The 55,904-nt window shown below is 60.0% G+C and carries 58 protein-coding genes (1 of these 58 running past the window's edge); 28 read left to right on the top strand and 30 right to left on the bottom strand.

The window, feature by feature from the left end:
- Positions 1-470: ABC transporter ATP-binding protein (locus tag BG57_RS23375; protein ID WP_035968610.1), on the top strand; the 470-nt coding region annotated here is incomplete at its 5' end.
- Between the two features lie 18 nt (positions 471-488).
- Entirely contained in the window at positions 489-1,193 is a 705-nt protein-coding gene (locus BG57_RS23380) for an ABC transporter ATP-binding protein (RefSeq protein WP_152562675.1), read from the top strand.
- A 201-nt stretch (positions 1,194-1,394) separates the two neighbouring features.
- Here BG57_RS23380 and BG57_RS23385 read toward each other — a convergent pair whose 3' ends face one another.
- From BG57_RS23385 to BG57_RS23395, 3 genes are all read right to left on the bottom strand, one after another.
- Positions 1,395-1,643, bottom strand: a complete 249-nt coding sequence (locus BG57_RS23385; RefSeq protein ID WP_035968612.1) for a hypothetical protein — start codon at positions 1,641-1,643, stop codon at positions 1,395-1,397.
- Positions 1,644-4,763 (bottom strand): SNF2-related protein, encoded by a 3,120-nt coding sequence (locus BG57_RS23390; RefSeq protein ID WP_035968613.1) that lies wholly within the window; start codon positions 4,761-4,763, stop codon positions 1,644-1,646. It lies immediately after the preceding gene.
- A gap of 63 nt (positions 4,764-4,826) precedes the next feature.
- Positions 4,827-5,621 (bottom strand): hypothetical protein, encoded by a 795-nt coding sequence (locus tag BG57_RS23395; RefSeq protein ID WP_035968695.1) that lies wholly within the window; start codon positions 5,619-5,621, stop codon positions 4,827-4,829.
- Positions 5,622-6,048: 427 nt separating this feature from the next.
- Between BG57_RS23395 and BG57_RS23400 the strand changes: the two genes are divergently transcribed.
- From BG57_RS23400 to BG57_RS23420, 6 genes are read left to right on the top strand one after another with little or no spacing between them, the layout of a single operon-like run.
- Positions 6,049-6,495 carry a hypothetical protein gene (locus BG57_RS23400; protein WP_035968615.1) on the top strand — a complete coding sequence of 149 codons (447 nt, stop codon included), beginning with the start codon at positions 6,049-6,051 and terminating at the stop codon, positions 6,493-6,495.
- Positions 6,496-6,530: 35 nt separating this feature from the next.
- Positions 6,531-6,860 carry a hypothetical protein gene (locus BG57_RS23405; RefSeq protein WP_035968616.1) on the top strand — a complete coding sequence of 110 codons (330 nt, stop codon included), beginning with the start codon at positions 6,531-6,533 and terminating at the stop codon, positions 6,858-6,860.
- A complete protein-coding gene (locus tag BG57_RS34250) occupies positions 6,850-7,323 on the top strand; it encodes a DUF1173 family protein (RefSeq protein ID WP_338151983.1) in 474 nt (157 codons plus the stop codon). The genes BG57_RS23405 and BG57_RS34250 overlap by 11 nt, the downstream gene beginning before the upstream one ends.
- 59 nt (positions 7,324-7,382) lie before the next feature.
- Positions 7,383-7,892, top strand: a complete 510-nt coding sequence (locus BG57_RS31265; RefSeq protein ID WP_229754099.1) for a hypothetical protein — start codon at positions 7,383-7,385, stop codon at positions 7,890-7,892.
- Between the two features lie 8 nt (positions 7,893-7,900).
- Positions 7,901-8,218, top strand: a complete 318-nt coding sequence (locus BG57_RS23415; protein ID WP_035968617.1) for a hypothetical protein — start codon at positions 7,901-7,903, stop codon at positions 8,216-8,218.
- 52 nt (positions 8,219-8,270) lie between these two features.
- On the top strand, positions 8,271-8,666 hold the full coding sequence (locus BG57_RS23420; RefSeq protein WP_035968620.1) for a DUF7682 family zinc-binding protein: 396 nt from the start codon (positions 8,271-8,273) through the stop codon (positions 8,664-8,666).
- Between the two features lie 101 nt (positions 8,667-8,767).
- Here BG57_RS23420 and BG57_RS23425 read toward each other — a convergent pair whose 3' ends face one another.
- Positions 8,768-9,541 (bottom strand): SDR family NAD(P)-dependent oxidoreductase, encoded by a 774-nt coding sequence (locus BG57_RS23425; RefSeq protein ID WP_035968622.1) that lies wholly within the window; start codon positions 9,539-9,541, stop codon positions 8,768-8,770.
- A gap of 263 nt (positions 9,542-9,804) precedes the next feature.
- Between BG57_RS23425 and BG57_RS34335 the strand changes: the two genes are divergently transcribed.
- Positions 9,805-10,098, top strand: a complete 294-nt coding sequence (locus BG57_RS34335) for a DUF4148 domain-containing protein (protein ID WP_160174743.1) — start codon at positions 9,805-9,807, stop codon at positions 10,096-10,098.
- 14 nt (positions 10,099-10,112) lie between these two features.
- On the opposite strand, the gene BG57_RS23430 is transcribed toward BG57_RS34335, so the two are convergent.
- Complete coding sequence (locus BG57_RS23430; RefSeq protein ID WP_035968624.1) at positions 10,113-10,577, bottom strand: DUF2269 family protein; 465 nt, start codon at positions 10,575-10,577, stop codon at positions 10,113-10,115.
- Positions 10,574-11,869, bottom strand: a complete 1,296-nt coding sequence (locus tag BG57_RS23435; protein WP_035968625.1) for an SDR family oxidoreductase — start codon at positions 11,867-11,869, stop codon at positions 10,574-10,576. Before BG57_RS23435 ends, BG57_RS23430 begins: the two co-directional genes overlap by 4 nt.
- Here BG57_RS23435 and BG57_RS23440 point away from each other — a divergent pair.
- The 3 genes from BG57_RS23440 (at position 11,862) to BG57_RS33100 (ending at position 13,556) form a co-directional block, all read left to right on the top strand.
- Positions 11,862-12,356, top strand: coding sequence for a hypothetical protein (locus BG57_RS23440; protein WP_229754098.1), 495 nt, complete (start codon positions 11,862-11,864; stop codon positions 12,354-12,356). The two genes, BG57_RS23435 and BG57_RS23440, sit on opposite strands and share 8 nt — an antisense overlap.
- A 324-nt stretch (positions 12,357-12,680) precedes the next feature.
- Complete coding sequence (locus tag BG57_RS23445) at positions 12,681-13,346, top strand: Lar family restriction alleviation protein (RefSeq protein WP_035968627.1); 666 nt, start codon at positions 12,681-12,683, stop codon at positions 13,344-13,346.
- A 69-nt stretch (positions 13,347-13,415) separates the two neighbouring features.
- Positions 13,416-13,556 (top strand): hypothetical protein, encoded by a 141-nt coding sequence (locus BG57_RS33100; RefSeq protein WP_156903314.1) that lies wholly within the window; start codon positions 13,416-13,418, stop codon positions 13,554-13,556.
- Positions 13,557-13,672: 116 nt separating this feature from the next.
- Here BG57_RS33100 and BG57_RS23455 read toward each other — a convergent pair whose 3' ends face one another.
- Complete coding sequence (locus BG57_RS23455; RefSeq protein WP_035968632.1) at positions 13,673-14,818, bottom strand: integrase domain-containing protein; 1,146 nt, start codon at positions 14,816-14,818, stop codon at positions 13,673-13,675.
- A 1,770-nt stretch (positions 14,819-16,588) separates the two neighbouring features.
- Here BG57_RS23455 and BG57_RS23465 point away from each other — a divergent pair.
- The 3 genes from BG57_RS23465 to BG57_RS33105 all read left to right on the top strand — a co-directional run bounded on the left by BG57_RS23465 (position 16,589) and on the right by BG57_RS33105 (position 18,340).
- The gene (locus tag BG57_RS23465; RefSeq protein ID WP_035968634.1) at positions 16,589-17,605 is read left to right on the top strand and encodes a PRTRC system protein D; all 1,017 of its coding nucleotides are present in this window, start codon (positions 16,589-16,591) and stop codon (positions 17,603-17,605) included.
- Entirely contained in the window at positions 17,602-17,970 is a 369-nt protein-coding gene (locus BG57_RS23470; RefSeq protein WP_035968635.1) for a hypothetical protein, read from the top strand. The genes BG57_RS23465 and BG57_RS23470 overlap by 4 nt, the downstream gene beginning before the upstream one ends.
- A 217-nt stretch (positions 17,971-18,187) precedes the next feature.
- Positions 18,188-18,340, top strand: a complete 153-nt coding sequence (locus BG57_RS33105; RefSeq protein WP_160174744.1) for a hypothetical protein — start codon at positions 18,188-18,190, stop codon at positions 18,338-18,340.
- Positions 18,341-18,632: 292 nt separating this feature from the next.
- Here the strand turns inward: BG57_RS33105 and BG57_RS23480 are convergent, their stop codons facing one another.
- The 6 genes from BG57_RS23480 to BG57_RS23505 all read right to left on the bottom strand — a co-directional run bounded on the left by BG57_RS23480 (position 18,633) and on the right by BG57_RS23505 (position 22,523).
- The gene (locus BG57_RS23480) at positions 18,633-18,857 is read right to left on the bottom strand and encodes a hypothetical protein (RefSeq protein WP_035968637.1); all 225 of its coding nucleotides are present in this window, start codon (positions 18,855-18,857) and stop codon (positions 18,633-18,635) included.
- A 102-nt stretch (positions 18,858-18,959) separates the two neighbouring features.
- Positions 18,960-20,042 (bottom strand): primase-helicase zinc-binding domain-containing protein, encoded by a 1,083-nt coding sequence (locus BG57_RS23485; RefSeq protein WP_035968638.1) that lies wholly within the window; start codon positions 20,040-20,042, stop codon positions 18,960-18,962.
- A 326-nt stretch (positions 20,043-20,368) separates the two neighbouring features.
- Positions 20,369-20,875, bottom strand: a complete 507-nt coding sequence (locus BG57_RS23490; protein WP_035968639.1) for a single-stranded DNA-binding protein — start codon at positions 20,873-20,875, stop codon at positions 20,369-20,371.
- Positions 20,876-20,886: 11 nt separating this feature from the next.
- Positions 20,887-21,669, bottom strand: coding sequence for a hypothetical protein (locus BG57_RS23495; protein ID WP_052005959.1), 783 nt, complete (start codon positions 21,667-21,669; stop codon positions 20,887-20,889).
- A gap of 10 nt (positions 21,670-21,679) precedes the next feature.
- Entirely contained in the window at positions 21,680-22,114 is a 435-nt protein-coding gene (locus tag BG57_RS23500) for a hypothetical protein (RefSeq protein WP_035968643.1), read from the bottom strand.
- A 109-nt stretch (positions 22,115-22,223) separates the two neighbouring features.
- A complete protein-coding gene (locus BG57_RS23505) occupies positions 22,224-22,523 on the bottom strand; it encodes a hypothetical protein (protein WP_035968644.1) in 300 nt (99 codons plus the stop codon).
- A gap of 384 nt (positions 22,524-22,907) precedes the next feature.
- On the opposite strand from BG57_RS23505, the gene BG57_RS23510 reads away from it, so the two are divergent.
- From BG57_RS23510 to BG57_RS23530, 6 genes are all read left to right on the top strand, one after another.
- Positions 22,908-23,591 (top strand): nuclease-related domain-containing protein, encoded by a 684-nt coding sequence (locus BG57_RS23510; RefSeq protein WP_035968646.1) that lies wholly within the window; start codon positions 22,908-22,910, stop codon positions 23,589-23,591.
- A gap of 281 nt (positions 23,592-23,872) precedes the next feature.
- Positions 23,873-25,111 (top strand): coiled-coil domain-containing protein, encoded by a 1,239-nt coding sequence (locus tag BG57_RS23515; RefSeq protein WP_035968647.1) that lies wholly within the window; start codon positions 23,873-23,875, stop codon positions 25,109-25,111.
- 67 nt (positions 25,112-25,178) lie between these two features.
- Positions 25,179-26,369, top strand: a complete 1,191-nt coding sequence (locus BG57_RS23520) for a FlhC family transcriptional regulator (RefSeq protein WP_035968648.1) — start codon at positions 25,179-25,181, stop codon at positions 26,367-26,369.
- A 21-nt stretch (positions 26,370-26,390) separates the two neighbouring features.
- Complete coding sequence (locus BG57_RS33400) at positions 26,391-26,561, top strand: hypothetical protein (RefSeq protein WP_167351030.1); 171 nt, start codon at positions 26,391-26,393, stop codon at positions 26,559-26,561.
- Between the two features lie 3 nt (positions 26,562-26,564).
- On the top strand, positions 26,565-26,936 hold the full coding sequence (locus BG57_RS23525; RefSeq protein ID WP_035968650.1) for a hypothetical protein: 372 nt from the start codon (positions 26,565-26,567) through the stop codon (positions 26,934-26,936).
- 211 nt (positions 26,937-27,147) lie between these two features.
- Positions 27,148-28,149, top strand: a complete 1,002-nt coding sequence (locus tag BG57_RS23530) for a CAP domain-containing protein (RefSeq protein ID WP_035968651.1) — start codon at positions 27,148-27,150, stop codon at positions 28,147-28,149.
- Between the two features lie 780 nt (positions 28,150-28,929).
- Here the strand turns inward: BG57_RS23530 and BG57_RS31270 are convergent.
- Genes BG57_RS31270 through BG57_RS23600 form a run of 14 tightly spaced genes read right to left on the bottom strand, consistent with a single transcriptional unit; the run spans position 28,930 to position 43,974 of the window.
- Positions 28,930-30,231, bottom strand: coding sequence for a hypothetical protein (locus tag BG57_RS31270; protein ID WP_052005960.1), 1,302 nt, complete (start codon positions 30,229-30,231; stop codon positions 28,930-28,932).
- 15 nt (positions 30,232-30,246) lie between these two features.
- Positions 30,247-30,876: a hypothetical protein gene (locus tag BG57_RS23540; RefSeq protein ID WP_052005961.1), complete on the bottom strand. Its 630-nt coding sequence runs from the start codon at positions 30,874-30,876 to the stop codon at positions 30,247-30,249.
- Between the two features lie 12 nt (positions 30,877-30,888).
- Entirely contained in the window at positions 30,889-32,007 is a 1,119-nt protein-coding gene (locus BG57_RS23545) for a type II secretion system F family protein (RefSeq protein ID WP_035968654.1), read from the bottom strand.
- Between the two features lie 12 nt (positions 32,008-32,019).
- Positions 32,020-34,461 carry a GspE/PulE family protein gene (locus BG57_RS23550; protein ID WP_371875879.1) on the bottom strand — a complete coding sequence of 814 codons (2,442 nt, stop codon included), beginning with the start codon at positions 34,459-34,461 and terminating at the stop codon, positions 32,020-32,022.
- A 3-nt stretch (positions 34,462-34,464) separates the two neighbouring features.
- A complete protein-coding gene (locus BG57_RS23555; RefSeq protein ID WP_075583193.1) occupies positions 34,465-35,085 on the bottom strand; it encodes a hypothetical protein in 621 nt (206 codons plus the stop codon).
- On the bottom strand, positions 35,072-36,352 hold the full coding sequence (locus BG57_RS23560; RefSeq protein WP_035968656.1) for a hypothetical protein: 1,281 nt from the start codon (positions 36,350-36,352) through the stop codon (positions 35,072-35,074). The genes BG57_RS23555 and BG57_RS23560 overlap by 14 nt, the downstream gene beginning before the upstream one ends.
- A gap of 19 nt (positions 36,353-36,371) precedes the next feature.
- Positions 36,372-38,000 carry a type II secretory pathway protein gene (locus BG57_RS23565; protein WP_035968658.1) on the bottom strand — a complete coding sequence of 543 codons (1,629 nt, stop codon included), beginning with the start codon at positions 37,998-38,000 and terminating at the stop codon, positions 36,372-36,374.
- A gap of 5 nt (positions 38,001-38,005) precedes the next feature.
- On the bottom strand, positions 38,006-38,764 hold the full coding sequence (locus BG57_RS23570; RefSeq protein WP_420912089.1) for a toxin co-regulated pilus biosynthesis Q family protein: 759 nt from the start codon (positions 38,762-38,764) through the stop codon (positions 38,006-38,008).
- On the bottom strand, positions 38,671-39,093 hold the full coding sequence (locus tag BG57_RS23575) for a lytic transglycosylase domain-containing protein (RefSeq protein WP_035968660.1): 423 nt from the start codon (positions 39,091-39,093) through the stop codon (positions 38,671-38,673). Before BG57_RS23575 ends, BG57_RS23570 begins: the two co-directional genes overlap by 94 nt.
- The gene (locus BG57_RS23580) at positions 39,090-40,352 is read right to left on the bottom strand and encodes a TrbG/VirB9 family P-type conjugative transfer protein (protein WP_035968661.1); all 1,263 of its coding nucleotides are present in this window, start codon (positions 40,350-40,352) and stop codon (positions 39,090-39,092) included. Before BG57_RS23580 ends, BG57_RS23575 begins: the two co-directional genes overlap by 4 nt.
- Positions 40,349-41,149, bottom strand: a complete 801-nt coding sequence (locus BG57_RS23585) for a transglycosylase SLT domain-containing protein (protein ID WP_035968663.1) — start codon at positions 41,147-41,149, stop codon at positions 40,349-40,351. The genes BG57_RS23580 and BG57_RS23585 overlap by 4 nt, the downstream gene beginning before the upstream one ends.
- Entirely contained in the window at positions 41,142-42,392 is a 1,251-nt protein-coding gene (locus tag BG57_RS23590; RefSeq protein ID WP_035968665.1) for a TraB/TrbI/VirB10 family type IV secretion system protein, read from the bottom strand. The genes BG57_RS23585 and BG57_RS23590 overlap by 8 nt, the downstream gene beginning before the upstream one ends.
- Before the next feature lie 2 nt (positions 42,393-42,394).
- Entirely contained in the window at positions 42,395-43,267 is an 873-nt protein-coding gene (locus BG57_RS23595; protein WP_035968666.1) for a TrbG/VirB9 family P-type conjugative transfer protein, read from the bottom strand.
- A 2-nt stretch (positions 43,268-43,269) separates the two neighbouring features.
- On the bottom strand, positions 43,270-43,974 hold the full coding sequence (locus tag BG57_RS23600) for a VirB8 family type IV secretion system protein (RefSeq protein WP_035968667.1): 705 nt from the start codon (positions 43,972-43,974) through the stop codon (positions 43,270-43,272).
- A 1,808-nt stretch (positions 43,975-45,782) separates the two neighbouring features.
- Between BG57_RS23600 and BG57_RS23610 the strand changes: the two genes are divergently transcribed.
- The 5 genes from BG57_RS23610 to BG57_RS23630 all read left to right on the top strand — a co-directional run bounded on the left by BG57_RS23610 (position 45,783) and on the right by BG57_RS23630 (position 52,320).
- Positions 45,783-47,279 (top strand): replication initiation protein, encoded by a 1,497-nt coding sequence (locus tag BG57_RS23610; protein WP_160174745.1) that lies wholly within the window; start codon positions 45,783-45,785, stop codon positions 47,277-47,279.
- A 1,155-nt stretch (positions 47,280-48,434) separates the two neighbouring features.
- Entirely contained in the window at positions 48,435-49,130 is a 696-nt protein-coding gene (gene parA, locus BG57_RS23615) for a ParA family partition ATPase (RefSeq protein WP_025527597.1), read from the top strand.
- 31 nt (positions 49,131-49,161) lie between these two features.
- The gene (locus BG57_RS23620) at positions 49,162-50,130 is read left to right on the top strand and encodes a ParB/RepB/Spo0J family partition protein (RefSeq protein WP_229754096.1); all 969 of its coding nucleotides are present in this window, start codon (positions 49,162-49,164) and stop codon (positions 50,128-50,130) included.
- Positions 50,131-50,413: 283 nt separating this feature from the next.
- On the top strand, positions 50,414-51,460 hold the full coding sequence (locus tag BG57_RS23625) for a helix-turn-helix domain-containing protein (protein WP_035968674.1): 1,047 nt from the start codon (positions 50,414-50,416) through the stop codon (positions 51,458-51,460).
- 560 nt (positions 51,461-52,020) lie between these two features.
- A complete protein-coding gene (locus tag BG57_RS23630; protein WP_035968676.1) occupies positions 52,021-52,320 on the top strand; it encodes a DUF4148 domain-containing protein in 300 nt (99 codons plus the stop codon).
- 174 nt (positions 52,321-52,494) lie between these two features.
- On the opposite strand, the gene BG57_RS23635 is transcribed toward BG57_RS23630, so the two are convergent.
- The 3 genes from BG57_RS23635 to BG57_RS23645 all read right to left on the bottom strand — a co-directional run bounded on the left by BG57_RS23635 (position 52,495) and on the right by BG57_RS23645 (position 54,935).
- A complete protein-coding gene (locus BG57_RS23635; RefSeq protein WP_035968678.1) occupies positions 52,495-52,794 on the bottom strand; it encodes a type II toxin-antitoxin system RelE/ParE family toxin in 300 nt (99 codons plus the stop codon).
- Complete coding sequence (locus tag BG57_RS23640; RefSeq protein ID WP_035968679.1) at positions 52,791-53,048, bottom strand: type II toxin-antitoxin system ParD family antitoxin; 258 nt, start codon at positions 53,046-53,048, stop codon at positions 52,791-52,793. The genes BG57_RS23635 and BG57_RS23640 overlap by 4 nt, the downstream gene beginning before the upstream one ends.
- A gap of 75 nt (positions 53,049-53,123) precedes the next feature.
- Positions 53,124-54,935 (bottom strand): site-specific integrase, encoded by a 1,812-nt coding sequence (locus BG57_RS23645; RefSeq protein ID WP_035968681.1) that lies wholly within the window; start codon positions 54,933-54,935, stop codon positions 53,124-53,126.
- A 439-nt stretch (positions 54,936-55,374) separates the two neighbouring features.
- Between BG57_RS23645 and BG57_RS23650 the strand changes: the two genes are divergently transcribed.
- The gene (locus tag BG57_RS23650) at positions 55,375-55,803 is read left to right on the top strand and encodes an antitoxin Xre/MbcA/ParS toxin-binding domain-containing protein (protein WP_035968713.1); all 429 of its coding nucleotides are present in this window, start codon (positions 55,375-55,377) and stop codon (positions 55,801-55,803) included.
- 34 nt (positions 55,804-55,837) lie between these two features.
- On the top strand, positions 55,838-55,904 hold the beginning of the coding sequence (locus tag BG57_RS23655; protein WP_035968682.1) for an RES family NAD+ phosphorylase. Its footprint extends 410 nt past the window's final position; the window shows 67 of its 477 coding nt (coding positions 1-67); the start codon lies at positions 55,838-55,840; its stop codon lies beyond the right edge, outside the window.

Consider the following 55,904-nt stretch of genomic DNA (forward strand, 5'->3'; position numbering starts at 1 on the left):
TGATGGTCGGCCGTCACGTGCGCACGAAGCACGGTCTGATCGGCGCGGTGTTCCAGACGCCCGCGGAGCGCCGTGAAGAGCGCGAGATCAAGGCGCGCGCGCTCGAACTGCTCGAATACGTCGGCGTGCTCCAGTACGCGGATTACACGTCGCGCAATCTGTCGTACGGTCACCAGCGGCGTCTCGAGATCGCACGCGCGCTCGCGACCGATCCGAAGCTGCTCGCGCTCGACGAACCCGCCGCCGGCATGAACGCGACGGAAAAGGTCGAACTCACGCGTCTGCTCGACAAGATCCGCTCGGACGGCAAGACGATTCTGTTGATCGAACACGACGTGAAACTCGTGATGGGATTGTGCAACCGCATGACGGTGCTCGATTACGGCAAGGTGATCGCCGAAGGTCTGCCGCAGGACGTGCAGAAGGACCCGAAGGTGATCGAGGCATATCTGGGTGCGGGGGTGCACTAAATGGCGATCACAAGCGCAATGTTGAAGGTCAAGGGTCTGCAGGTGAACTACGGCGGCATCCAGGCGGTGAAGGGTGTCGATCTGGAAGTCGGGCAGGGCGAGCTGGTCACGCTGATCGGCGCGAACGGCGCGGGCAAGACCACGACGATGAAGGCGATCATGGGTCTCAAGCCATACTCGAGCGGCGATATCGAGTACATGGGCCACTCGATCAAGGGCGTGCCGACGCACGAACTGCTCAAGCGCGGCCTCGCGATGGTGCCGGAAGGCCGCGGCATCTTCGCGCGCATGTCAATTCTCGAAAACATGCAGATGGGCGCGTATCTGCGCAAAGACAACGACGGCATTCAGAAGGATACAGAGCGTATGTTCGGCTTCTTTCCTCGCTTGAGGGAGCGCGCGTCGCAGTATGCGGGCACGTTGTCGGGCGGTGAGCAGCAGATGCTTGCGATGGCTCGTGCTTTGTTGTCGCGGCCCAAGCTGCTCTTGCTCGATGAGCCTTCGATGGGGCTGTCTCCCATCATGGTCGAGAAGATCTTCGATGTGGTGCGCGAGATCTCGGCGGAAGGTCTGACGGTGTTGCTCGTGGAGCAGAACGCGCGGCTCGCGTTGCAGGCGGCGAATCGCGGCTACGTGATGGATTCAGGCACGGTGACGATGACCGGCGATGCCAAACAGATGCTTGACGATCCCAAAGTACGCGCGGCATATCTGGGGGAGTAGCGACACGGCTGCGCGAGCGCGATCGAATGAAAGTCCGTTGTGTACCTGAGAGCTGCCCTCGAAGCAACACTCATGAGGGCGGCTGCTGCGGGTCGCATACAGCCAGTTCCCGAAATCCCACGAAGAACAAAAAAACCCGGCTCGAGAGCCGGGTTTTGATTAAAGGATGTGACGAGTGGCATCCGAGGATGCCACCGTGTCTTATGCCGCCGCGCCAGTCGGGGGCGGCATCGATCGAGACAGCAGAGTCGTGACCGCGCCCGCCAACGTCCACTCGCCGAATTGCTGCTCATGGCTTTCATGGACGAGGCGGTCAAGGCAGAGCACCTCTACCCCATCGACTTGCACCTTGCCGAGGACTTTCGCCAGCACAGCGCGATTGGAGCCTTCACGTTTAACCGTGACGACGCCCTCCCCGACCACCACATACACGTTTGTGTCCTTCGGCATTTACGCTGCCTCCTTCAAAAGTTTGCGCATGTCACCGGACGTTTCCGCCGACAACAATGCAAGGTCATCGACAAAACGATCTAGCAGGGAGTCCATATGAAGGAAGGTCTCGTCGTCCAGTTCCGGCGTCGCCCAGTCCAGCCCCGCCTGCGTCGCATCACGTTTGTGCGCGACCATTTGGTCCTGATACTCGTCGATGCTTCCCGGTAGGTGGAAATAGACCACCTTCAACACGCCCTTCCGGTTCCATCGCAGCGCGCGCCGCATCGCCTGATACTCGATGCGCCACGTCCACGAACGGTCGTAGAAGAGGATGTAGTCGGCGTTCGGCAGGTTGTAACCGGCGCGGCCCGATGCCTTCGTGGCCATCAGCCCGGTTGCCAGTCCGCCCAAGAAGCGCTTGTCCTTATCGGCCACGCGACGCTTGATCGGGATCTCGCCATGAAACGGGACCGTCTGCACCCCATGCGCATCCAGCTCGCGCGCCAGAAGATCGAGCACGCCCGGGTTTTCGGCGAACACGATTGCTTGCTTGTCTTCGGCCGCGATCGCGCGCATGCGCGCGACAATTGCGCGTTGCTTGCTCGTCAGCCCGCCGATGTACTCCACGCCATCCATCCCGAACTGCGGGTAGTTGGCGGAGAAGTGAACGGCACGGATACGAGCGAGGATCGTGACAAGGTTGCACGCCTTCTTGTCATCGCGCGATGAGCGATACCAGTCGGCGAACTCATCGGCAGCCCGCAGGTACGCGGCCAGATGCCCGCGATCCCAGTCGACCGTTTCCACCTCAAATTCGGGTGGCTCGATCTGGATGTAACGCGACACCTCGGGCTCTGCGACCAGCCGCCGCTTGATGTGCGGCGCAAGCATCGCCCGGTACAGATGCAAATTGCCGATCTTCGGCACCTCGCGTTTCGCCCCATCCTGCAGGCTCTCCGCGAACTGCCACGTCACCCACTCCAGCACCACGAAGTCATCCCTGAATCGATCGACGCCGCGCATCGCGTACTCCACCGAATTGATCCAGTTCTGCTCGAGATAGCCCGCGCGATAACCGTACGGCTGGGCCGCCGTCCCATCACCGCCTGAGAACGCGATCAAACCGAACGCATCTCTCGGATAATTCGGTATGGGACTTCCCGTCAAAACGAAGCGTCGTCGCGCCGAAAGCTGCCAGAGCGCGCGGCTCTGATCGCTAGTCGGATTGGCGAGGCGCTCGCCTTCGTCGGCCACCAGCAGTCCGATGCGACGACGCAGCCGGTGCGCATAGGTCACCCGCGACGAAGCCGCCTTGTCCACCGGCATACGCAGGCGCTCATACGAGATGAGGTTGATTCGCCGGAGGTCACCAAGGTCCGCCGCCGATTCGATTACCTTTACCTGATCGGCCGCGATCGGCAACTGGCCGATCTCCTTCAACATCTCCTCGATGAGCCGGGACTCAACAACGATGAGTCCGTGCTTCACACCGGAGACGAGGATCAGCGCCAACGCGAGCCGGGATTTGCCGCAGCCCTGCTCCCATGCAACGACGCAACCGGTCGGCTTCAACAGCGTTTCGACTAGATCATCGACCTGAAACTCCCAATCGAGCCACTGATCGACGCCGAGCACCTTCACGCGCGAGCGCAGCGCCGCTGCTTGGTCGGGGAAGCGCGCGCACAGACCTTCGTGCACCACTTCCCATCCCTCGCTGACGTTCTCGACCGCGAACCGCGCATTGAGCTCGTCGACAGACAGTTGATACCAAACGCCATGCAGCGCGTATCGGTACCGCCCGTCGGCTTCACGATCAAACTGGACTTCATCGCCCGCCTTGACGAGCGGACTGGCCCAGCGCGTCGCATCGACCTTGTGGGTCTCTTTCGCGATGCCCGACACCTGATCTCGCGATCCCGCACCGGTCGTCCACGCCACGTGCCTTAGCGGTATTGCCTGGCGCGCGCTACGCCGCATGCGTCTGCGGAAGTGCTCCATGAAGCCGGGCGAGAGTTGCGGCTCGCCACCGACGCTGCGGATTCGGTCGAGCAGCTGACCAAAGGCCGCGACCGGATCGTCTTGCACCAGATACGTTTCCATATCAAGCAAGCCTTGGCCCGAGTAACGGAAGCCGCGCGGCAGCCGGTGGCCGTCGCGCGAGTAGATGCGCTTCACAAGAATCGCGTTGAGCACCATCGCTTCGTTGAAGCCGCATGCGAATGACAAGCGAATCCGCCGGCCATCGTGCGAGACCTTGACCGACTTGTCGCCCGTGACCGCACGCGTGATGAACGGCACGCTGTCATCGAGCTTTTGCAGCCGCAGCTGAGCTTCGCCGAACGAACGTTCCTCGAAGTGCAGCCCGAGATTCGGGCCGGGTTTCGCCAGATCGTCGACGACCGCGCGTACGAAGTCCGACGGACGATCGCGGTAGCGGTCGAACACCACGACGGCCGTGCGCACGTTCGCGCCTTCGAGCTTAAACGCGTCCGCCGGCAGTTCGAAAAGGCCTGCCGCGCGGCGCTTCAAGCGGTCGCCCTGCTCGCCCGCGACCATCGACTCGGCGGTCGTGATCGGCAGGAGCGCGACGACGATGTTCGCCGCCTCCAGCGCCTGATGCACGGCGTAATCGTGGCTCAATGCGCTGGTGTGCGCGCCGTACCGGCCCCACGTCGTGCATTCGACCGTCTGCAGATGCGGCGACTCGAGATGGATCGAGAACGGCGGATTAATCAGTGCGATATCGAAGCGGGCGGGATGGATGTCTTCCATACCGGCTTGCCGGAACTCGCAATGAAACCCCGCGTCCTCAAACACCTTCTGGCACTGCTGGATGACGTCAGCGTGGACGTCGACGCCGTACACGGCATGGCGTTCCGGGTCTGCGTACTGAAGCAGCCGGCCGGAGCCGACCGAGTTATCCAGGATCCGGATAAGCCGATTGACCTTCCAGCCGCTCACGAAGCTCCACATAAACGCCGCAATGGCGTCGGGCGTGAAAAACTGCCCGAGGTGCTGACGCCGTGCCGCGGCCAGCTCGCCCTGGTGGGCGACCGACGGCGCCTGCGATCCCAAACTTCTGATCGCACGCAACGGCTCATACCAATCCCGCTCGAACGAAAAGAGATCTCTCTGCATGAAATGCCTCTAGAAATGAAAAGACCCGCCGAAGCGGGTCGAAAGGATGGAACGTTGGACGCTTTAGTACCGGTCGCGCGAGGCGAGGTACTCGGCGCCGAACTCACTAATGAAAAGGGACAACGCGTCACCCACGTCGTGAGCGAACTTGAACTGCCATTTGTCGTTGAACAGCACGATCTCCAGCCCCGTGAACGACAGCTTCTCGCGAGTGGAGAACGTCAATCGGTGGACGCTGAAGTTGCGCAGTTGCATCGCCAGCGCGCCGAACTGATGCTTCTTCGCGAAGGTCGCCAAGCCGTCGAAGGTTGTGGCGACCGCCTGCTGAGAAGAGTAATAGACCTCGCGTTGCCCCTTCGAATGGAAGCACGACTGGGACGTGACGCGCTTTTCGAGAATCACCGCGCTGCTGGTGCGCTTGATCTCGGTATCGGGCTTGAGCCAGAAGCCGTTGATGATGGCCTTGGCTGCCTGCTCGAACGCAACGCGCTCGCCAGCTTCACCACCGAACGTTCGCTCGAGGTGTTGCCAGAAGCCGTCCAAGTCAGGGATGTTGTTCTTCCTCAGATCCTCTTCGATATCGAGGCCGCATCGGTCGAGTTCGCGACTCTGATCGATCTCGATTCTGCCGCCGGGGGGAGCGAACTTTCGGCTTGCCTCCATCACAAGCCGCGAGAGCAGCCGTCGGCAGAACGTGTTGAGCTCGCGCTCGACTTTGTATTCGCTTCGGACTTCCATCGCCGAATACTCGGTCAGTCCGTCTGCGAAGACATCGCGCTCCGCCTGAACAACAGCGCCATAGGCTGCTGCTGCCGCGGTTTGTGCCGTCTTAAATTGCTCGATTAATTGCTTGTACATGCGATTGCTCCATGGAATGAGCAGGCGCACGCCCGCGAAGGGGACATGCCCCTGCGGGTTGAAAAAGGAAATTGATTGCGCGGTGAGCTTGCTAGGCGCCGCATCGTCGATGCGCTAGAAGCGCGGGTGATAGTGCAACAGTACATGCACGAGGTTCCGCCGCTGACACGAAAGGCGATCTCTTCATGGTGTCTTTCGTGCTAAGGCCTGAAAACCTTATCCACAGTTTCTGTGGCTAACCTTGGGGATAACCTCAGCCGCCGCCCGATGTTTGCGATACATCCGCAATCGGCGGAAAACGCGTGAGCGCACGCATCCTCCTCGAAAGGCGCAACGATTTCGGTCCCTTTCGCCGGTCCGCCGCTGGCCTGCTGAGATCAGAATTCCGAGGTGCACGCGCGTGCGTGCAATCCCTTCGAGCACGTCCATGAAAGTAAGTCACATTGCGACCATCGCGTTCCTTAGTGCCTCAGCCATCGGCATGACCGGAGCGGTCAGCGTTGTCGCGCGCGAATTCACGATCGAACGTTCAGCCGTTCAGGTCGTTGTTGATACCAGCATCGCTGCACGACTCCAGGGCTTGTCCGACGCGATGGAACACGTCCCGGCCGCTGGCCGTCCGTCGCTGCTGTCGAAATACGGCTTCAGGGACGAGACGGCGCTTGCTGCAGCCCTAGCAGCGCAGCGACGTGACCTGGACTCAGCAGAGAGACTGCGCGCTGCGGAACTCGCTGCCAACGAAAAACGCTTGGCCGCTTTGCTGGCGGCATGTGGCCTCAGCGCGATTGTCGCCATCATGGGAGCCGTTGCGCTCTACGACGCGCACGTGGCTCGCGGCCGAGTGACGCGCGAAGCCGACACCGTTGCCGCCTAGCGCCGTGCCATCCAACCTCGCTTTACCGATACAAGATGAATCTGATCGTTGTTAGCTTCGAGGACTTCACGAAGGACCCCGCCGGCGCACGTGCTGACTCCGTACCGTCTCCGGGCTTCCCCGACAGCTGGATCGACGCGCTGGTCGGTACCGGCTCCGTCTTCTCGCGCGATCAAGCAGCGCCCGGCGCTGTAAAGACGATCGGCCTTCGCTTTCCCAGCGGCGAGCACGCCGAGCAGTTTTGCCTGAGCGTACGCAAAGTGGCCAATCTCCTGGGGACCCGGGCACACATACACAAGGTTCCTGCGCATCAGGTGGACCTGACACTGAGCGAGGCCTCCAGACATCGTGCAAGTGTCATTTGACGGACTCACAGTCTCACTCGAAGACGTTCAAGACAACCCGGCGCGGTACGCACGCCAGCTGGAACGCGCAAAGAAGTCACCCGGCTACGCTGTATGCCGCTGCCAGGAGCGCGTCGCGGGCAGACTCTTGCGCCTTGTTGTGCGACGCTACGGCGCGCTTCTTCATCTCGCAAGGTGGCCTGACGACGGGCCAAACCACGACGAGATCTCGTGTCCGTTCTTCGCCTCCACACCCGTTATCGAATCGGCCGCCGCGTCGGAGCGGTGCGGCGCGGTGAGCCATTGTCGCCGAGTTCAATGCGTTTCTAGAAGAGATCACGACCACACCCCAAGATGCAAGGCAATGAGCAATACCTTGCCCGCAAGAAAGAGAAGCAGGCGCTGTACGCGCGCGACGCAAAGCCGTGCGTTGAGTGGATACCGCCGGCCGACCTCGCGTCAGTACGGCTTCCTAGACCGTTGACTTGACGGCCGCTCCTTCTAGGATACTTTGAGCGCATCCGTAACTGCCGAGCAGATAATATGGCCTCCAACTCGTTCTTCCTGAATCGTGCGGTCGCGCGTAACGCCGACTGGCAAGTGAATTACCCCGCGCTCGCGATGGCAAGCACCATTGACGCGGTCGACGAACGACGCAAGCAGATCGTCGTTGCTGCTGCGGACGAAACGTCCCTGCGCGCGGTGTTCTTCAGTTCCCTCGGTGCAATACTCGACTTTCACGCGACTTGGGACGAACTGGAGAGGTCAGGCAAGGGATGGCTCGCTTTCACCATCCGTTGGAACCGGTGGTGGTTGCCCAACGTTGATCACGTTAAATGCCTAGAGCAGCACGCGTTCGCGCCGACCGACCTCCGCTTCGCGAACCGGGACCTGGCGGTCGCTTCCGGTGACACCGCCTCTTTCCGCGAATACCTGGATGTCGTTGAACTCCACTATCGCCGCGACGCCGCTATCTCCAGCGTTTTGTTCCCGCCCAACGCCATTTCAGCCGTCGAGACTTCGCCCATCAACGCCGGCCTGCGTCATTCATAAAGGCGTCGATGCGCAAGGTCATTCCCTTCGAAAGGCGAGCCGCCGCTTCTAACACGCTCGGCCATGTCGAGGCCAAGTGTGCACACCGCAATCTTCGGCTCGTCGAACAGGGCGGTATCGTTATGTGCACCGATTGCCACATCACGCTCAGTCCATTTTGGGCGCTGTCGATGCTGTCCGAGCAGTATGCATTATCGATGGCTCACATCGACCGGCTCAAATCTCGAATACAGCTCGCCGACGCTCGGATCCTAGAGTTATCGCGAGAACTCGATGCGATGTTGCCGGCGAAAAGAAGCCCGAATAAGTCGTCTACCGACACTTGACCAACCGTCGAACAGTGGTGCAATAGGTTCACCAACGACTTAGGAATGCACGATGAAACAAACCTTCAAATGCGGTCACAGCGGCAAGGGCAAGTACTGCCACGCGTGCGCGGCTGCAGAGAAGCAGAAGGCCCAGCGACTTCAGGCGATTGAAGAAAAGCGCGCGGCGAAGCGAGTCTCGACCCCCGACGATCCGATTGACCTGTCCATGGTGCGACACCTGTCGGCCGTACAACGAGAGGCAAGAGATCTGCTCGCAAAGGTCAGTAGCGGCGTGCATCCATTCTCGCTCGACGGAAAGTTCATCAAGTCCTCGGCCGGCAAGCTGGTTTCTGTGCCGGTTGGCCGATCCTATCGCCTGCTCTTTGACGCCCCGTCCCTTGCACCGCTGCGCCTCGTCAGTCACGAAGACTACAACGGGATCGCGGCGAACCGGGTAGCAGCATAATTGCCTCGCCTGGCGTCTAGCTCGGCGCTTTGGGCCTTTGACAGCTGAGCCGTCGCTGAGGGACGCGCGCAGATGGCCTTGCCTTCGAACCCGGATATGCGTCACCGCCGAAGCGGCACCCCCGATAGCCGCTCGCACACGTCGATCAGCCGATCCTGCATCGCCCGGTCTCGCGCAGCTGAATCGCAAGCGCGCTCGCGCATGTGAAAAAAGTAGCGGCCGGAGACGCGGGCGGCTTCGTCGTCGCTCGAGGCGAGCCACGCCTGCGTGCGGTGCGCCTTGTTCAGATCGTCCGGCGCGGAGGAGCCGCCCATCTTCGTCGGGACCCATCCCGGCTCGAGCGCATTCGAAAGCACATCTGGCCAATAGCGCGCCACCGCGAAGGCGAGGAGCACGTCCATGAATTTGCTCTGCGCATAGGCTTCAGCACCGTTCCAGGGCCGCGCCACCCACTGCACATCGTCGAGGCCGGCGGAGGCCCCACGATGCATCCCCGAGCTCAGATAGACGAGCCGTGCGGGTGTGTCGATGGACGCTGTGAGGACGTACGGCGCAAGCACGTTTACCGCGAATACGAGCGGCAAACCGTCCACCGTCTCAATGCGTCGCGGCTCGCGATATCCGACCGCCGCGTTGTGGATGACCGCGTCGAAGCGGCCAAGCTCGTTCGTTTGCTCGGCGACGTCGCACATCGCATCTAAGCTCGCGAGGTCGCCGGTCACAATCGCTTCGGCTCCCGGCAGTGTGGTGCGCGCATCGTCGGCGCGGGCTTCATTGCGTGCGTGCAGCACGACGCGATGCCCTTGTTGGAGCAGAAGGCGCGCGGCCATCAGCCCCAGTCCGTCCGTCGATCCGGTGATGAAGATGCGAGACATGTCGATTCCTCAAAGAAAGAAGCGCCCATTCTGCGCGCCTGCTGCCCGCCGCGCGATGCCATGTGAGGCATTTCACCGGTGACGGGCAGACATGAATGGCACTCGTGCTCCCGGGCTGCAACGAGCGCACTTTCTCGTGGAGACGAAGCTGTTGCGGCGAGCTTGGCGCGAGCTGAGCCCGTCGTCAGGCCGAGGCTTGAGCCGCGGCGTGGCGCATCAGTTGCTTGATGAGGCCGATGTCCCGCGATCCTGGAGTGACCGAAATGCATCGAATTGCCGCCATCCGTAAGCGTATTGCGCTCGTCTGCGCGTTGACGGCCGCCTGCTCGTCAACTGTCTTCGCCGATATTGCGCCGGCCGCAGCCACCGGTGCTACGCGCGAACGAGTTCGGCAAGATCTCGCGCAATACCGTTGCGCGGGTTTCAATCCAATGGCCGACGAGATTACGTACACTGCCGATGTCGAAGCCGCGACGCACCGCCTAAAGGAGAGCGGATGCGCTGACCCCGACGCGGCGGGCCAATCGCCTGTGCGGCGCAGCGGGCAATTGCAGTGACGCAAGGCGCCACCTCAGAGCGTCTTGCTAACCATCAGCCAGAAGATCGCGAGGAACGCGACGAAAGCGAGCACGCCGAGCACAGTCCATATCGCCATAAGCCGCCAGAAGCGGCGCGATAGCCGCGCCTGCGATGCCGCGCAGTCTCGCGCTTCAGCCGCGATCAGGACTTGCAGCCACACGACCGGTAGCCAGCAGGCAATCGCGAACACGTAAAGCCCGATGGACCACGCAAGCCACGGCGTCTGCATCCGGAAGCCGACGAGCCGCATCATCAGATAGCCGCTAAATGGTTGGATGATTGCCGTGGGCGTCGTGAAAAGCCAGTCCGCGAGGACGACCAGACGGCTTACGCGAGCGACCGTGCGCGCATCGCGCCCGAGGCTCGCGCTCAGCAGATAGAACGCTGAGCCGATGCCGGTGCCGAAAAGAATCGTGGACGACAGCACATGCACCCACTTGATGACGAGGTAACTCACCTTCGGTTCTTTTTATCCAGTTGAATCAGCAGGACGAGCGCCGCGAGCATCGGCAGGTTCTTGGAGAGAGGACCATACGGATGCAGCCAGAACTCCGGCAAGCGCCAGCTAATGAGCGCCGTATAAACGATAATCAGGACGATCTGGCTTTGCCAAAGTCGGTTGCGAGGACCGAGACGCGCGGGCCAACAGAGTGACAGCACGCCGAGCAGCAGATCGAAAAGCGCAGCGGCGTAGAGCAGCAACAGGCGCGTGCCGTCCGGCGCGCCGACTCTCGCGAGCAGATCCAGACTCGCCGCTCGCGGATATAGCCATGCGGAAACGATCGCCGTCCAGATCCACACCGCCGCAATGGACGCTATCAACAACGGCAGAAGCCACGCGAGCTTCGCCTGCAGCCCGAGACTTTGCGGCATCGCACGTAGCTGCGAGAGCGCTTTCGGCGGCCGTCCCAGCCAGCGTGTGATGCCGTCGGCGGGCGCGGTGTTGCCGCGTTCCAGCATGCCGATCGAATCGCTGCTCACGAAGCCCCCCGGTAAGTGCTCGCCGATGCGCGCGCTCAGCCGAACGAGCGAGATCGGCACCGCGACGAACCGCGGGGCTGATGCGCCGGCCAGGCCCGCGAGTACTGTGAGATAGCCTCGCATCGTCATCGGTTCGGGTCCGACTGCGGCCACGGTTTCCGTCACGGCATCGACGGCAATCGCGCCCTGGGTCACTAATGCGACGACGTCGTCAACGTGCACGGGTTGAATGGACTGGGCGCCTCGCCCCGGCAGCGGGACGACTGGCAGCGTCGACCATGCAGTGAAAAACTTCGTACTGGCGCCGTCCGGCGAAAAGACCAGCGACGGCTGCACGATAAGCGATGACACCGGTAGAGCGCGCAACGCATCGTCGGCAGCGCGCTTGGTCACGTGGTAGGTGCTAGCGGCGTGCTTGTCCGCGCCGAGCGCCGAAATCTGCACAATGCGCCGCACCCCGGCTCGCACCGCTGCATGAAAGAGCGCGATGGGCGCGTCCGCATGCACACGCTGGAAGTCGTGGCCGGTGCGATCCATGAAGATGCCGACCGCGTTGATCAAGACATCGACGCCTTCGAAAAGCGGTACCAAAGTTGCTCGGTCGTCGATGCGCGTGAAGTCCAGCTCGACGAAGCGGCACTGCTTGGATGCACCCGCGTTCGCCAGCGGATGGCGCGCGCAGCAAATTACCGAGTGACCATCCGCGAGCAAGGCCGCCGCGATTTGCGAACCGAGGAGTCCAGTTGAACCCGAGAGGAATATGACCATGACCCTGGGCATCGACACAAGGAAAGACATTCTTTGGCCCGGCATTGCAGCCGGACTGCTATCGACGGCGGCGCTCGCGGTGTGCGGCCGCCTCCACGGCAAGCGCGCGACCGCTCCGGTGAGCGCCGTGAGCCACTGGGTCTGGCCGCAAGAAGCGAACCAGACGGCGCATCCGGAGCCGCGGCATCTGCTTACCGGGCTTGCAATCCATCAACTGATGTCCATCGGATGGGCGGCTGGCAACGCGCTGGCTGTCGCGGTGGCGCGCCGTTCCATGAATCATCGCGACGGACAGGGGCACGGCCGACGCATCGCGCTTGCTGCCGCCACGACCTTGGCCGCGGCGGCGGGCGACTATATCGTCGTTCCGAAGCGCTTCACGCCGGGCTTCGAATATCACTTGCCGGTCGCCCATATCGTGGCGGTTTATCTTGCGTTTGGGGCGGGGCTCGTCCTGCCGTTTCTGATGAAGCGCTCGGCGCGCTGAGCCGATTCCCTCGTGCCTGCGAACCGGTTCGACGATGCTGCTCTATGGCGGATCGGCTCGTCGATCCTATAGTCTTACTGTGCCGCAGTTCGGCGAGGCATTCGCCAAGGATCGCCTTGTCCGTCTGACGCACATGTGGCTGGCCGACAGCAAACGCGAGATAGCGCGCGACTTGCATCGCTTCAGTCTCGCCCGTCGGCTCTACTTCAATCTCAGGTCCCACCGTCGCTGCGCAGTCCCTCGGGCGCGCGAACCCAGGTCGCTATAATCGTTACCGGCTTACAAATATTAGAACCGCCGGACTGCCGGCGACAGGACAGCGCCATGACTGACGAACTGTTTCCCTGCGACCATTGCGGCGGAAAGTGGTCTTTCGGATTCTCCCAGCGATTAGTCGGCCGTCCGTCGGCTCCGAAGCGTGACTTCGCTGGCCTTGGCAACAGCCTGGCGCCGCCCATGCAAGACATGGAACCGCGCTCACCGTACGACGTCCCTTACGAGAAGGTCTGCTGCATTTTCTGCGAAGAATGCGGGATGCAGACGCCTTGGATACCGATCGGCAACGACCGCTACGCGGCACTGGATAAGGCCGGCGAGATTTGGAATGCACGGATGCGGCGGCCAAAAGCCACCGAGGGAGATCTGCTTCAGCTTGTCAGGAAAGAAATTAGCGCGGTCGACGCTGCTTACCTAATTGACCTTCTCTCGAGGAACGAAGACGACTGGCAGAATCGCGGGCCCATTTTCCAGATGCTCGCCAAGAAAATCGTCGACAGCAAAGTCACAATGAGCGAGTTTTGGCCAGTCGACACAGTCCTCCGCGATGCGGCGCGATATCGAAAGCTCCAGCAGCTAGCGAAGCGCATATATATTGACGGAATCGCTTCGGTCCAGTTTCCCCGGATTCCCGCGACAGGCGGTGACGAAGGCAACTTTGAGAACAGCGTCAACGAGGCGGTCGATGACCTCCCCGACCGCAACCGCTGGTGACTTGACTTCATTCGGTTCCGATCATACTGAATGGACCTACAAACTAGACACGGCAAACAAGGACCGAATATGTCGCCCATCCAGTACATCGTCGCCGCCTACCGACTCCGCAACAAACTAGCGCCGCAGCTTTTTACGCTGCTCGCCCTCGGCGCGATCCTGACGTATCACGCGATGACAAGTCCGCAGTTGAGCTGGCTCTTGGACTGAGAACGCGAAAGTGACGCTCTCCGGAGAGCGTCCCATTCAAACGACGCGGAGATGAAGTCGTTGAAAGTAAAGGCGAAAACCGCTGTTACAAAATTTGCCGAATATTCACACCCCCCTTATTCGGCAAACTTTTCGCATTGTAAAATGCGGTACAGGCCCGTTCTGGAGATGCCGAGAGCGGCGGCAGCAGCCTTCTTCTCGCCGTTGTGAGCGGCGAGCGCCTCATAGACCTGCTCGATCGTCACCTTCGGCGCTTTCAGCTTCTTCTGAACGAAATAGCTCGACAGGTAAGCACCCGCCTTTTGTTTGCGGCTGTGGCCGGCCGCCTCGACCACCGCTTGCATTGCTTCATTGTGGATCAGTTTGTCCGCCCTTTCGTCGCTTCCTTTGATCGGCGCTGCAACACCCGCGTATCGCGCAAACATCTGTTGCAGGTACTCGTGCCTGAGGCCATGGCAGGTAACGCCCAGACCGGATTTCGTCACACCGTGTCGCTTGAGCACCGTGTAAAAGTGGTCCTTCCATTGGGTCTTCGTATAGCCGTCCGGAATCGTTGATCCGGTAGTGCTGTTGACGTAGTTTGCCGCTTCCCGCAGAACATCAAGCTTGAAGTCGATCGGGACGGTGCGTCCTCGACCTCCCTTCGTGCCGTGAACCACATTAAGCCGGCCGTCCTTGCGCACTGCGTCTATTGGCCTCAGCAGAAAGCTTTCCTCGACCCTCAGCCCAAATGCTGACTGCAACTTCATCTGCACGGCGACCACCGGATCGGTCTTCGCGATGTCGTCGATGATTGATGCGGCATTAATGCCGTTGCCTTCCCACGATTTGTCCTCCGTCGCAACATAGGACCGATGGAAGTCGTGCTCGTCCCTATCGATATAGTCCGATAGCTTTCTGACGAGATTGGGCTTGCCGATCCACTGTGCGAACGCGCGGAAGTACGTCAACTTGTTTTCGATCGTCCCTGGGCTCTGGCCTTTCTTGTGCCAGAGCGTGACAAGGAACTCGATGTGCTTCTCCTTAAGAGCATACGGCGACTGGAGCGCGAATCCGTTTTCGCGCAGCTCGACGAACGACCGGCAAAGCTTGCGCAGGCGGTAGTCCTGGGTCTTGACCGACAGGGGCTTGCTGCTGATTCGCGTACGACTATGGACGCGGTTCACATTGGCGGTGAACAGCAGGTCGAGCGCCGATTTGAAATCGGCACGTAACCCCGGGTAGTCAGCCAGAATCCCTTTCACGTAGACAGTCACCGTCACTTTTCAATCCCCCTTTTTGTTCAGCTTTTCTCGCGCCGCTAGGTACATGTTCCGGCCTCTCTCAAACGCGCTTGCAAACTCGCCGTTTAGCGCGGCGCCGTAAAGCAGCGATTCGCTCGGCGGCCACGATCCGGCGGCCCAGCCAGCAATGGCCGCGTGTCGCAACGCTCTTCGCCTCGAGCGTGCATCGTCAAATCCGTACCTCGCGGCAAGTCGCCACATCGACCACGCGACCTCGGCTTCGAACATATGGTCTATGCCCGTGAAGATCCTTTTATACCGCCCGCCCTGCCTGTAACCCGTCTCCCGAAGGGACCGAATGGCGTTGGCTCGCCGGCGTTCAGCGTTGTCCGGGGCAACCTGTGTGGTTACCGAGCTCGAGGCCGCTCGCCGCAGAAGTTCCGTAGAGCTAGGCACTTCCGCGCAGTCGCTGGTACCAATTGCCGCGATGACATCAAAGTCCATCCCTGCCTCTAACGCCGGGGCGCAGAGAACGCACACAATTGTTTGATGGCATCAGCACTGCCTTGTCCTCTTGTGAAAGCCGATTTGACGACCGTGCGCTGTCTTTGCGCGGTGCGCCGCCGTTTGCCGCCGCGCCGAATGCCCCGGGAGCCTATCCCGGAGTGCTGCCTGCGCTGCACGCTGCGTATCCCCGCCGGGTCCTGCCTTCCTGTCCTTTAGCGATTCCATTCGATAGCCCCGCACGTGGAAGAAACGTGCATCGACCGTCCGTATTGCCGCGTGCTGCCAGTCTCACGCTTCGCGTGGTGACCGCCACTGACAACTGCCGGTGCTAATCAACGCGGGCCCGCTTCGCGGCACCTCTCGTCGTTGAGTGTTTTTCCCCGCTGCTGTCAGCAGTCCAATCGCGCGCTTTTCGCTGCGCGACTCGGCTGTGCCGCTGCTACGGCTACCGCGCCGGCCAGAGCACGCACTCGCGCGCCCGTGTACCCCGTCTTTCGACAGCACGACCTTGGCCATTTGCTCGGTAATCGTTATGCGCTTTTTTTCCGGTTGCGCCGACCGTTCGTCTTCCGTACAGAGATGAGTTTGCCTTCCGTGGCTCACTCATCCCCCATCCCAAAGCGCGTTCAATCGGCCGCGGTGTGTCGGGCCTCATGCAACGTACCCAGCGTCGTGTGCTGTAGGGATGCGTCCATCGTCGTTGAGCTACTCAGCAGCAGCGACCGGAACCGTGTCCGTGTCCACTCCCAAGCCGTCTCAACTCGAAGGTTCGGGCAAAACCGCCCGCAAACCCAATGGATATCGCGTGTCCAGCGTCCTCAACTTGGGTCGCTTTGAACTTGACTAGATTCAGAAAAAGGCCGCTTCATTTTGCGGCCGTGACAGAGGGGTTTTCGCTAGGCAAAGCGGTCCCCTCGATGATCCTTTTCAGGAGAGTCGATGCGCATGCGCGCGGTTGGTAAGTAGAAGAATATCGGCACCTTGACCACACGCAACATCAAAAGCCGCTTAAATGTAGCGAGCTTTTGCTTCCTTGACATTGCGGCGTTCCAGATAGATTAGGTCCGTCAGCAACAGCCTTGGCCCCTAGTGGGTACCGGTAGGTTCCCTAACAACACTTGCCGCTCAGTGCGCGTCACGGCTTGGCCCCAACGAGGGTCAACCAGGGACCAAACAGGGGCTTACGAGCGGCTTCACTCTTCCGAATGCTGCTCTTGGCCCGTGTAGCGGCCACGCAGGGTCCGGCCAGGGGCCAGGGGCCGATTGTTGTCGACGGACTATTTCAACTCTGGAGAGAGAATCATGAAAGCACAGGTTTTTGCGGTTGATGTCGGTTACGGCAATACGAAATGCGCATTTCGTATGGGCTCTGACCTCGCGACGATGATGTTTCCGTCGCTTGCCCCGCTTCGCGTCAGCGAGGCGGTCTCGAGTTTCGCCAACGGTGTGCTGTCCGATCGCAAAGTGGCTGCCATTGAAATCGATGGAACAGTGTATGAAGTCGGTCCCGGCGTTGAACGATCGTCAGCTTATGGGAACGCAGGCCGGACGCTGTCTGAGGACTTCTGTACAACGCCGAACTACGCGGCGCTGCTTTACGGCGCCCTTCACTTCGCCGGCGTGACGGAGGTCGAACGTCTAGTTCTGGGCTTACCAGTTCATAGCATCGGCAAGTACGCCGACTCCGTGCGCGACGCGTTCAGCGGCACGCTGACGTTTGGTGAACACAAAGTGCGTATCGGCAGCGTGAAAGTCATCCCGCAGCCTCTCGGTTCGCTCGTCTCCTTTTCTGAGTACGGCGGCGATGCTTTCGATCGGGAAAACGAACACATCGTAATCGATGTCGGCTATTTCACGACCGACTGGGTGGTGGCAAGTGGCTTCACAATGAACGACGGGCGTAGCAAAGGGGTTCCTGGCGGTGCATCGCAGGTTTATAGGCACATCGCATCGCTGATCGGCGAAGAAAAGGGCGAGATCGTTACCGACATTGAGAAGCTGGATAAATGCCTGCGGATGAAGAAGCCGTTCCTTTTTTACAGCGACGAGATTGACCTCGCACCGTACTTGGAAAAGTCGCAAGCAGTGATCCGGAGCACCGTCAAAACAATCCAGGAAAAGGTCGGCAGCACCGGTACGGTCCGCTCAATTGTCTTGAGCGGTGGTGGTGCAGCTCTCTACGAGTCAGCAGTACGTGAAGCGTTTCCGAAGAATCGAGTTCAATTGGTGGACGCGCCGTGCTTCTCGAACGTGAAGGGCTTCCTGATCGTCGGTGAGTCGACGCTTGCGCGTGAGCGCAAGCTCGGAGTGGCAGCATGACAAGAAAGATGCTGATCAAGGTGACGGTGGACGAGGCTCTCTTCCCTGAGCTGTATCAGCGTCTGGATGAACACAATCCACGATTGCGCGCGGCCGTGCTCCGCTCACTAGCCAACGACACAGCGCGGAACGCGATCGGCGGGCGCGAGTTGACCTCCGCGGGCAAAGGTGGGCGGTTGCCGGCCTACGCTGAACTGTCCGTTGAGGCGGTCTCTGCTCCGAGCGCCTCTGCTCTTCCTGTATCGTCTACCACGATGATCGCCAATCCGGCAGTATGTTCGGGCGCAACCGACCACGATGTCGTGACGCTGCTTTCTCATCGTTTCAATGTCGATGAGATCGCTGACCAGTTCGCTGGGTTTTAGTCAACCGGTGTCGTTGGCCCGAATAACCGTTCGTCGCGCCGATAAACCATCTCCCGACTGCGCCGCAGTCGGGCTCATCGTGGTGGCATTGAAATATCATTATCACGGCTTGCCAAGCTCGCCCGTCCGCTGCGGCTTGACTTCGCCGCGTATCTGCCAAGATGGGATTTATGTGCAGCCAGTGCACCTATCAAACCAACGAATACTGAGGCGTGTTATGGACATTCTCAACAATCTGGCGCAAGCCGACTGGACGCGCGGCGTTCGCATATGGATTTTCGTGGCCACCGCGGTGGCTGCGTGGGAGGCAGCTTATCTGTTGCATCGCGCCTTGTTCCGCTCAGCCGAAGGAGCCGATGATGTACGCTAGGTTCTTGGCGCTGCCATTTTTCACACGACGCATCATCATCGTGATGGCGTCTTTCTTCGTGATGTGGGTCTGTGCCCACCTGCCGAAGAGCGGCTTCACTCAGGTGGTGATCGGGTCCAGTGCGTTCATCATGTGTTGGGCGACTGGCATCCTCGTTCCGTTTTTGAAGATCACGTTTTTCGTCCTAAGGTGGCGTTTGTGGTACGTCGTGCGCTACAAGTAGTCGCTGATTACTAGCCGCAAAAACAAAAAAGCCCCGACCAAACGGTCGGGGCTTTTGTTTCAGGGGGTATCAATGCAGCAGAGATACGCCTTGTGCGCTCGCCTGTCGACGAATGCAGTAAAACCAAGCAGTGTCCAGCGTGACGCCCTGCTTCTCCAGCCGGGCATGACCGCCGCGTTTGCGGTCGATCACGTCGTAGGCTTCCGCCTCTGACTTCCCTACTCTGACCGAGCCGTTCTCGACACCGGACGTTGCGACAATTTCATACCGGCCAACAATCATGCTAAAGCTCATTTCCTCTTCTCCATTGGAAAAGCTCGGGCGGATTGCGGCCCCAGTGGGGACGAATCCCCACCGGGCGAAAGTTACAGTTAGCGGCCTCGATGCCGTCAAGAATCAAACGCGCAGTGCTTCGCGCGAATCGCGGCGCACTACCACTGCAGACGTCGGCGCGTGCATACGATGAGACGCACACCACTCGTCTGCGAAGTCCGTCTCCCGCTTTTTCGGCCGATGAACCATAGCCGTGTACCCTTCAGCGCGGAGGCGCTTCGCCAGCTTCAACGCCGCGTCGACGCCCGGTGACTTCCCGGTACGTGGATCGACTGCATCGAAGTCGGCGTAGATATGAACCACACGAATGCCAAGGCCTTCTGGCACAACGAAATCGGCAAGAAGGATGCGGTTCAGGCAATACCAGACGGGCACACCAAACAGCATGTGCGCGGCGTATGCCGTCTCCAAACCTTCCGCGACGCCAATCTCGCCATCGACCGGGTCCATCAGCCGGACTGCGCCGCCGTTGAGCTTATGAAGCGTCACGTCGTTCAGCTTGGCAGGAAGGATCTCGCCATCGTTAGTAACGATGGACGCCTTAACTGGCTCCGAGCGCTCTAGAAACGTGCGATGCAGCGTTCCCAGACGGCCGTCCGGCAGCGTGAAGCGCGCGATGATGCCTGGCCACTGCCCGATGACCTTCTTGTCGTGCCAGTAGTCGAGCATCCCCATGCGCAGCGCCAGAGACGGCGGTGCCGTGAGACCCGGCACACGCTCGCGCAGGTAGCGTGGCACGAGGCCATCGGACCCGACGAGCGTCGCGCGATCCCACATCGAGTCGAGGCGCTTCTTCGCCCACTCGGGATCGACCTTTCGGCCCGGCGCGGGCGCGTCTGGGCGTTCGCGAGTTCTGCGAGCGTCCGCTAGGCTCCCTCCTTCGAGTTCGACCATCAGCTCGCGGAACGTCAGTCCCGCGGACTTGCAGATCAACTCGAAACCGTCGCCGGCCTTACGGTCGCCGTCGTTGCACTTGCGGCAGACCCAGTCGCCGCGGCCGCGGTTGTTGTCGTAGGTGAAGCGGTCGTTTCCGCCGCAGATGGGACAGGGTGCGCCCTTCCCGGTCAGTGAGCTTGCGGGCACTCCATACTTCTGGAGCAACGCAATCCACTGTTCCGGGGACAGCTTGATGTCCTTCACATTCATTGTCACTCCAGTTGTGGTGTGGTTGAGGTCGATGCCTGAACAGGCGGTGAAACCGTGCTCAAAAAAGCAGTCCGACTCGCCCCAGGCGAGCACGGCGGGCGGCTTCTTTCAGCAGGGGAAGCGAAAGTGGGTGTAGCGACGAATGAGGCCGTGTCGCGTAGGAGAGAGACGCTTCGCGGCTCCGCCGACCGTTTCCGGTTCGACGAAGCAACGAAGGTGAGAAGAAACAGGAGGTGAGGTGAGCCGTTACGGGATCAGATCGCGGCCCACTCGCGCCGTGTCAGAAATCCGCGGGGGTCGATCTTTACACTCTCGGTTACGGAACTTCAAAACGGGATGTCGTCATCCATGTCTGCGAAGCCTCCGCCTCCACCGACCGAAGTCGATTGCGGTTCGCGATTCGCCGGCGCAGGGTTGCTCGATCGCGGCTGCTGCGTCCGTTCTTGACGTGCAGGACGTTGGCTCTCGAAACCGTCATTAGATGACCGATCACCGGCAGACCGGCCGCCGAGCATCTGCATCTGGTCTGCGACGATTTCAGTCGAATACCGCTCTTGCCCGGCTTGGTCCGTCCACTTGCGCGTGCGGATTCTGCCTTCGATGTACACCGACGAGCCCTTCTTCAGATACTCGTTGACGATCTCAGCCAGCCGGCCGAAGAACGACACTCGATGCCATTCGGTCTGCTCCTTCATTTCGCCGGAGGCTTTGTCTTTGTAACGATCGGTCGTTGCGAGTCGGATATTTGCAACCGCATCGCCGCTCGGCAGGTAGCGCGTCTCAGGATCAGCCCCGAGGTTGCCTACGAGGATTACTTTGTTTACTGATGCCATAACTAACTCCTTTAAGATTTTTTGGAAATAGACCAAAGCCACTTGTCCCACAGCACTTGCTCGCCGCGGGCATCTAGCTTGGGCCGTCCTTGTCCATCGACTGCCGGCACTTTAGTTTTGCCGATCCGCTTGACTTCAACGCGGTCGCCAATGCGACAGGCCGACTCCGCGATCGCGTCGCGCAGGCCCTCACCTTGGAGAACGTGCGTCTCGCCGCGATGCTCGAGCGTCAAGCAAAACGATTCATACGTCTTGCCAGGGCGCTTGCCATCGGGGAATCGTTTCTCGCCCCACTCTCTCAAGACCCCGTACCTCGCGCGCTCGGTCCGCCGATGTGATGACTCAGCGGGTCGAGGCGGCGCTGTCACGACGGCGTCCGTAACTTCTGGCCGGGGTCGCGCGTCGCTGACATTGACTAGTCGAACGGGTTTGGCGTCGGGCGAAGGCGTGTCTTGCGCATGAGCGCCCTTGAGTGCAGCCGCAATGGCGTCGGTCAACGTGCCCTTGTACTCGCGCAGCACTTGCCAGTGCGGCGCGAGCGCCGGTATCAGCTTCATGCCGACAACCGTTGGTCGCAGCTCGTAGTCGAACGCCGGACGAAACTGCACGACGACTCCACCTTCGTCGCGGAACAGCATCGGTTGTCCTGCGATGGCGATGTGCCGTTCGTTGGCACCGCCCTTACCGACCTCAATCGGGGATGAATGGCTTGTGGGATTGTCGCTGCGACGCTGCGGCTGCGGCGTCACTCCGAAAAGCGTCCCGATCAGCCGGCCGAATGTTGATGTGCTCATCGTCGGCCTCCTACACCAGCGTGCCGAAGCACTCGCGACGCACGTCTTCCATGTCGCGCTTGAGCAGCGGGTTGCTTAGGATGATGTCTTGCAAGAATTCAGGATCGACGCCGTTGATCTTGCAGACATACCGATACGGCAGCGCCCCGCTCCAGAACTCCATGACCCAGCCGAGCGTTGCTCGGTAGTCTTCGAGTTCCATCTTCTTTCTGTTTCTGAGTCGCTCGCTGAAAAGCACAGCGCAGTCCATCAACGACTCGGGCATGTTGTCGCCGCGTCTGCTGTCAGTCGCAAGACTGATCAACGCGTCGACCATTTTGTCTTTTACCGCCTCGCTCCACAGATGCGGATCGGGGAGCGGGTCAGGCTTGGCTCGGACACGCGTGATCGGCGCTGGTGGAGCGTCGAACATGTCCAGTTGCCATGCTGCTACCTCTGCTTGCATGGGAATCTCCGATAAACGGGAACCCATGCCCGCAACGGGATGGTTTCCCGTTGGGGTGTGAGGGGTCAAGACCGCCCGCGCGGGCAGTCTTGACATTCAGGCGTAGCGACTAGTCGTCGGTGCCTGTCTTAAGTGGAACGACCACTGCGGACTTGGCGTACTGACGTTTGATGGGCGTGACGTTGGCGTCGGCGGGAGCCGAAGCGACAACGGCGTGCGCGGGAGCCTTCGAATCCTCCGCTTTCTCTTCTTTCAGCGCCGCCTTGATGGATCTCTTGATCCAAACAGCGACGGTGGCAGAAACAAACAGAAAGGCGAAGAACGAGTGCGCAGCAAGCCACAACGCAAAGCAAACAGCGACCAACCAGCCGGGCGATTTCATCGCCTTCAATACCAACTGCTTCGGCATTTTTCTCTCCAGAAAAAGACGCACTAGGGGATGTCCAGCCAGTACAGCGCTGGATGTTTTTCGATGCTCGGGTGAGCAGGGAAAAGCGGGCGCGCGGAGAGACGCTTTCGTCACGGCTCGATGGAGACGTGGCGGAAGCAGCTCACTGCGGATAGAAAAAGATGGGAAGCGCGCGCACAGAGGTGATCAGCGGCGGCTCGGGTCGATGCGTCGGCGACGCGGGGATACCTGCAATTTACGCGCGTCGTGGATACGCGTGGTCGGGAAAGCTTCCGATTTCATAGCGCCTTTCGACTTTTCGGACTTGTTGCCGCAGCACGATTCGCATCCTTGACTTCTTCTACGCCCTGTCATGCTGATCTACATATACAACGGAGGGAGCGGATGTTCTTGGAGATACTTGTCGCTATCGGCGGCTACCACTTGTTCAAGAGGTTGATGCGGTGGCGCCCCTCTAGATCGAGGAGGCCCGGTCGTGCGAAGCGCACAGCGCATGAAATCGGTGCAGCGGGGGAAGCGGCGGCGCAGGCAAAACTGCGCACGACGCTTCAATGGCTGTGCGGCGACGACTTTTACCTGCACGAGGGGCCGCTGGTTATAGAACACGCTCCGGGAACAGCGTTTCCGACCGCAGAGATTGATCACCTCGCGATCACGCCGTTCGGAATCTTCATCTTCGAGACGAAAAACTGGTCCGGCCGGATCGCGCCGTCGAGCAGCCACGGAAAGCTCACGCGTATCGCACCGAATGGTAAGCCAGAGGAGAGGCGTTCGCCTATCGAACAAAACCGCAGCAAAGTCCGGTTCCTCCGTGAGCAGCTTCCTGCCATTTGGCCGGTGAGTGGTGCCGGACTATTCACCTCTCCAGACGTCGTGCTCCAGCCTGAGCTGTCGACGGATCTTCTGTCGCTAGACGATCTCCCTCACTGGCTGCGCCTGAGGCGGGAATCTTTCAACGGCCAAATGTCGGTCGATATCGGCCGGACCCGCGCCGCAGTGCTGACGTATGCGGATACGTCGACAGATGGCTTCGTGGCACACAAGGCGCGTGTCGCGCGCTACCGGTAATTTTCGGAAATTGCAAGGTCTTGCACTAGGTAAGTAGTTCCAGGCGAACGCTTAAAAATCGCTTAAGTGTTACAAAACTGAACCGTTAAACGTTTGGGAAGATGGACAAAAACTGTGCCTTTCACCTCTGCGGTGCGAAAGAGGGGTGAAAAACGGCGTCTTTGATGATCTGCGGTCCGTAACCGGCCCGTTACGATTGGTTACACAACTATCGTGTTCCCGAGCCGATTGCTCGTGGGTTTCACAGCGGCGCGGGGGCGCTGCAAATCTGGGAAAAAAACATGTCTACTAGCGACCACCCGAAGAAGAATATCCAACTGCGAAAAACCGAACTCCACGATCCGCTGGACGACATTTTTGGCCCGGTTTCGGCCAGCGGTGTCGAACGCTCGAAGATCGAAACGGTTGCTCTGCAGCTTTTCGGCGACGGCGACGAGTTCGCCGATCTCATCTCTCAGCTCGTCGAAAACATGGTGACTATCGCGGAGGCGCGAGCGCGAGTCTCGACCGACTTAAAAACGATAGGCGGTCTGTTAATCAACTCCATGCACCTGATCAAAAACGCGCTGGTCACGACGCCGGGCAACAAGACAACTGCCCTGCGGCGGGCCGCGACGTTGGGATTTTCGTTCTTCGACTTGGCTCTCGGCGTGAAGAAGCCGGCAGCGCGCAAATACATGCGTTGCTATGAAGCGTTCCTCGACAACACCGAGGCCATCCGCGTATTCAACGTCGGCGAACTGGACATCCTCGCTTCCGACCACGTGACCGACGAACAGGTTGCGGCCATTCTCGCGGCAAAGCAGGCCAACGAGCATATGACCCGCGAGGACATTCGCAAAATGCTGACGACGCTGCAGAAGCAGGAAGAGGCTCTTGCCGATCGAAAAGCAGAGCTAGACAACTATGAGGGGCTGCTCGAGGACAGCAAAACCGCTCAGCGAGTCGCGGAGGACGAAGCCAAGCGGCTTCATCAACAGCTCGACGCCTCTGCGAAACTGATCGCAGAAAAAGAGGCCCAGCTACAGCGAATGGACAGCTATTACACCGGTCGGCAGGCGGGGCTTGCCAACCTTGAAAAGGACCTTGCGGACAAGGATAAGGAAATTGCAAGGCTGAACGACGAAAGAAACGCGCTGCTCAACCGGAAGCCGGAAGTGGTGATCAAGGAGGTTGAGACGACTCCCGCTGGATACAAGAGCATTTCCGAATCATTGGAAAAGCGCAACGCGGAACTCAAACAGCTAGAAGAGCAATTGGCCGAGAGGCGTGCAGAGTTGGAACGACTTGAGGCCGACATGAAGAAAGAGGCCGGCGCCATTGAAGCCGCTAGTCGCGTTCAAGCAGCGATGCAAGAAGCGCTATCCGCTTTCGAGCAATTCGCGGGCAAGCTCACGCTGGCCCAGGTGGCGGTTCAAGCTTCCGATGGGCTTGGGCAGCACGAACCGTTGGTCCAGACACTGGCCGCAATGATGCGCAAGCACCTGAGCGAGATCGAAACGGGATTGCGGAAGCTGTAAGACGAACCTGCCATAACGATGAGGCGGACGCGATGGGGTCGCATCCGCCAGCAACAATATAAATAATATGTCGACCACCACGCTTGATGCCGTTGAGACCAACATTGCCCTTCGTCAGTATCTCGCCGAGAAGATACAACGGACCAACTTTTCGCTGACCGCGGTTATCCATAAGGTACTCGCGCGGTACAGCGGCGCCGAAACATTCTTTGGCGTCTCCTTTGACAACATGGAGACGTTCAAGGCGCACGCCGTGCCGATGGCCAAGCTTATGAACATGCCGTTCTTAGCGCTGTCGCCGGCGCTGCAGGACCCTCGCGATTGGGCGACGTTTGTCGACGGCATCATGTTCTCGACTGCGGTGTCGAAGCTGTCCTCAGCGATGCCTTTCGTCGACGACGTGACGGCGCGCGATATTTTCCACTACAACTGCGCCTATGTTTCGCTGCTGAAAGACGTGCTCCACCAGAGCGTGCTCGCAGCGCCCCTCCTCGGTATCTCCTTTGAGCTAGCCGAGTACCTGATGGGCTTGCCGATCGGACGGCTGGAAGCAGCGATCGGCGGGATTCGCTTCCCGCTGTTTAGATGGCGGTTTGACGACGATCGCTTCTGGAGACAATACGGCGCAGATTCGCTTACCGAAGAGGCCGTCGCTCACTACGTCATGCGTACCTCGAACCTCAAGCCGAGCGGGCTACCTTTCAAGAATCTATGGTCCGACCTGCGGCTCGACCGCGCGAGACGTGAGATCTACGCAAGATTGTTGATGACCCAGGGTTGTCGCGCATCCACCGCCACAAACCTGTTTGGCGTGACCTCGGCGATCACTCGCAATACATATCGAGAGATCCACGGCGTAAGCTCGCCATGCGGCAATAGTGCAAGCTCGTTGACGTGGTACGTCGAACGTCCCGTGCACCGACTCCAAGCAACCATGCTGGTATGGCTTTATCGGTGCGCTCTCAAAAACGGAGCGAGCATTCCGGAAGCGCTGATTGCATCCAACGACGTTCTCGACAAGATGTTCGGTAGTCGGCTCGCCGTTTCGGCTGACCGCGCGAACCATCTCACCCGCTCCATGGCAATCGATTCGAGGTTGAATGTCGCTCCGTGCAGAACTTGCGCGACGGAGTACATCTTGGCCAACGACGAAGGCAAGATCGAATTGGCGAAGGACTTCGTATGTCCCGGTTGCACTGGGGATCTGAAGCCGCGCTTGACCGAGCCAAAGAGCAAAGGTCGAAAGGCCAAAAAATAGTCACATATAAAGGAGTTGTTGATGCCGCATGAATTCAACGTCGAGGCCGGTCTAGTGGTCTTCTCCCGCGACGGCCGCCCTCAGTTCGGCTGGCTCGACTTAGTGACCGGCGAGTACCACGCCGAGTCCGACGGACGCTGCATCACCGATGCAATAGGTGCGATAGAGTTCCAATCAGACGTGATGCACTGACTCATGCAGGACTTCGCTTACCTCTTTCCAGACAGTGTCGCCGCGTGGCTCGAAGGCCGCGGCGACGCGCGATTCCAACGGTACGAGAGGCACTACCGCGCCGATCGGGCGACGGCACAACCAAACGAAGCATTCGACCTTGAGCGAAGCAATGTTCGTTTCGCCCAGCAGTTCGCTTCAGGCCGGCGGCCGTTCGCGGCTGTGTCGAAAAGCAAAGCATTTGGCGCGCTAGCGACTTTTCTCATTCTCCTTTGGGGCGGCACCGCACTCCTTTCTTCAGTCGGCGCGACGCAGCCCGTCGCGGTCGCTGCCGTGCTCGGCGTCGTCTTTGTCGCCTTGCGGCTGAAGCATTTCCGCGCCCGCGCCAAACACTAGTAGCAAACGGTTGCGCCCGAACAACGGTGCGGAATTTCGACCCGTTACTGGGTATTACAATGCCTGCGCCGCCATTGGCCAACGGCAATTCCCCAACGAGGAAAGCGGTTTCGCGGCGGCTTCCGAGTCGCCTTGACTTTGAACACCGCTCGATAAGATGAAAGTAAGCAGATCGCCGGGGCGACTGCAACAACTAGATCGGAAACAACAAATGACGATTCAGAAAAACTTAAAACTCTCAATGGCCGCGATCGGTGCATCGCTTCTGGTCGCTGCTTGCGGCGGCGGTGGTGGTGGTGGTGGCGGCAGCAGCGGTGCGTCGCCTGCGGCCCCGGCAAGCGGTGCCAGCACGCCCGCGACGACGAATCCGGCGAATTTGACGACGCCTCAGTACCCGGCTGACAGCTTCCATCTGGCCGCGTTCAATCTGCTCAACCAGCACCGGCAGCAATGCGGCTTCCCCGCCCTCCAGCAAAACACGGCGCTCGATCAGGCGACGGCGGCACATGCGCAGTATCTTGCATCGAACAATGTGATTTCGGATACGGAAGTGGCTGGCAACCCCGGCTTCACGGGCGCGACTTTCGTTGATCGCGCGGCCCATTTCGGATATACGGCGAAAAACGGTTCCATCGGGGTTTCCGGTGGCTATTATACGAATGCCGCGCTGACGGAAACGCAATATGGACAGGAAGCCATCTATGAGTTTGAGTCGGGCGTGTATCACATCAGCATTGCCGCCTCGCCTACGAACACGGTCGGTATCGGTAAGGTCGCAACGACATACAACGGCTTCCCGCAAGAACAATTTTCGTTGTTCTTAGCGAACTATCAGCAAGTCACGAACAACGCTCCATTGACGTTCCCGTGCCAAGGAACGACCGGCGTTGCCTACACGTCCGCAGGAGAAATCCCGACCCCTCCCGGAGTGTCCGGCAATTTCGGTACGCCGGTCGCCGTCGCGGGGAACCCGACTGACACTATTGTTATGCAAACGGGCACGATGACGGATTCCTCCGGGCACGTGATCGCCTTGCAGGTACTCGATTCGGCTAAAGACCCGAACAAACTTTTGGCCGCGTGGCAGGGCGTCGCGTATCCGACCACGCCGTTGTCCCCGAACTCGCAATACACGGTCTCGCTGACGGGTACGATCAATGGTGTTGCGTTCTCGCGCACCTTCAGTTTCATGACCGGAAACGTCGTCGGCTAACAAGCCAGGTCACGAACAGTAGGAGCCAAGCCGCCAGTCGATCTGGCGGCTTTTTTTCGTTGGTACCGGACGTGACTAAAACGCCCCGAAGCGTAACTTCAAGGCGTTTCGGTCTGCGGCTTCAACCGCCGCCTGGATCCGTGTAGGGGATGTTGGGAGTGACGTAGTACGGTTGATTGGCTTGAGGGACCCAATCACCCGTCGCGTTGACGAAGGCGCACATCACCACCCAGTTTGTCCCCGATTGACCGCCTACCTCCCAATATGGGCCGGGTGAGTTGTCGTGGTAGTACTGCGTTGCCGGTCCTGCGTAGGAGTTGAACTTAAGTTTCCTCGTCAGCGGCCCCATCTTTATGCCAGCGGGGGGGCTGGCGCTGGCGTGTGCAGCACAAATCGCCTCAGGGTCTGACGGCGTCTGTGTCTGCGCCCTCGGTGTGCATTGCTGTCCAACCCACGCCGAGCCGTTCCATGATGGAGCCGCCGCTTGGTCGTACCCACTCGGGCAGCTCGGAGCCGGCGGTACATTACAGGAGTAGTTCCAAGCCGTTCCTGTCCACACCGGTCCACTAGCAAATCCATACGCGCACGTGGGCTGCGGCGTCACGCACTGGTAACGCACGCCAATTTTTTGCCATGAGTATCCCGGGTCGCATCCGGGCGCGCGTGGAACGCCAATGGGGTTCTGCACCCACTCCGCGTTGGTGGGCGTCGGGGCCAACAACGTACCGCCGAGCGTTGCCATCAATGTCAGCGAGATCGCCGTCTTGAACTTTTTCATTCTTATTGGTTCGAGTAGTTGCAACCCACGTCGACTTGCACCTGCAGGCTAAGTTGATCCTGCACAAGGGTATTTGCGCCATCAGCTAGAACGTCGTAAATCTGCACGACCCATTGCGACCCGTTCCAGCCCATCGCATATCTAGCACCAGCGATCGGAGGATTGTGGTTCGAATAGTCGGTTGTTAAAGACTGCGGAGTGATTCGGTACCAGGCAGAGCCGCCCGGACCGCAGGCGGGAGGGTTAACTCCCCATCCGTTGTACCAACCGCTGTACTGCGAATCCGCCGACTGATTAGTCACCAGCGAACTGACGCCTACCCAATTTCCCCACTTGTTGCACACATACATCAGGTTGTTGCGGATCGTGACGCCGTTCCACCCGCAGTTACCGGCTGCGGCGTTGATGTTCGCCACGTTCGTGTTTACTACGTTCGCATTCACCGTTCCGCTGGAATTCACGTCGCCGACGTTGATCGGCGCACCACCGGTACCTTGATAGTTCTGCACGTACAGCGCGCCCTTCGTCCGCACTGCCGCGTTAGTGTCATCACCGTAGTACATCGCACCGTTGGCTATTTGCAGGCTGTTGCCGGCCTGCAGCTTCATAACCTTGTTCGCGCCGAGCGTCACGTTGCCGACGTTTTGCATGTCCTGATTGTTCGCGTTCATCGTGCCCGTCAGCGGCAACGCGCCATCGCGACGGTAATACGGCGAATTGCCGTCAGCACCGAACCCGTTAATCGCCAGCACCATCCCCGGCTTGCTCCCGATCGGGTTGGGCAGCGACCATTGGCCATGCATGCCGGTAATGGTTGCGGGCGATGCGTTGGTCGAATAGCCGAACTGCGAACCGCCAGCCGCCGCAAGGATTCCCGCGCCGGCGATATCAGCCGTCTTGTCCTTCATGCTGATGAGCGGCAAACTCGGGTAGATCTGCGAAGCGATATGGCAATTACCCGCCGCTGTTGAACAGTTGTCAGGCACGATGGACAGCGCAATCTGGTAAGTGCCGCCCCAGAACGGCCCGTTCTTGAACGCGACTTTGTTGTTGGCCTGCGCGCTCAGTTGAGCGAGTGTCGGTGCAGCGATCGCAGTCGACGTTGTCTGCGAAAACCCCGCGGGGATAAGCGACGCGTAGTTGTTAGTGATGTAGCTGCCAAGCGCCGAATTGATCGACGCAATGTTCTGCCCTTCGATCTGGAGCAAGTTCTGGCGCTTGGCCGAAATGTCTTCCTTGATTCCCTGTACCGTCAGCAAGGCTGCGCCGACGAGGACGATCAACATCTCAAGAATGCTTCCCATGTCGGCGGCCTGCGCTTAGGTACGGGTGGTCCAGAGCGCCATCGAAGCCATTGAGCCATTCGAAGCGCAGGCGGTCGCGACCGTCGACGGGTTAAACGTCGTGGTCGGCGAGAAGATCGTCGTGCCGTTCACCGTCACCTGCGTGTACACGGTGACGAGCGCGGCCGCGCTCAGCGAGCAAACCGTCGAGGTAACCGGGTACGTCAGGACCAACGAATCGTTGGAGGTCACGAGCGTGCCGACGGCAGCCGTCACCGTGCCATTGAACATCCCCTTGACCGACGACTTATCCGATGCGACGCGCGAGCCCGCCGAATCAAACGCGTGGTTCTGAGCCAGCACCGTCAGCGTCTCGGCCGAGAAGTCGGCGTCGTTCTGCGTCGCGTTCAGGATCCCGGTGTGGAACATCTGCGCTTCGCTCTTGAACTGCGACGAATGAATCAGATCGAGCACGTACTTGCCGCCCGCATAGACAGCCAGCGCGAGCAACGCCGCACCAGCCATCACTGCCCCTGCTTCAATCATCGACAGCTCGCCCGACTGCTTGGTCGCGCGCGCCATCTTGAGCATGCGTGCGCGGCGCGCCTTGATCGAGTCCATCTCAATTGCGTCGATCGCGACTGCTTGTTTATTCTCGTTGGTCATTTTGCTTTTTCCTTAGTTGCTAGATGCGGCGGGATTTCCCGATGTGAGATTGACGGCACCCGTCACCACGTACGAACCGATGCCGAGGGTCAGAAACAGTGCAGCGGCGAAGCCGAGAAGCATGAAGTGCGTCATGCGCGCGTTGCGCTTGACTGCCTCAACGACGCGATCGAGTGACTCCCGTCCAAGGCTTTTGATCGCTGCTTCAAACTGATCGCGGCCCGCCGCGTCGGTGATCGTGTCGACGATCGTCACCGAGAAGATGCCGGTGTCGAGCGCGCGCATCGGCTCGTCCGAGCGAGCCGCAAGGCGTCGATCCATGATCTTCAGATGCCAGCGCAGCCACGGATCGGCGGTCTTCAGCAGCCGCTCGAGCGCTGCGCGCAGTGTCAGATTTGAATCGAACAGACCGGCCAGCGAGACGATCAACAGTGCAGCTCGCAGGTCGCGGCGATTGCGCCAAAGAAGCGGCATGCGGTCGAACTTGTCCCGCAGAGGCCCAGACCAACGCTTCAGGCTCGAGAAGTAAGCGAGCACGAGGCCGATGATCGCCGTGAGCGTGAGCCACCAGTACTCGTAGCAGAACGTGTCGACGTGATAGAGAAACCGGCCAAGATCCGGCCATTGGTCGAGCGGCCGGACATCGAGCACCTGCGGGAAGATGACGCCGCCAAAAAGCATGCAGTACGCGTACATGTAGACCAGCAGCAACGCTGGGTAGGCCATCTGCACCGAAGTCGTCGACGACAGCACGCGCTTAGCCTTCGCCGCCATTTCCGCCAGTTCGAAGCCACGCACGACCGAGTCTTCGCGTGAAGATTCATCGGCAATGTCCAGCAGCGCGTACTCGTCGCCGGGGATGAATGGCTTGATAGCGAGCGAAAAGCTCTCACCGCGCTGCATCGTTTCCCGGATGCTGGCGAACACGCGCCACTCGATCTTGCCGCGTGTGCGGCTGCGCTTTTCGTACGTTTCAAGCCGGTCGAACAGCGTCTCGGTGTTGCGCAGGCCCTTTGCGGCGATATCGAGGCGCGTCTCGCGGTAGAAGTCCTCTCGGACGTTCTGAAACCGCAGGCGCGCGACGACCAACTGCTGCCGCTTGGGCAACATCTTTGCGAACGTGGTGAACATGGAGGACCAGGGTTAGACCATCAGACCATCGACGCCGGGCATCACGCGGTACTGCGCGAACGACTGCATCGAGCGATTGATGAATTGTGGATCAATCAAACCGCGCGAAGCCTTGAAAAGAGCATGTTCATATAGCGTCTTTCCATTCATATCCGCATTTTCGAACCCGGTACGCCGCGCACCCCGCCAAACTTTGCGGGCACCGGCCCAGTCGCGCTCGGCTACGCGCTCCAGAAACTCGGGCGTCGGACGATAGAGTTCGGCGGCCAACGTGGGGCGCGTGGTGCCACCCGCGGCCTTGCCATTACGCGTGAACAGCCCTTTCAGCCGGCAGTGCTCGCAGCCGTCGTAGTTGCGGCATGCCATGCGCGAGGTGTCGAGGCCAAACTTCGTGCGCAGCAATTCGAGGTCCGCTTTGGGCATCACATCTTCGGCCGGGAGCTTGCAGTGCTCGCAAAGCGTCGGAATCAGCTTCTGGTTGCCGACTGCGTTGATGAATCCCTCCGAAGCCAGCTCGTCGATCGGCAGTTGCAGCCGCCCTCCCGCCATACGCATCACGGCCGCGATGATGTCGCCGGCGTGCAGCGAGAAGCGCACCGGGTGACCGGTCAACGCCAGTTCGGCAACCAGCCCCATTACGACGCGGTCACGGACTTCACCGATGGTCAAATCGTCCGGGTCCTGACGCATCAGCGTTCTAATCACCTCCGCGTACTTGCGGTTCGCCTCATCATCAGTTTCGTCCGGACGGCGGATAATCGAATAGTCCGAGAGCCAAGGCATCGGATACTCGGACGGTTCATTCACCGCAAACTGCTTCTTCAGCTCCCGATCCGGAAGCATGTATGACAGCGCGCGCAGCGTCGTCGTCTTGCCTGAGCCGGTCTCGCCAGTGAGTGCCGTAATGCCGCCGCTCACATAGTTCAGCGTCTCGATCAGCTCTAGCTGGCTCTTTTCGAACCCCATGTCCTTCGGCAGCAGCACCGAATAGTTCTTGAAGTTGCCGTCGAGCAAACGCAGCGTCACGTCATACCCGCCCACCAGCGGCGACGACTGCCAGCGCAAGTTGACCGTGTCCGTCTTGACGACGAGCGGGATCATTGCCGACTGCGGCGCGCTTGGCTGGAAGCTATTGCCCGAGTTCGTATTGCGTTGGACAAGATCGCTGTACGCGGCGAACAACGCGCGACGTACGATCGCCTTGGGCATGCGGCTGAACGTGTACATGTCGCCGTTCACGCGGAACCGGATTTCGACCTCGTTATGGAATTCGCGTGGTTCGAAATGAATGTCGCTCGCGCCGTATGCATGTGCGGCTTCAACGATATCGCGGAAGTTGCCGATCGCGCGGCTGGCTTCGCGGACTGTGGAGTTTGCGGAAGCCGCGGCCTTACCCGAGTAGATCGCGGCGATCACTGCCTCCGTCGCAATCATCTGCTCGCGCACAAGGATGTCGTTGTTGCCGAGATCCTTGATGAACGTCGCGTATTGGGCCTTCTCCGCGAACCGTACGGTGGCCACCGTGATCGCCACGCCCGGTTGCAATTCGACGGCGACAAACTCCTTTCGCGCAGCCGCCGGAATGCGCAGCGCGGCGTCGTCGTCAGCGACGGTGAGAACGCGCTTGAAGTCAGGGAGCGAATCCGGCGACACGAGTTCCGGCCGACCGGATGCTAGCCCACCACCCTCGGCATGCTCATCCTCGTCCGCAGGGTGTTCCTGCGCAGCCATCGTCGGCGTGGCCGCGGCCTTGCGTTCGCCGCGACTTGCTGGTCGTTGTGACGCAGGTTCCGCTTGCTCACCGACCCGCTCAGCACCAGCGTCGCTCCTGGCGACACTTGCGTCCTTGATCGATTCAAGTGGCGCAGCGGCCGACCGTGGCTGCGGCTGCGGCTGCTGGTGCTGCTGTTCGGTGTGCAGATTGCCCGGGGCTTCAAATCGCCGTTGCGCATCAGACGGCGCCGCTTGCGCCGTCACGGATTCGTCGTTCAGCGGCTGACCGCCATCCCTAGCCGCCATCGCAGCGGACATGCTCGCGTAGCTCGGGCGCTCGAAGCTCGGCGGAACGAACGGGCGATAGGCCGGCTCGTCGTCGGCCGCGTCCCCTTCAGGCTCCGACTGCGTCGACACATGCTGCACCGGCGCGCGCCAGTCATCGTCAAGCTCAGTGCTCTCGACGTCTTCAACATCGCCGCCCGATAGTGCGCGGCCAAGGAACGTGACTTGCGGATTCACCGCACGCGGCCTCACGGGCGCCCCTTGACCCGTCGGTTCTGAGGGCGCTCTGCCCGCCGCTTTCTTCTTCTTCGCCGCAACCGTCTCCGGAACGGGAAATTTCGGCTCCGCACTACTGCCCGGCTCTATGAAGCTCGAGCGCGGCGCACGAAAACGCTTCAGGAAGCCACCGCGGGGAGCATCTGGCGCGCCCTGCTCTTCTTGTGCAAACAGACCCATTGCTTATTTCCCAAACGGTACGAAGGTGGAAGCCGTCGATGAGACGCCGCCCGGAGGAAGCGGAGAGGAAAGATCTGTGATCGCCCTGACGGCCGGCGAATCTTGGCGCGGGATGGCGGGCACGTCGGCAGGCGCGACGATCGTCTCGGTCCACTTGTGCTTGCCGTCGGCCAGATTGACCGTGAAGCCGTCGATGGACGCGACCGTCCAGCCGTTCAGCAGTCGACTGCCTTGGCGCGCCGTGTAGGTCGTGCCTTGATAGTCATACAGCACGTATGACCCCGACATGTCGGAGTAGGCCCCAACGAAGGTCGCAGGAAAGACGCGCCGGGGCGGCGCACTGGGCATACGTTCTACTTTGGGCGCTGCCGGTGGCGCGGCGGTCACCGGCGCGGGCGTTGCCCCAAGCGGCGAAGCGAGGCCAACGCCGTTGCTAGGTGCCGCCGATCCGCCTTGGCCACCTTGACCACCCTGCGGACCGCGCATGGAGTCGACAAGCTTTGCTCGCGCGAGCTTGTCAATGTCGTCAAGCGTGAGATGACTTTCCTGCGAGATTGCCGCGCCCGCCACGAACATCAGCGCACCGAAGCAGGCGGCTCGTACTGGCCACTTAGTTGAGAACATAGTATTTACCCTTCGCAGTGAAATGCACCCCGGTACCGTCCTCTTTCAACTCGACGTCGAGGGTGTCCAGTGCCATGTTGTCTGGCAGGCGCGCGAGGAGCGCGCTTTGCCATTTGTATCCGTCGATCTGCCACGTGCCGCGCTGCACGAGCGGCCCCTGCACTTCGCCAGCCATCGGCTGTCGCGGAAGAAGGCGCTCGGCGGGCTTGATATCGACGACGTAGCCGTGGCTATCGAGCGTGTCCGGCTTGGTAGAGAGCTTTTGTGGGTCGGTTTGCAAGGCCTTAATGAGCGCCTGCTGAGTCGGCCACGTCTTTTGTTCCGCGAGCGCTACGCGTTCCGCTACGGTGACTTCCGGCCCGCGCGCGGTCAGATGCCAACCGTCGGGATTGAAGACGACCGGACGCAGCGACTCCGGCACGCGTGCGTCAAACTCCTTGAACGTGCCGCCCTGTCGCTTGTAGGTCGCGATGCAGGGACCCGCGATCGAGCAGGACGCTTTCTGAAACTGCCATCCCGCAACGTTCGTTTCCTGTGCGCCGAAACTAGCCAGTAGCTTCGGGGCAAGCTGGCTCGCGAGCGGAGCGGGCGCGGCAAGCGTTCGCATTACGGCCGACTGGTACTCCTGCATGAACGTCGGTGGTGGGGCCGGCGGCGGAGGCGGCGGGTTCAGTACGTCAATCAATTGCTTGCCGCCGAAGAACACCGCCGCAAGGATGACCAGCAACGGCACGGTCGTCGGCACGGCGACCGGGATCTTCTTGATGAGGCCGACCTTGCGTGCGACGATCAGCTCCCGTAGATCGAACACCTCATCGACCGCATGGAGCTGCGCACCGTGACCGAGCGTCGCGAGTTCGAGCCCCGCCTTCGCACAGGTGTCCTCGATCGCTTCGCGCTTGTCGGCGAGCGCGTTAAGCGCGACTGCCTCGTCAAGCGCAACGGCGCCGCGTTGCACCAGCACCAGATGCACGAGTTCATCGTTCTGAATGAGCACAAGCACGGCGGGCCGGCGCCAGACGCGCTCCAGCGAAGCGATGCGCGCGGCGGCGGAATAGAGCTTCCCCCCCTTGCGCTGCACTGGCTCGATCTCGCAGAAGCCGACAATGGTCTCGCCCTTCGACTTGAACTCGGCGTAGTGCGTCGCGCCGGTCTCCTCGACGTAATGGCGGCGCTCGGCGCGGGCACCCTTGGCGGAGTAGGCGCGCCAGTCCAGTCCGAAGACGAGCTTCGCGCCCTTTTCTCCCGGTATGGATTCGAAGTGCATAGGCATGCTTACCCCGCGCTCACATCGACGGGACGACGGTTGCCGTCAGCATGATCACCTGGAACGTACGACCCTTATTCCACGCGCCCGAGAGACCACCGATGCCGTTGTTGCTGCTGCCGTCATAGCGATTGCCGACCGCGCCGTACAGCACAACCGTCTGCCCGTCTGACAGCGCAATGGTCTGGTCGTCCTTGTTGCCGATGATGTCGGGCAACTGGATCTGCTGCAGCGTGTCGCCCGAACCGGTGCTGATGGTCGTGAACGGACCATTCAGCTTCGAGCTATCGCTCCAGTAAGAAAGGATGATCTGGTTATGGTCGTTGACCGACGGCAGGATGTTCACGAAGTCACCGACCGTCACAGATCCGGGTTGCAGACCCGGCACGCCGGCAGTACCACCCGAAATCGAACCGAGGCTAGGCGTCGTTGCGGCGAGGTAGCCCTTCGTCTCGAAGGAGCCGATTGAAACCGGCAAGCCATTGAGCGTCATCTTCGTCTGGGTGTTGTCCTGAACCGTTTTGCCGAAGGCGTTCAGGCCGCTGATGACTGCGTTGGTGCCTTCCATGGGCGAACCCGGCTTCAAGACGGACAAGCCCACGGTGCCGCCAATCGCGGTTGCCAACGATGTGGGCGAAGCAACCGTGATGGCATAGCGCTTCAGCCCGTCCGAAATGCGATTGAACACGATGTCTGCGCTGACACCCGCTTGCGACGAGTTGCTCAGATCGACTTGAAGAGTACGTACCCGCAGCGCGATCTGACGCGTTGAGATGGCGTTCTCGCGCGCGAGCAATGCGCCCATGCGATCGACGGCTTCCTTGGTGTCGTGAACCATCACCAGGCGGCTGTGTGGATTGACCACGACTTCACCGAGCGGCGACTTCAGCTTCTCCAACTCCGACTGGATGATCGCAATTTGGTCAAATGTGCCGTCGCGCCCTGTGGACGTGATTGAGGAAAACGAACCAGTATTGCCCGACGTGCCGCCCGTGGTGCCGCCGGACGCCTGGTTGCCGGTCGAGGTATCCGTACCCTTCGACATCGTGGACTTGATGGACACCTTGCCCGGGATCGCCGCGATCGTGAACGTCTTGGTGACGAACCGGCTGATCGAAATTGTGCTGCCATCGAACGTCCAGTCGAGGCCGAGGTTTTCCGTTACGCCACGCAGATACGCGCCGACCTTGCAGTTACACGCCTGCGCATAACCCGGCTCGACATTGGACTTCGCCATCGCTTGCTGCGGCATCGGGGCACCCTGCCCGCCCGCACCGTTCGTTCTGGGAATCAAGGCGTCGCGCGGAATGAAGACGTCCGGGCTCAGATGCACCGGATAACCGGTAGCGGTGGAAACCAGCGTGGCGATTCTGGACAGCGGCAGGTTGCCCGGAAAGACAACCGACTTTTCGCGGAAGACCGCGGGGAGCGTGGCTTCATAGGCGACCGGCACCAATCGGTCGCCGAGGAACGCGGTCGGCACTTCTTCAACAAGCGACATCGACTCCGGGCCATTGCCCATCGCGCGCGTAGCTTCCGCGTTGGTCGCGTCATAGGCACGATTCACATCGGATTGCGACACGGCGCAGCCAGTCAGCGATGCAGCCACGAGAATGGCAACGGCAGATTTGATTTTCGTGAGGCGCATGGCGGTTACTCTTGGCAGTTGGCTGCGCGTGCGACGACGCGGATTACGTTATTGGTGTGCTTGCAGACGCGCGTGGGCGTGCGCATGTGATTGGTCGCTTGCATCACTTGCGTGAGCACCGACTTGAAGTCGCCCGAGAACGTCGCGTTGAATTCCAGCGGCAGGTCGTCATCGATCTTCCAGGCGAGTTGCCAGCCCTGCTGCTGCAGCCAGCGATCGAGTGCGTTGCGCATGTTGATGTCCTGCGGCGTGATCGAGAAGGACAGGACTCCACCGGGCACCGTTGCGACACCTTGCGACGGCACAACGACCGGGGCGACGTCCATCGAGCCGACAGGCGACGGCGCGGCCGCACCCGGCAGCGCGCAAGGCGCAGCGCCACCGATCGCTGCCTTGAGCGCCGCAGGAGAGGCAGGAGCAGCGGGAGCAACAGGTGCCGAAACAGAAACGTGCGCAGCAGGTGCCACCATCGCCAACTGAGCGACAGGCGCCTTCGCGGCAGGCGCGGACAGCAGTTGCCAGCCGTCACCGGGCGGCGGCGCAAGGCGAGACCGGTCTGGGTCCGCAGCTGCAAGAGCCGAGACGGTCGTGAGAGCCAGACACGCGAACAAGTGGGCCACCATGCGCGCGGTGCGATGCGTTTGAAGAGAGAAGATAGGCGTCATGCTGGTCAGTTCGCGCGTTGCAAGCGGCGGTAAATGTTGTTGGCGTAGATGAGTTGTTTGTTCGACGAGACTGCGTTGTAGGCACCGACCGCTTTCCATGTCGGACCAAATTGCTTGATGTTCGAAGCCAGGATCCACGTCCCCACGTAGGCGTTCACGCAGGCGTCGAACAGGTGTTGACGGGTGATGCCGAAGCGGCCCAATTTCGGAAGCCATGAGGAGTTGATTTGCATCAACCCAATGTCCTCGCTTCCATCGGTATTGCGACTGGTCACATACGGACGCATCCCCGACTCTTGCTGGGCGATGGCGCGTACTACCTGCACGCTGACGCGGTGATAGCGGGCGGCATCGTCAAGACAATCGGCACGCGCATGCAAGGAAACGGCTGCTAGGAGCAGCGTCGATAATTGAAGCGTTCGGTTCATGACGCTGGCCGATCAAAGAACCGCACATCGTGTTTGCGCAGGACATTGACGACGTTCCCGTCGGCATTGACGATGAACTGGTCGGCCGTGCCGTCGAATTTGTAGTAGCGGCCCTTCTGTTCGCCCGAGCCCATGTGCGCCACGTCAGCGACCGTCACCTTGCCGACGGTGTCCGCGAACTTGAAGAACGTCGAGCCGTTCTCATCGAACACGCTTTGCAGAGCGGCCTTGTTGGCGGTGTCGAACTCATAGACGGTTCCGGCGACACGGGCCAGTTCAACCTTGTCGGTGCCGTTAGAGATCGTGAAACGCTCAGCGCGGTTGAATGTCACGACCCCGGTCGCGTCATCCCACTTCGGACGCAGCGACTTGCCGTCTTGGCCGGTTACCTTGAGCTCCGCAGCGGGCTTCGCCGAAAACTTAATTTGAATATGGCTATCGTCACCGTCGCGGATCGCCACGGCGCCTAGCTTGGCGGCCAGGACGGACCCCGATGCAGCGGCCGCGTCGGCGTCGGCTTTCTTTGCGATATCTGCGATCGGGTCCGCACCGGGAGTCACGCTCGACGACGCGGCAACAGGACTTCCCGCGACCTGCGACACCGGCGCAACGTAGTTGACGGCCACCGACTGCGGAGCCGAGCGGCGAAGTGTTACATGGTGAGAGTTGAAATCGACGTCGGCGTACAGGTCGGACGCGGCCACCAGGCGGTCGAGCGATTGCATCCAGTTCTCGCCATCGCGCGTGCCGAAGCTCGTCGAGGCCGTCAGGTCAATGTCCTTCTGTGCCGATCCCGTCCAACCCTGCGGCACCAGCGCTTTGACCAGTTGCGCGAGTGGCAGCGTGGCGTTCAAAGGCCGCGTACTTTCGAGGCTGCTGCGCGGCCCGATGAGCGCGAGGCGGCCCGAGAAGCCAGAAAAACCGGAGGGCGTGTCGCTGCGCGCCTTATCGCCGATCAAGCGGTTCGCCTTTTTCCAATACGCGGTGGCGCTCGAGCCGCCCGCCGAGTAACGGATGACCTCGGGCGTGCCCGGCACGACGATGTACGGTCCCTGACTGTGGCCACCGTCCACGCGCAGCGATTGACCGGCACGCGGTTGGAAGTAGGTGTCGTTGCCATCGTTGAAGACGAGTGCCGGTCGCTCAAGCACATTTCCCGCGATCTCATAGTCAAAGTCGAGCGGGTCGGTGCCAGCGGCCGCTGCATTGAGCGTGACTGCGGCAAGCGCGATGGTGAGAAGAGAGAGCGTGTGCTTCATAGACCGCGTTCGATTTGATAGAGGTGCTTCACGAAGCGCGCGAGGTATTCGCGGCCCGGGGCAGGATTGGCGCTGTGGTAGTACGCGACGGCCTTTACGGCGGAGTGCGTGAGGCGGTAGTTCTCGTTGAGGATGTCTTCGGCGACGCGGATGTTGGTCGCCGGCGCAAGGGCATCCCAGGCACTCGCGAAACGCTTGCCGTGGTATCCCCAGTTCACTTGCATGATGCCGACGTCGAAGTTCGACCGGCCGTTGCTGGTCAAATAGCGGACCGCGCGATACGCGTCTTCGCGGGTGCGAAAGAAGAACCCGCGACCCGCAACATTCAACGTCCACGGCCATGCACGACCGTTGTATGCGGACTCATTAAGTGCGATACCAGCGAGAATCTTCGGATCGACCGACGTATGCATCGCGTCGAACGGCGCCTGAGCGGATGCGCACGACCAGCCGCCCCGCCGCTCCGTGATGCTCGCTTGAGCGTCGTCGGTAAGGGTCGCGGGGCGCAGCCAGCCCGCCTTCACGAACAGGCTTTCGACGCTGACAGGTGATCCGTCGATGCTCAGCGCAACACCGCTAGCCGTAGACTCAACCGATTGGCCTTCAAATCGGTTAGCCCACGCCAGAAACGGCTTCAGCCCACACGCATACACCGGCTCGCCGGGCAACTCGACGATCGCGCGCTTCACGCCGTCATCGATCACGATGCGCGTGGGGCTGATGATTGAATCGATGGTCGCCGCATTTGCGCCGAACGCGATCATCGAAAGGCAGGCAGCCGCCAACGCCTTAGTCATGGTACGGCTCCATGACGATGTCCTGCGTGACCTGCACCAGGAACTTCTGGCCCGGCTCAACGGTGATGGTCGGCGGGATATTCTGGTTGCGCTGCATGACGGTCTGGGCCGTCGCCGCCGCGACCTGCCCCGCCGTGTCACCATAAGTGGTGACGCCGTTCGGCGTCGCGGTCGTCGCCGTCTGGGAGCTGCTGTCGAACGCCTTGAGCAAAATCGCCGTAATGAAGCCCGCGCCGAAGATTTTCAGGAAGTGGTTGTTCACGTCGCCCGAGAATCCGGCGTAGCCGTTCTGGTCCGCACCCTGCATGCCGTTGAGCGGCACGCTCTTGCCGTTGGGCAGACGGAGACTCGTCGAAGCGACCAGCAGGCGCTCCTGGCCGACTTTGACGTCCGCGCTGTACATGCCATTGATGAACGCGCCCTTCGGAATCATCAAGCAGTCGCCGCGCAGGCTGTCATACACATCCTCGTCCACCATCAACGCCACGCGGCCCGGCTTGTCCGAGTTCAGCCCCTCCACCGTCTTGACGTGGATGACGTGCGGCGGCGTCAACGTGCAACCCGTCGACCGCCCGTTGAAAGTTGTCCGTTCGATGCCGCCGCGCGAGCCCGCATCGCGCAGGAAGGCGCGGTCGCGGTCTTCCGGTGCTTGTCCCTGCTTCGCCAAGGCGATCGCCATCGCATCGGGGGTGTTGGCTCCCGCAGCATTACGGGCAGCCCGTACCTCATCCAACGAAGGGACGCCAGCGGGCAGTACGCCCGTCGCCGAGTTCGCCGAACGCGACGCGCCTGCCTGTTTGAAAATGGAAGACGTATAGATTGCGTCTTGCGCCGCTTGGCGGGAAAGCTCGCGCGTGTCCGTGCCCGAGCCTGCGACTTCTTCCTTGAAGTCCGCACCGGTCAGCATCGGTTTGATGGCGGGCTTCGGCGCCGCTGCTTCAGACGCTGCGCGAGCGGCAGCCTCCGACGCCGCTGCTTCGCGCTGCTGACGGATCATCTGGTCGATGTCGTTGTTGTTCGCGGCCGCAGGCGCTTCCGTACTCGACTTCAGTGCGCTCGCCCTCTTAATGCGCGCCTCTTCGTCGGCTTTGTTCGTCGCCTGTAACTGATAGTAGAAGCCAAGGCCTCCGATGACGACAGCCGCCAGAATGCCGATGCTCATGATCGCATTGCGCGGCGTCTTGCCTTTGACGAGTGCTTCTTGCTCCGCGCTGGGCGTAGCCGAGTCCGGTTTCTTCGCCACGATCAAAACACCCCGAAAAGGCGGCGGCGGCCGCGCGTCACCGTGACCTCGTCCTTGCCGGAACGCAGGACGATCTCGTCGGCCAGACGCTGCAGGACGAGGAAGTCTCCGCGGCGGATGAAGTTCGCGACGACGCGATCGCCGTGGTCGAGAATGAACGGAACCGGCCACTCTTGTGCCTTCGCCGGCATGCGCATCCAGACTGCATGGCCGTCGTCGAAGACGGTCTCCGGCGTGAACTCAGCGCGGCCATCGACGCTGTAGTCCCAGTTAAGCTTGTCCGGCGCCACACTGATGCTTCCCGAATCGGCACCGCCGCGAGCACCATTCGTCGTCGCGTCGTCGCGTGCGCTGACGCGGGCCATCGGCGCGCGCGGGTATTGGAAGCGCACGGTCTGATAGAACATCCCGCCCGCCGGCGAAGCGATAAGCGTGAAGTCGTACTCGCGCAGATTCGTCGTCAGATGCAGCGTGTTGACGAGATCGGCCTTGTGCGGCTTGATGAACACGTGGTTCATCTTGTCGTCGTCGATCTCCCACTGGACGCTGTCGCCCATCGCCGGGTCAGCAATCAGCTTCTCGCCCTTTTCCAGTTCGATCGTCGTCAGCTTGATCGGTGCGGTCAGCACGCGGTAGATCTGGTCGCGGCTGTACGGGAAGACGCCGATGCGCGCATCGCCCCGCATCGTCAAAGGATCAGCGCCGCCGTTGAACGGATTGATCGGGCTCATCGGGTCGCCTGCGACCATCGCGGCATTAAAAGCCGAGTCGCTTGCAGCTTTCTTCGCTACAGCGGGTTGAGCAAGGAACGCTGCGCACGCAGCGAGAACGCACATGCCGATGACCGGCCGTTTATGGATAATGGTTGCGGTCATGCTTATGCGGTCCGCTCTAGGCGGAAAAACGGAATGAAGATGCCGAAGGGGTTCGTCGTCAGCGCCTGCTCAGCAGTGGGCGCAACGATCTGATAGCGCAGCGTGAGCGCGTATGACTTCACGTCGGGCTTACCCGTGGCGCCGGCCTGCGACGTCGTAGTCGTGAACTCGACAAGTACCGTCGAGTCTTCGAGCAAGGCGATGTTGCGGACGTCGACTTCGCGGATCAGCTTCGGGTTGGCAGTTATCTGCTGGAACGGGGTGTCGGCCTTTAACCAGTCGCGGAACTGACCGGCTGCCGCGCCGATCATCTGCGCCTTCACCGCGTTGATGTTTGCGGTCATGCGCGAAGTCTCGAGGCGGTCCGACAACACCGGCTCGATCGTGAACCAACGAACCGCCATATCTTTGACGGTCGTCCGCACAGCTTGCGAGTCTGGCTTGTAGGCAACGAGCTCGGTCACGATCGGGTGCCCGCCCGTATCGGCAGACACGCCAACGACACGAGTGACCGAGGGCGGCGGTTGCCGCGTCCATACCGCGCCGATGGCAATCACGGCAAGGCCGAACGAGATCAGCATCCAGCGATTAGCTTCGAGCTTTAGCTTGGTGCTTGTCTCGAAGATCACTTGGCTCGGATCTTCCTCCGCGTACATGCCTGGGGCCGTAGACAGCGCGGCCCGACGCTTGTTTTTGAAAAGACGCATGGCAACCCTTTATGAATGGTCACCATTGGAACAGCACGAGCGTCCTCTGTTTTTTCGAAAGGAGGTCAATTTCGCGCGCCATTTCCATGGTCTAGCGCACACTTGACCTCAAGAGCGTGAGGGACCAGCACGCAAATCGCCCTTGACGCGACGTTTCATAATACGAGAAGTTTGCCGACTAAGGGGGGTGTGAATATTCGGCAAGTTTTGTAACAAGCCTTTTTCCTTTTAATTTCAAGGCGCTAACGAAAAGTCCAAACCCAGTGGGACGCTCTCCGGAGAGCGTCTCTCATCGTCCACTGACTCGCTTGAGCCTCTGTCTAAGCGAACAGAGAACCTCACGCGCCAACGCGTGCGTCGACGGTGGCTGAGTCAAAACACTATCGCGCTTGCTAGCGTCCCTGGCTGCGCCCTGTGGGACGCTGGGCATGCGTTATTCGAGGATTGCGGAAACCACCGCGCGTGCCTGATTGAACGGGCTCGAACTTCGATGTCCGGCGGCGTCGGTGCGCAGTACACCGTGCTCCTCGATCGTCCATATGTCACCATTAGCCCCCAGCAAAGGCCTGCCCTGCAAATGCTCGCACCCGTTCCGTTTGCTCTTTCTCTTTTGCGCGCTCATCCCTCTTCTGGGCCGGCGAAGGCGACATCAGTACCTATCTGCGCAGTAAGGCATCGAGCAGTCACTTCCGTGACTGGTTGCTAACTCGCCTTGGAGTTGTTGTTGATCGGGGTGCGTCTGGCGGTTACGTGCCGGTGAGACCTCGAGAGTACCCATCGCATGTGGACCCGATCGCGCGGATGAACGCAACTTCGACCCATTGCGGGCGACCAAGCCGTAACACCTGTTCAGGGATAAAGGCTCGCGCGGTTCCAACGCCGACGCATACAGGCGTTGTCGTCAATCGATGCGGAGATCACACTCCGAACCAACGCCTAGCGTTGCTGAGGACTACACCTATAGGCGTAGTCTTTCACCGACATACGTAGCCCTGAACCACCACAAAGGTAGTCTTGCGACTCCCGACAAAAGTAGTCCTGAACCGCAAAGACTACAGTTCTCGGGGTTATCACCACTAAAAATGTAGTCCTGCGAGCATAAATCTGATTAAGGATCAACGGGTTAGCTGACGTTAACAGATGAGATTAGATTGATACTTAGAGATCAGATCGACCCGGGAAAGATCGGCACCGACCCATTGAAGGCACTGGTCAAGGCTTCGAACCCTGCTGACGCTCGACGAAACCGACTTAGCCAATGCTTCCAGGACTACATGTCTCGGGGTGCTACCACCGCCTGTCCGCAAAATTCCCCCGAAAGACTACATTTATTGGGCCGTTTCCTCGGGAGGCCCCTATGGATGTAGTCTTTACGCGTGGTTAGCGCCCCTGCGCACCCATACGGGCTGTTCCGCCAATTTAAAAGCGCGATTCCGGAAGGGTAGTCCGACAATGCGCCAGATAAACGTAGTCTTCACGAATGGTCCGGTACGGCGTTGAGTGCCAAAGAGGACCACGTTCCGTCTTTCGCCACAGTAAAGGGGTCATCGATGCCTCGCTCGGGCGAGGAACCGAGGGTTCCCCCGCTCACTCACGGTTCTTTCTGCCTTGGCCGTCTCGCGTTGTGGTACCGCAACATCCTAAAGACTACGTTTATGGGCGCATGCCCGGTCGTTGCGACCGTTGACAGCCGCACAACTTCGCCTTCAGGACTACATTTATTGGTGACCGGAGCGAGAAGACTACATACCTTTTTTGACATGGGGCTTGGAGCCGGTCATAGTAGCGCCTACATCGTCGGAGGGAGTATGGGCGTCAGGAACAGAAAAATTGAAAATCAACTCTTGGTCCCGGTCGCTGTAGCGAGCGTAGCCCCTTCCAACCCTGCTACAACCGCGTCAATCGCCGAGCTCGGCAGCGATGCCGTCGAGGTCCTCACTGAAGAAGATGAGGCTGCGCTTCTTGAGAGGCTATCTTCTATAGACATGGCGCGGCTTTATTTGAGCAACGAATCAGAGGGCAAGAGGAACTACCAGCAGAGTCTCGATCTTTTCAGGGAAGGGGTCCCGGTTACCCAAGTAAAAGAAGAACTCCTTCTGAAAAAAGTCAGCCAGCGAGTACGGTTTATAAACCCGCTAAAGCTTCTGCAGAGCAAGTTGCATAACGCTCTCATTTTCGTCGCGCGTCCGACAATGTCGACGCAGCAAGTCTTCTCGGTCTCGCTTGATTATCTATCGTGGTTAGTGGACCACAACGTGAACGACTACGCCTACTTGAAAGCGTCACTGTCAGAGATGCAGCAAGCGCTAATGCAGATTCCGGATGGTAATCGATGGTTCTCAACGCAGATGATCCAGGATGTTCTCATCGAAGGGACGACCCTACACTACAAGATTCCGGCGTTCCTATGCAGGCTGTACGCCGCGCCGGATCGGTACCATCACGTCTCGATGAGGATGAACGCGCGATTCAAAAGCAAATACACCCTCAACCTATATGAGTTGTTGCGAGAAAACCTCTGGCGAGGAGAGACGGGTTACATGACTCTCGACGAATTCAGAGAGCGAATGGGCGTTGGCCCAGAGGAATATACGGAGTTCAAACGTCTGAGTATGAGAGTGATACAACCGGCACTAGTGGAGCTTGAGTCGCTGGGCGACATTTTCGCCTCGGTGCGATATGGCCGGGAGAAGCGATTCGTCACTTCACTTAACTTCGTCATAGTTCAAAATCCCAACAGCAAACTATTGTCTGAGAGTGCCTACCTTGACCCGGGCCGGTACAAAGAACTTCGGGAAGAATTCGGTCTCAATCAGAAGCAGATTAAAGAAATTGCAGAAGCTTTCCCTATAGAACGAATCGAAGCAATATCTGATGTCTTGTTGTATCGCTACGTTCTCAACAGACAGAAAAACCCCGTTAAAAATTGGTTCTCCTTGTTTAGAAGTGCCCTACGAGACGAAGAGGACCGTTATCTACTAACGAATTCGGAGAAGGCCGAACTATCACTGTTCCGAGAAAAGCGGCAGCAGGCGGCGCTGTTAGAAGATAATCAACGCCGTGAGCGGGAGCTGGAGCGGCGTCGGACCGCGGCTCGGAAGCACCAAAGCAATCGGATGGATGAGTATTGGGCACAACTTCCGGAGAGCAGCCGCCAGGAACTGTGGGACGGCTTCCTGAGCTCTCCGGAAGGAAAGCATTTTCGACAAGCTCGAAAACTGTCGCCCGGCAGCAGGCCTGACGTCACCCACCCGCTTGCAAGGGCGAGCTTTGCCGATTATCTTAATCGGTTAGAAGTAATTTGAATGTTTTCGCTAATTCTATAATTTTTAAAATGTTCCAAACCCGGTATCCACGTTTGTTTGCTCGTGACATGCCAGCGCGTCAAGCTCCACACTACATCTCCTCCTCGGCGACGGCTCCGCTTCTCAGCCAAGATTCGTGCGCGACTTCCCGAAAGGTTTCGTGGGGCGCACCTGTGTAGCGACGCGAGCGCGGTCGCTTCGTCTTCGTCTGTAAGCCCCGCGCCCCCTACCTCGTGTTTGCAACTGTCTCGAAGCTTACTATGCATGCGGCAATGACGGCAATGTGGGCACTAGAGACTCCGGCGCGAGCAGTCGCCGTGGGGGCCCGCGTGTGCCTAGCACGTCGTAGGCACGCGAACCGTCGGTCCAGAGAGTCTGCGTGCCTACCACGTGGTAGTGCGGCACACTAACCGTCGTCCAGAGAGTCCGCGTGGCTACCACGTGGTAGTGCGGCACACGAACCGTCGTCCAGAGAGTCTGCGTGGCTACCACGTGGTAGTGCGGCACACGAACCGTCGCTTACGCAGTGTGCGTCGCTTACACGTGGTAGTGCGGCTCACGAACCGTCGCTTACGCAGTGTCGGTCGCTACCACGTGGTAGTACGGGACAAGGACCGTCGCAGTGGGCGCTCGCTTACCTCGGGAAGTGTGAACGCGAACCCCGGCGATTGGGCGACTGCGTGGCAACCACGTGGTAGTGCGTAACGTGAGCCGTAGCCTTGGGCGACTGCTGCCAAGTGTTAGTGGGTCGAAAGAAAGCTAGCTCAGGGCAACTGCGGTTCTACCACGTGGTAGTGCGGGACGAGCACTGCAAGGCAGTGTGACGGCGCGGACACCGTGTCGGAACGAATTCATAAGATGAAATTCTGGATTGATCGCGTGTCGACGGGCGACATTGGCGCACACGGCTTGGCGGACGGTAAGGCGACTAAACGCCCACCGCGCTTGCCGCCGGCGCAGTAATGGATAGCGAGCAACTTAGCGACGGCAAGGGCATGTTGCCAATGCTTCGGTTCGATCAAGCAATACCCACGTGGCAGTGCCAATTCCGCACTAATCCACAACGACGGGTTCGTACCTAAAGTAATTTCTAGATTCTGACCGCGCCTCCTTGTAGAATCGCAAGAAAAATTTCTTGAACATATTCCGGAGCCGATGATGGGACTCGTAATCGCAGTCGCGAATCAGAAGGGCGGGGTAGGAAAAACGACGACAACGATGAACCTGGCGGGAGCCTTCTCCGCCTCGGGCTATCGGGTATTCGTTGCCGACGCGGATGGACAGCAGTCGTGCATGAGTTGGGCTGCGACTGCAGATCCTGAAAAGCCGCTCCCTTTCCGCGTGGGGGCGGTCCGCAAGCTTGAAAAGAACATCGGAAACGAGATCGGGCGATTGGCGGACGACTACGACGTCGTTCTTGTCGACTGTCCCCCGAACATTGACGACTTAACAACCGGTCGCGTCCTAGCAGTTGCCGATGCAACCATAGTTCCAACCAATGCGTCGCCTCTCGACCTTTGGAGTAGCGAAGGCATGATGGCACTGATTGAGCGGACACGGCTCCATAACAAAGCCGGTAAATTTGCAATTTTGGTCAGTAAAACGAATTCGAAAACTGTTTTACATAAGCAAATGAGCGAGGTGTTACGGGAAAGCAATGTGTTGCTCCTACGAACAGCGGTACGGCAGCGAGAGGTCTATCCGCAGGCGGCGGCACTAGGACGAACGGTTTTTGATGTCCGCGGGATTCGCGGCGTGAAGCCGGCCAAAGAGGAAATCAACGCTCTCTTCGACGAACTCGTGGAGTTGTTGAACAGCGAGGAAGAGGCTGCAGAGGTGTCGCATGGCTAAGTTAAACCTAACTAGCCGGGTTAGAGCCGGCATGGCTTTGGAACGTCAATCTGCGGAGGCGCGCCTGCAAAAGAATGCAGTCGCCGAGATTGCGCTGAGGGACGCAGCAACGGTTGTCGGTGTGCCGCCGTTTCACGGCGATGACGTGGCGACGAGAGTCCCGAGGCAAAAAATCAAGATTGCAGATACGGTTTCGAACCCCTACAACCCTCGAACTTTTTATAGCGCTGAGACGATTGATGGCTTGGCTCGCAGCCTAGAAGTGGACGGACAACTTGAGCCTATTAAGGTAACTCGGCTTTCGGAGTATCCCGGAAAATGGGTGATCATCGACGGCGAACGGCGGGTACGCGCAGCAAAATCACGCGGCGCAGAGTACATCGACGCGGAGTTGCACGAAGAGCGCCTGGAAAATAAGGCACTTTATCTTCGAGCATACAAGGCGAACAAAGAGCGCGACGCGCAAACGGTTTTCGACGACGCAATTGCGTGGAGCCGCCTTCTCGAACAAGGCATTTACCGAGATTACTCAGAGCTTGCCGCGGCCGTGAATGAAGCGCCGACACACGTGAACAAGGTGATACTCCTTAACAGCCTACCTCCCTCGTTCTTAAGCCGGATGGCTCAGTCTTCCGATACTGTCGGTCTTGCCCATGCGTACAACCTCAAACTCATTCTCGAGCGAGGAGGGCAGGTAGTAGCCGAACATTGGCTTCAAGAGATTCTGGAAGGCCGAGCGAGCGTGAGACGGCTTGAACAAGCTGCTTCCGCAGAAGCACCGACGCGCCGGGCAGGTTCGAGGCGTGTTCATTACCAATCGCGAGTTCAGTTCAAGCGGCGTGATGGTGGTCCTCTTGGCGAATTGAAGTTGTTCGCCGACGGAAGGACTGAACTCAGTCTCCAAGGCGTCGATGGCGAATCTCAACAGATGCTAGCTGAGCGCATGAAACAGCTTATCGAAAGTTGGACCCGCGAACTTGACGGCGAGGCCTCGGTGTAATGGTTGAGATGCGCAAAGGCGTGGAAGCCGCCCGACGATGAGGCGTCTTCTCCCTCGCCGGCACCAGAGGTAGACATCCAGACAGTCCGCTCGCCAGCTAAACGCTGAGTGCTGCCGACGGGGGCGGCAGCAAAGCCGACGCGGCCGATGCGTGATTAATGGCCGGTAGGACGGACCCCATTCGGTTTACACATAGGCCGAAAAGAACAAAGAATTCGCCGTCTTTCGCCGTTTTGCGCGGGGCTGCTGTATCAGATAATCGCCGCGGCAACGGAACAAAAAAATGACCGCACTAGCTGGCACACCGATATCTCGCGATCCTCTCGCACTGGCCGAGCTCTACCACTCGGGCCTTGGCACGTCGTGGACAACTCAACGCGGAGCGGTCGCTGCATTCGCCCGATTCACTCCTAAGGTGACTGCGGAAGCACTAAACCGCGCTATTGCTGTCTCGAAGCTGCCGCCGCCGGTATTGGCATTGTTCGAAACCGCCGGAATCTGGCAGGAGACCGCTAGAGACCTAACAAGGCTGGTTCGAAAGCACGGTCCCGACCTGCTCTGTCAGCGTGCGACGGAAATCGATCCGCTAGGACTGCACTGGTCAGAAATCATCGACCTTCTTGACGGTAGGGATGCGCGACCACCGAGACGAAACGTTCGCGCTATCGCGCCATTGACACTGGCCGCCGAGTACAAGCTAGGAGTCGAGGAGGGACGGTGGACGTCGATGGTAACTGCCGTCGCTGCTTCATCGGCGTGGGACCGGACGGCTCTTGCAAAAGCGATTGCAATATCGGAGCTACCGACCGAGGTGTTACAGCTCTTTGAGCTCAAGCGGCTCACATATGACCTCGGCGCTATCCTCGTAAAAATGCGAAACGCAATCGGCGAAAGCGAGTTGACGGCGCGTGCAAAAAAGGTCTTGGGCGCACCTCGCCGTAGAACAACGGATCAAATTTTGGCGGAGCTGTTGTTAGTGCGGCCCGAACAGGGAGTGGAATTGGCAGTACGCCGCGGCAAGACTGCAATGGTCTTTGAGTTCAAGGTTCCGCTAGACGAGACCGAAGAGCTGCTGACTGGGACCAATGAGATTGCAGCGCTGGTCCAGGTGGCGATGATGAACGTACGGTTCAAGCGCAACGCCGATTCTAATCCTGGTCGCGTCAAAGCACGGTGGGGTGACAGCGCAGACAAGCGCGCCATAGCCAGACGTATGACCGCAGCTGGGAGGTCGCTTCGCGAAATCGCCGCAGATTTGGCGGTTTCGAAAACGACAGTCGCGCGTTGGACGGCGGGAGACGCAGTGAATAGCGCGCGACCTCGCGGCTAAAGTCGATATACTGAATTTCACCTGTCCGCCTAAATGGGTGACTGAGAAAGGGCCGAGGATATGGAGGAAGCAGCCAAAAGGCGTTAGAGTGCTGTATATCTATACAGTACTTCCATCCTCATGCCGCTTCCTAGTTTCTTGCCAGTTCGCTGTCACGAGCTCAGAGTGCTTTGGTGCCGGTATAGGGCGCGAGACCCCGACGTGCAGCGTCTGGTCCTAGAGGTACAGCGCTTCCGTGGAGTTGTCGACGAGGCGTACCAGCTTCAGCAGGTAATTGAGAAGTGCTGGCGAGAGAGAGGGGCATGGTCAACTCGTTGCGCTCGAAAAACTGCGCCTCTTACTGAACAACGAAAGGACGAGGCGACTCCGCGGCGAGTTTCACCGGTGAAACTGTCGTAGGGACGAGGCGAGGGCAGTCCGGCGAGTTAGGGGTATCCCGAATACTGCAACGATTTGTTGTTCGATCGCTCATTAATCTTAAGCAGACGCTTACCTATACTGAGATCACTGAAACGCAAACAGGGCTGTTTGCGAAGAACAAAGATCTGGAGGTAAGCATCATGAAACTCGCAACTCTCATCGTCGCCGCCGCACTCGCCGTCCCGGCAGTCTCGTCCTTCGCGCAAAGTCAGCCGGTCACGCGCGCGCAAGTGAAGGCGGAACTGGTGCAGCTCGAACGCGCTGGTTACAACCCGAGCATGGATCGCACGACGTACCCGGCGCAGATCCAAGCTGCCGAAGCCAAGGTCGCGGCACAGAACGGCCAGAACAGCTACGGTGGCGTCGCCGACACTGCATCGGCATCGGGCGGCCCGGCTCACACCGGCAATAGCATCGCCCCTGTCTATTTCGGTCACTAATCGACCGAGCGAGCCAAGTAACTCCCGTTAGGTACTAGAGAGAACTGGCCGCTGCCGGGATACCGCAGACGGCCAGATTGCTTATTAGCACCTCCGCCACCGGCATAGCCGATGGCTTGCCCAGCACCAGAAAGGTCCTGGGCCTTTTTGCGATCCTGGCTTCTTCGCAGTTGTCTACGGGAAGAGGATAGAGGCGATGTCGCGGGCGCTGTGCAGGATATGAATGACGTCGATGCGCTCTGGCTGCCCAGTGACACGATAGAAAATCTGGTAGCTGCCGTGAACGCGATGTCGCACGCCGCGATCCTCATAACGAGGCACAAGCGGGTAGGCGAGGGGCATGTCTGCGAGGGTCATGCACTTGTCACGCAGCTCGCGAACGAAGCTCAAGGCACGGCGTGGATTGTCGCGGGCGATGTAGTCGCCGATGGCCTCAAGCTCCGCCTCGGCGCCAGGCAGGATACGAACAATCATGCCTTGCGGTTCGCCATCGCCTGATACTTGGCTTCCAGCCGGTCAAACACTTCTTCGGCGGGTTTTCCTCGAGCTGCGTCTGAATCGGCGATGCCTCGCTCGATCACTGCATCAAGCGCGGCAAGCTGCGTCTCGCGATCCTGGATTAGTCGCACCCCTTCTCGGAGCACTTCACTTTTCGAGCCGTAGCGTCCTGACTCGACAAGCCTCGCAATGTACCCCTCGAGCTGCTGTCCAAGGTCTGCGCTGATCATGGTTGTGCCCTCCGAATGAGTGCTAATAATAGCCGCTTATCAACTATTATCAAGTGTCGAACGATTATTTCGCCATTAAGGAGTCTGCTCTGGTTTCGGACGGCCGTAAAACGCTGCCGCCTCGCGAAGCATCCGCTGCTTTTCCGCCTGAACGTAGATGGACGTCGTTTGTAGCGACGCATGGCCGAGAATCTTCTGCACCACATCGAGCGGCACTGCCTCGGCCGCGGCGTGTGTGCCGAAGGTATGGCGAAACGAGTGCGTCGACGTGCCCGCTAGCAGCTTCATATCGTCGGTGCTCAGATCCGGCATCCCTTTGATGATCCGCTTCCTGGCCCACTCCATCAGTAAGTTGACAGTGTTCACGTGATAGCCCAGCGGCTTCCCGTCGGCGTGCTTTCTTTGGGCTTGCGCGGTTGGTGGGATGAAAATCGGCGCGAGCAGGGGTCCGGCGCTTGCGCTCTCGAAATGCTCGCCGCGATCGCGCCAGTGTGCCGCCAGCGCGTCGATGGTGGCGGGGCTGACCGGCACGGTTCGTTCTTTGTTCCGCTTACCGATGATCGACAACTGCCACACCATATCGTCGCCGTCCCCGTAGGTGGTCGGCGACATTCGTTCCCTGCGCGCGCCCGCTAGTTCTTCACGGCGAAGACCAGAGTCGGCAGCTAAGAGGAGCGCGACGCGCACCGATCGCCAATGGGTCGCCGTGTCGGGCTTGCATTGGCTGTCGATATAACCACGCATGCGCGCCCAGAGCTCGGCGGGCAGGGCGCGTTCGACTTTCAGAACATTTTCTCTCTCAATTACAACGGGGTCGGATACGGCCCTCCAAGGGTTGCCTGCCAAATAGCGGACATCGACCAGCCACGCGAATGCTGCCCGCAGCGCGCGGACCGCATACCGCTGACTTTCAGGACTCAGTTCGCTCGCCGCAAACGGCCGCCAGCGACCGCTCCCCCGTGACTGGCGCGGACCAACGAAAGCCGGCGAGGGCGCTTTGAGGAAGTCGCGGTAGGCCTCGCAATCGTCGGCCAGCAGGGAACTGAGCGGTTTGCGCCTGACGGTTAGAGTCCACAACAGGAACCGCTCCAGCTCCTTCGTGTAAGCGCGCAGGGTCTTGGGCTGCTCGCGGTAGCGGTGCAGGTAGGCGCGGATCGCCTCGAGGTCGTTGTGCGCCAAGATGTACGGGAAGCTCGCGTGTCGGTTCAGGCCGCGGGCGCCCGACAGTTCGTTCGGCAGCCGCACACGCTCCAGTGGTACCAGAACGCCCGAATCCGTATCAATCGTGACGAGTTTGCTTTCCGGTGCCGACAATGGATCGTCGAGCGACACGTCTTCGCCGACGTGGGCGCCGATTGCGTCTTCGTTCTGACGTAGCCACGACACCACCCGCTGTGCGCGCCCGGGCCCAATGCGCGGAACCGCCCGCCACCAACTCCCGCCCCGGCGGTTGCAGAAGTCCACCAGATCGGCCAGTGTGTGGATGCCCGCGTCTTTCAGCCGTCGGGCGACCAGCGGGCGGAACCACATTCCGACCCCGTGCGTCGGCTCGGGAGTGGCAACGGCCAACAGCGCCGCCTGCTCGACCATCTTCAGCGTGACCGCGGTCAGACGCGCGCTGCCGTGGGCCTTGGCCGACGACTTCAGGTGATCGGCCAGCACCGACGAACCGTGCTCAAGCGCCAGTTCAACCAGTTCCGCCTGCATGCGTCGCAGAAACGACTCGACCCAGCCCGGTGTCGCTTCGTTGCCGTGTTCGTCGTCCGAAAAATACAGCCGCGTGATCGTCGACGCGGGGATCCGCTGCACGTGCGCCCGCAGCGCGGCGAAGTGGTTGCGCGTGTACGCCGCGCGGCTTTTGGTGATGGTCTGCGGTTTGTTGGCCATGGGCGGCTTCTTTTCGTTGGTCCGAGGCGGTCTGGACGGGACGTAGATGCCCTACCCCCTGATTTTACCCATTAAACGCAAGCGTGATAATACGACTTATCACGCTTGAAATGATGTCCGCCGGTGCGAGGGCGTTGGAGCGTCGCATGCCTCCTATTAGGCCGGCCGGTCTACAGCCCCGCGAACGAGAGACGGAAATTACCGTGGTAGGCGGCCTTGGATGGGGTGATAGCAGTAACACAAGCCGGTTGCCCTCGGCGAGCGCCTTCCCGGGCGCAAGGCACGACGCCTGAACCGGAACTGAGGTCAAAACGCGGAGGCCTACCCAAACCGAGCTTATTTGCGGCTCGGACAGTATCGGCATCGGCATCGGGGAGAATCGCGCACTCGTATCATTTGGTCTATAATGAAGGATCAAGTGATCCATTTGGAGGTTGCCATGCTGTTGGTCTCGCCGGAACAGATCGCCGCCGTGATGGCGCTGCCGCGCGTCCCGCATTCGGTGGCCGAACTCGACGCGCAGGTCCGTGAGGGCCTCCCAAAGTCCGCGCTCCGAGAAGGCGTCGAGCACGCGACGCGCAGCGCCGAGGAACGGCGCGCCTTGCTCGCGCGCATCGTGCCGGAGGCGACCTTCAAACGTCGCCGCGACAAGCTCAGTCCCGACGAATCTGAGAAGACGGAGCGGCTCGCCCGAATCGTCGCGACCGCGCGTTATGTATGGGACGACGAGGGTGATGCGCGGGAGTTTCTAAATACGATGCACCCGTTGCTCGAAGGGCGTACGCCGGTGGAGGTCGCCTTGAGCGAGCTCGGCGCGCGGCGCGTCGAGGAATTGTTGTGGAAGCTGTTCTATGGGCTGCCGGCATGACCTCCTGCATGGAAGTCGTTGAGGTGCCAGCCTGATGCGGATTTTTAGAATTGCGGATCGGCGTCATCCGGTGTGGAGTGGCACTGGGGCGATGCTGGTCG

This window comes from Caballeronia grimmiae, assembly GCF_000698555.1.
Taxonomy (GTDB): Bacteria; Pseudomonadota; Gammaproteobacteria; order Burkholderiales; family Burkholderiaceae; genus Caballeronia; species Caballeronia grimmiae.

Excerpts from the sequence above, each read along its gene's own strand:
- BG57_RS23540 (WP_052005961.1), bottom strand. The coding sequence starts at position 30,876 with ATGACCAACGAGAATAAACAAGCAGTCGCGATCGACGCAATTGAGATG.
- BG57_RS33400 (WP_167351030.1), top strand. The coding sequence starts at position 26,391 with ATGCCGCATGAATTCAACGTCGAGGCCGGTCTAGTGGTCTTCTCCCGC.
- BG57_RS23625 (WP_035968674.1), top strand. The coding sequence starts at position 50,414 with ATGACCGCACTAGCTGGCACACCGATATCTCGCGATCCTCTCGCACTG.
- BG57_RS23500 (WP_035968643.1), bottom strand. The coding sequence starts at position 22,114 with ATGCAAGCAGAGGTAGCAGCATGGCAACTGGACATGTTCGACGCTCCA.
- BG57_RS23570 (WP_420912089.1), bottom strand. The coding sequence starts at position 38,764 with ATGGAAAGCGGTCGGTGCCTACAACGCAGTCTCGTCGAACAAACAACT.
- BG57_RS23470 (WP_035968635.1), top strand. The coding sequence starts at position 17,602 with ATGACAAGAAAGATGCTGATCAAGGTGACGGTGGACGAGGCTCTCTTC.
- BG57_RS23520 (WP_035968648.1), top strand. The coding sequence starts at position 25,179 with ATGTCGACCACCACGCTTGATGCCGTTGAGACCAACATTGCCCTTCGT.
- BG57_RS23575 (WP_035968660.1), bottom strand. The coding sequence starts at position 39,093 with ATGAACCGAACGCTTCAATTATCGACGCTGCTCCTAGCAGCCGTTTCC.
- BG57_RS23425 (WP_035968622.1), bottom strand. The coding sequence starts at position 9,541 with ATGTCTCGCATCTTCATCACCGGATCGACGGACGGACTGGGGCTGATG.
- parA (WP_025527597.1), top strand. The coding sequence starts at position 48,435 with ATGATGGGACTCGTAATCGCAGTCGCGAATCAGAAGGGCGGGGTAGGA.
- BG57_RS23510 (WP_035968646.1), top strand. The coding sequence starts at position 22,908 with ATGTTCTTGGAGATACTTGTCGCTATCGGCGGCTACCACTTGTTCAAG.
- BG57_RS23565 (WP_035968658.1), bottom strand. The coding sequence starts at position 38,000 with ATGCGCCTCACGAAAATCAAATCTGCCGTTGCCATTCTCGTGGCTGCA.
- BG57_RS23445 (WP_035968627.1), top strand. The coding sequence starts at position 12,681 with ATGACTGACGAACTGTTTCCCTGCGACCATTGCGGCGGAAAGTGGTCT.
- BG57_RS23650 (WP_035968713.1), top strand. The coding sequence starts at position 55,375 with ATGCTGTTGGTCTCGCCGGAACAGATCGCCGCCGTGATGGCGCTGCCG.
- BG57_RS23495 (WP_052005959.1), bottom strand. The coding sequence starts at position 21,669 with ATGAGCACATCAACATTCGGCCGGCTGATCGGGACGCTTTTCGGAGTG.
- BG57_RS23505 (WP_035968644.1), bottom strand. The coding sequence starts at position 22,523 with ATGCCGAAGCAGTTGGTATTGAAGGCGATGAAATCGCCCGGCTGGTTG.
- BG57_RS23555 (WP_075583193.1), bottom strand. The coding sequence starts at position 35,085 with ATGTTCTCAACTAAGTGGCCAGTACGAGCCGCCTGCTTCGGTGCGCTG.
- BG57_RS23610 (WP_160174745.1), top strand. The coding sequence starts at position 45,783 with ATGGGCGTCAGGAACAGAAAAATTGAAAATCAACTCTTGGTCCCGGTC.
- BG57_RS23415 (WP_035968617.1), top strand. The coding sequence starts at position 7,901 with ATGCGCAAGGTCATTCCCTTCGAAAGGCGAGCCGCCGCTTCTAACACG.
- BG57_RS23560 (WP_035968656.1), bottom strand. The coding sequence starts at position 36,352 with ATGCACTTCGAATCCATACCGGGAGAAAAGGGCGCGAAGCTCGTCTTC.
- BG57_RS23645 (WP_035968681.1), bottom strand. The coding sequence starts at position 54,935 with ATGGCCAACAAACCGCAGACCATCACCAAAAGCCGCGCGGCGTACACG.
- BG57_RS34335 (WP_160174743.1), top strand. The coding sequence starts at position 9,805 with ATGCATCGAATTGCCGCCATCCGTAAGCGTATTGCGCTCGTCTGCGCG.
- BG57_RS23380 (WP_152562675.1), top strand. The coding sequence starts at position 489 with ATGTTGAAGGTCAAGGGTCTGCAGGTGAACTACGGCGGCATCCAGGCG.
- BG57_RS23620 (WP_229754096.1), top strand. The coding sequence starts at position 49,162 with ATGGCTTTGGAACGTCAATCTGCGGAGGCGCGCCTGCAAAAGAATGCA.
- BG57_RS23385 (WP_035968612.1), bottom strand. The coding sequence starts at position 1,643 with ATGCCGAAGGACACAAACGTGTATGTGGTGGTCGGGGAGGGCGTCGTC.
- BG57_RS23525 (WP_035968650.1), top strand. The coding sequence starts at position 26,565 with ATGCAGGACTTCGCTTACCTCTTTCCAGACAGTGTCGCCGCGTGGCTC.
- BG57_RS23595 (WP_035968666.1), bottom strand. The coding sequence starts at position 43,267 with ATGACCGCAACCATTATCCATAAACGGCCGGTCATCGGCATGTGCGTT.
- BG57_RS23480 (WP_035968637.1), bottom strand. The coding sequence starts at position 18,857 with ATGAGCTTTAGCATGATTGTTGGCCGGTATGAAATTGTCGCAACGTCC.
- BG57_RS23530 (WP_035968651.1), top strand. The coding sequence starts at position 27,148 with ATGACGATTCAGAAAAACTTAAAACTCTCAATGGCCGCGATCGGTGCA.
- BG57_RS23630 (WP_035968676.1), top strand. The coding sequence starts at position 52,021 with ATGAAACTCGCAACTCTCATCGTCGCCGCCGCACTCGCCGTCCCGGCA.
- BG57_RS23550 (WP_371875879.1), bottom strand. The coding sequence starts at position 34,461 with ATGGGTCTGTTTGCACAAGAAGAGCAGGGCGCGCCAGATGCTCCCCGC.
- BG57_RS23635 (WP_035968678.1), bottom strand. The coding sequence starts at position 52,794 with ATGATTGTTCGTATCCTGCCTGGCGCCGAGGCGGAGCTTGAGGCCATC.
- BG57_RS23580 (WP_035968661.1), bottom strand. The coding sequence starts at position 40,352 with ATGAAGCACACGCTCTCTCTTCTCACCATCGCGCTTGCCGCAGTCACG.
- BG57_RS23600 (WP_035968667.1), bottom strand. The coding sequence starts at position 43,974 with ATGCGTCTTTTCAAAAACAAGCGTCGGGCCGCGCTGTCTACGGCCCCA.
- BG57_RS23400 (WP_035968615.1), top strand. The coding sequence starts at position 6,049 with ATGAAAGTAAGTCACATTGCGACCATCGCGTTCCTTAGTGCCTCAGCC.
- BG57_RS23490 (WP_035968639.1), bottom strand. The coding sequence starts at position 20,875 with ATGGCATCAGTAAACAAAGTAATCCTCGTAGGCAACCTCGGGGCTGAT.
- BG57_RS23515 (WP_035968647.1), top strand. The coding sequence starts at position 23,873 with ATGTCTACTAGCGACCACCCGAAGAAGAATATCCAACTGCGAAAAACC.
- BG57_RS23420 (WP_035968620.1), top strand. The coding sequence starts at position 8,271 with ATGAAACAAACCTTCAAATGCGGTCACAGCGGCAAGGGCAAGTACTGC.
- BG57_RS23485 (WP_035968638.1), bottom strand. The coding sequence starts at position 20,042 with ATGAATGTGAAGGACATCAAGCTGTCCCCGGAACAGTGGATTGCGTTG.
- BG57_RS33105 (WP_160174744.1), top strand. The coding sequence starts at position 18,188 with ATGGACATTCTCAACAATCTGGCGCAAGCCGACTGGACGCGCGGCGTT.
- BG57_RS33100 (WP_156903314.1), top strand. The coding sequence starts at position 13,416 with ATGTCGCCCATCCAGTACATCGTCGCCGCCTACCGACTCCGCAACAAA.
- BG57_RS23545 (WP_035968654.1), bottom strand. The coding sequence starts at position 32,007 with ATGTTCACCACGTTCGCAAAGATGTTGCCCAAGCGGCAGCAGTTGGTC.
- BG57_RS23390 (WP_035968613.1), bottom strand. The coding sequence starts at position 4,763 with ATGCAGAGAGATCTCTTTTCGTTCGAGCGGGATTGGTATGAGCCGTTG.
- BG57_RS23465 (WP_035968634.1), top strand. The coding sequence starts at position 16,589 with ATGAAAGCACAGGTTTTTGCGGTTGATGTCGGTTACGGCAATACGAAA.
- BG57_RS31270 (WP_052005960.1), bottom strand. The coding sequence starts at position 30,231 with ATGGGAAGCATTCTTGAGATGTTGATCGTCCTCGTCGGCGCAGCCTTG.
- BG57_RS23585 (WP_035968663.1), bottom strand. The coding sequence starts at position 41,149 with ATGACTAAGGCGTTGGCGGCTGCCTGCCTTTCGATGATCGCGTTCGGC.
- BG57_RS23440 (WP_229754098.1), top strand. The coding sequence starts at position 11,862 with ATGACCATGACCCTGGGCATCGACACAAGGAAAGACATTCTTTGGCCC.
- BG57_RS23405 (WP_035968616.1), top strand. The coding sequence starts at position 6,531 with ATGAATCTGATCGTTGTTAGCTTCGAGGACTTCACGAAGGACCCCGCC.
- BG57_RS23435 (WP_035968625.1), bottom strand. The coding sequence starts at position 11,869 with ATGGTCATATTCCTCTCGGGTTCAACTGGACTCCTCGGTTCGCAAATC.
- BG57_RS23640 (WP_035968679.1), bottom strand. The coding sequence starts at position 53,048 with ATGATCAGCGCAGACCTTGGACAGCAGCTCGAGGGGTACATTGCGAGG.
- BG57_RS31265 (WP_229754099.1), top strand. The coding sequence starts at position 7,383 with ATGGCCTCCAACTCGTTCTTCCTGAATCGTGCGGTCGCGCGTAACGCC.
- BG57_RS23395 (WP_035968695.1), bottom strand. The coding sequence starts at position 5,621 with ATGTACAAGCAATTAATCGAGCAATTTAAGACGGCACAAACCGCGGCA.